The 57,671-nt window shown below is 31.3% G+C and carries 52 protein-coding genes and 1 tRNA gene (2 of these 53 running past the window's edge); 18 read left to right on the forward strand and 35 right to left on the reverse strand.

The window, feature by feature from the left end; translation table 11 throughout:
- From RB618_RS00715 to RB618_RS00795, 17 genes are all read right to left on the reverse strand, one after another.
- Window positions 1-906 carry the 5' portion of a DUF4221 family protein gene (locus RB618_RS00715; RefSeq protein WP_308067042.1) on the reverse strand. The gene continues 243 nt to the left of window position 1, outside the view, so the window shows 906 of its 1,149 coding nt (coding positions 1-906); it begins with the start codon at window positions 904-906; its stop codon lies beyond the left edge, outside the window.
- Between the two features lie 66 nt (window positions 907-972).
- Window positions 973-1,203 (reverse strand): hypothetical protein, encoded by a 231-nt coding sequence (locus tag RB618_RS00720; RefSeq protein ID WP_308067043.1) that lies wholly within the window; start codon window positions 1,201-1,203, stop codon window positions 973-975.
- Between the two features lie 71 nt (window positions 1,204-1,274).
- Window positions 1,275-1,502: a hypothetical protein gene (locus RB618_RS00725; RefSeq protein ID WP_308067044.1), complete on the reverse strand. Its 228-nt coding sequence runs from the start codon at window positions 1,500-1,502 to the stop codon at window positions 1,275-1,277.
- A gap of 297 nt (window positions 1,503-1,799) precedes the next feature.
- On the reverse strand, window positions 1,800-2,000 hold the full coding sequence (locus RB618_RS00730) for an HTH domain-containing protein (RefSeq protein WP_308067045.1): 201 nt from the start codon (window positions 1,998-2,000) through the stop codon (window positions 1,800-1,802).
- A 20-nt stretch (window positions 2,001-2,020) separates the two neighbouring features.
- Window positions 2,021-3,535: a TolC family protein gene (locus tag RB618_RS00735; protein WP_308067046.1), complete on the reverse strand. Its 1,515-nt coding sequence runs from the start codon at window positions 3,533-3,535 to the stop codon at window positions 2,021-2,023.
- A 45-nt stretch (window positions 3,536-3,580) separates the two neighbouring features.
- A complete protein-coding gene (locus tag RB618_RS00740) occupies window positions 3,581-6,697 on the reverse strand; it encodes an efflux RND transporter permease subunit (protein WP_308067047.1) in 3,117 nt (1,038 codons plus the stop codon).
- Window positions 6,698-6,735: 38 nt separating this feature from the next.
- Window positions 6,736-7,854, reverse strand: coding sequence for an efflux RND transporter periplasmic adaptor subunit (locus RB618_RS00745; protein ID WP_308067048.1), 1,119 nt, complete (start codon window positions 7,852-7,854; stop codon window positions 6,736-6,738).
- A gap of 92 nt (window positions 7,855-7,946) precedes the next feature.
- Window positions 7,947-9,857 (reverse strand): O-antigen ligase family protein, encoded by a 1,911-nt coding sequence (locus RB618_RS00750; RefSeq protein WP_308067049.1) that lies wholly within the window; start codon window positions 9,855-9,857, stop codon window positions 7,947-7,949.
- 37 nt (window positions 9,858-9,894) lie between these two features.
- On the reverse strand, window positions 9,895-11,838 hold the full coding sequence (locus RB618_RS00755; protein ID WP_308067050.1) for a hypothetical protein: 1,944 nt from the start codon (window positions 11,836-11,838) through the stop codon (window positions 9,895-9,897).
- Between the two features lie 1,239 nt (window positions 11,839-13,077).
- Entirely contained in the window at window positions 13,078-13,665 is a 588-nt protein-coding gene (locus RB618_RS00760; RefSeq protein ID WP_308067051.1) for a hypothetical protein, read from the reverse strand.
- Between the two features lie 177 nt (window positions 13,666-13,842).
- A complete protein-coding gene (locus tag RB618_RS00765) occupies window positions 13,843-14,409 on the reverse strand; it encodes a hypothetical protein (protein WP_308067052.1) in 567 nt (188 codons plus the stop codon).
- 148 nt (window positions 14,410-14,557) lie between these two features.
- On the reverse strand, window positions 14,558-15,229 hold the full coding sequence (locus RB618_RS00770) for a hypothetical protein (protein WP_308067053.1): 672 nt from the start codon (window positions 15,227-15,229) through the stop codon (window positions 14,558-14,560).
- Window positions 15,230-15,392: 163 nt separating this feature from the next.
- Window positions 15,393-16,781 carry a serine hydrolase gene (locus tag RB618_RS00775; RefSeq protein ID WP_308067054.1) on the reverse strand — a complete coding sequence of 463 codons (1,389 nt, stop codon included), beginning with the start codon at window positions 16,779-16,781 and terminating at the stop codon, window positions 15,393-15,395.
- 402 nt (window positions 16,782-17,183) lie between these two features.
- A complete protein-coding gene (locus RB618_RS00780) occupies window positions 17,184-19,352 on the reverse strand; it encodes a peptidase domain-containing ABC transporter (protein ID WP_308067055.1) in 2,169 nt (722 codons plus the stop codon).
- Window positions 19,353-19,361: 9 nt separating this feature from the next.
- The gene (locus tag RB618_RS00785) at window positions 19,362-20,504 is read right to left on the reverse strand and encodes an HlyD family efflux transporter periplasmic adaptor subunit (protein WP_308067056.1); all 1,143 of its coding nucleotides are present in this window, start codon (window positions 20,502-20,504) and stop codon (window positions 19,362-19,364) included.
- Window positions 20,505-21,845: 1,341 nt separating this feature from the next.
- The gene (locus RB618_RS00790) at window positions 21,846-21,998 is read right to left on the reverse strand and encodes a hypothetical protein (protein ID WP_308067057.1); all 153 of its coding nucleotides are present in this window, start codon (window positions 21,996-21,998) and stop codon (window positions 21,846-21,848) included.
- A gap of 183 nt (window positions 21,999-22,181) precedes the next feature.
- Complete coding sequence (locus tag RB618_RS00795) at window positions 22,182-22,343, reverse strand: hypothetical protein (RefSeq protein ID WP_308067058.1); 162 nt, start codon at window positions 22,341-22,343, stop codon at window positions 22,182-22,184.
- A gap of 409 nt (window positions 22,344-22,752) precedes the next feature.
- On the opposite strand from RB618_RS00795, the gene RB618_RS00800 reads away from it, so the two are divergent.
- The 5 genes from RB618_RS00800 (at window position 22,753) to RB618_RS00820 (ending at window position 29,507) form a co-directional block, all read left to right on the forward strand.
- Window positions 22,753-24,429, forward strand: a complete 1,677-nt coding sequence (locus tag RB618_RS00800; RefSeq protein ID WP_308067059.1) for a helix-turn-helix domain-containing protein — start codon at window positions 22,753-22,755, stop codon at window positions 24,427-24,429.
- 112 nt (window positions 24,430-24,541) lie between these two features.
- Window positions 24,542-24,709 carry a hypothetical protein gene (locus tag RB618_RS00805; RefSeq protein ID WP_308067060.1) on the forward strand — a complete coding sequence of 56 codons (168 nt, stop codon included), beginning with the start codon at window positions 24,542-24,544 and terminating at the stop codon, window positions 24,707-24,709.
- Window positions 24,710-24,729: 20 nt separating this feature from the next.
- Entirely contained in the window at window positions 24,730-26,433 is a 1,704-nt protein-coding gene (locus RB618_RS00810; protein ID WP_308067061.1) for a S8 family peptidase, read from the forward strand.
- On the forward strand, window positions 26,430-28,634 hold the full coding sequence (locus RB618_RS00815) for a lantibiotic dehydratase family protein (RefSeq protein ID WP_308067062.1): 2,205 nt from the start codon (window positions 26,430-26,432) through the stop codon (window positions 28,632-28,634). Before RB618_RS00810 ends, RB618_RS00815 begins: the two co-directional genes overlap by 4 nt.
- On the forward strand, window positions 28,635-29,507 hold the full coding sequence (locus tag RB618_RS00820; protein ID WP_308067063.1) for a thiopeptide-type bacteriocin biosynthesis protein: 873 nt from the start codon (window positions 28,635-28,637) through the stop codon (window positions 29,505-29,507).
- A gap of 179 nt (window positions 29,508-29,686) precedes the next feature.
- Here RB618_RS00820 and RB618_RS00825 read toward each other — a convergent pair whose 3' ends face one another.
- From RB618_RS00825 to RB618_RS00835, 3 genes are all read right to left on the reverse strand, one after another.
- Window positions 29,687-30,328 carry a hypothetical protein gene (locus RB618_RS00825; RefSeq protein WP_308067064.1) on the reverse strand — a complete coding sequence of 214 codons (642 nt, stop codon included), beginning with the start codon at window positions 30,326-30,328 and terminating at the stop codon, window positions 29,687-29,689.
- A gap of 115 nt (window positions 30,329-30,443) precedes the next feature.
- Window positions 30,444-30,995: a GNAT family protein gene (locus tag RB618_RS00830; protein ID WP_308067065.1), complete on the reverse strand. Its 552-nt coding sequence runs from the start codon at window positions 30,993-30,995 to the stop codon at window positions 30,444-30,446.
- A gap of 87 nt (window positions 30,996-31,082) precedes the next feature.
- Window positions 31,083-32,228 (reverse strand): helix-turn-helix transcriptional regulator, encoded by a 1,146-nt coding sequence (locus RB618_RS00835; RefSeq protein WP_308067066.1) that lies wholly within the window; start codon window positions 32,226-32,228, stop codon window positions 31,083-31,085.
- 345 nt (window positions 32,229-32,573) lie between these two features.
- Between RB618_RS00835 and RB618_RS00840 the strand changes: the two genes are divergently transcribed.
- Window positions 32,574-33,128, forward strand: coding sequence for a porin family protein (locus RB618_RS00840; protein WP_308067067.1), 555 nt, complete (start codon window positions 32,574-32,576; stop codon window positions 33,126-33,128).
- A gap of 171 nt (window positions 33,129-33,299) precedes the next feature.
- Entirely contained in the window at window positions 33,300-33,842 is a 543-nt protein-coding gene (locus RB618_RS00845) for a DUF3575 domain-containing protein (protein WP_308067068.1), read from the forward strand.
- A gap of 126 nt (window positions 33,843-33,968) precedes the next feature.
- On the opposite strand, the gene RB618_RS00850 is transcribed toward RB618_RS00845, so the two are convergent.
- Together RB618_RS00850 and RB618_RS00855 are read right to left on the reverse strand one after the other, a co-directional pair.
- On the reverse strand, window positions 33,969-34,766 hold the full coding sequence (locus RB618_RS00850) for an SDR family NAD(P)-dependent oxidoreductase (RefSeq protein WP_308067069.1): 798 nt from the start codon (window positions 34,764-34,766) through the stop codon (window positions 33,969-33,971).
- A gap of 12 nt (window positions 34,767-34,778) precedes the next feature.
- A complete protein-coding gene (locus RB618_RS00855) occupies window positions 34,779-35,591 on the reverse strand; it encodes an AraC family transcriptional regulator (RefSeq protein ID WP_308067070.1) in 813 nt (270 codons plus the stop codon).
- A 349-nt stretch (window positions 35,592-35,940) separates the two neighbouring features.
- Between RB618_RS00855 and RB618_RS00860 the strand changes: the two genes are divergently transcribed.
- Window positions 35,941-37,038 (forward strand): exopolyphosphatase, encoded by a 1,098-nt coding sequence (locus RB618_RS00860; protein ID WP_308067071.1) that lies wholly within the window; start codon window positions 35,941-35,943, stop codon window positions 37,036-37,038.
- A gap of 297 nt (window positions 37,039-37,335) precedes the next feature.
- On the opposite strand, the gene RB618_RS00865 is transcribed toward RB618_RS00860, so the two are convergent.
- From RB618_RS00865 to RB618_RS00900, 8 genes are all read right to left on the reverse strand, one after another.
- On the reverse strand, window positions 37,336-37,926 hold the full coding sequence (locus RB618_RS00865; protein ID WP_308067072.1) for a hypothetical protein: 591 nt from the start codon (window positions 37,924-37,926) through the stop codon (window positions 37,336-37,338).
- Window positions 37,927-37,928: 2 nt separating this feature from the next.
- The gene (locus RB618_RS00870; protein WP_308067073.1) at window positions 37,929-38,549 is read right to left on the reverse strand and encodes a DUF4136 domain-containing protein; all 621 of its coding nucleotides are present in this window, start codon (window positions 38,547-38,549) and stop codon (window positions 37,929-37,931) included.
- Window positions 38,550-38,652: 103 nt separating this feature from the next.
- A complete protein-coding gene (locus tag RB618_RS00875) occupies window positions 38,653-39,717 on the reverse strand; it encodes a hypothetical protein (protein WP_308067074.1) in 1,065 nt (354 codons plus the stop codon).
- 68 nt (window positions 39,718-39,785) lie between these two features.
- Window positions 39,786-40,265, reverse strand: a complete 480-nt coding sequence (locus RB618_RS00880) for a hypothetical protein (RefSeq protein ID WP_308067075.1) — start codon at window positions 40,263-40,265, stop codon at window positions 39,786-39,788.
- A gap of 17 nt (window positions 40,266-40,282) precedes the next feature.
- Window positions 40,283-40,762: a nuclear transport factor 2 family protein gene (locus RB618_RS00885; RefSeq protein WP_308067076.1), complete on the reverse strand. Its 480-nt coding sequence runs from the start codon at window positions 40,760-40,762 to the stop codon at window positions 40,283-40,285.
- Between the two features lie 140 nt (window positions 40,763-40,902).
- Window positions 40,903-41,973, reverse strand: coding sequence for a type II asparaginase (locus RB618_RS00890; RefSeq protein WP_308067077.1), 1,071 nt, complete (start codon window positions 41,971-41,973; stop codon window positions 40,903-40,905).
- A 21-nt stretch (window positions 41,974-41,994) separates the two neighbouring features.
- Entirely contained in the window at window positions 41,995-43,443 is a 1,449-nt protein-coding gene (locus RB618_RS00895) for an aspartate ammonia-lyase (RefSeq protein ID WP_308067078.1), read from the reverse strand.
- A gap of 35 nt (window positions 43,444-43,478) precedes the next feature.
- Complete coding sequence (locus RB618_RS00900; RefSeq protein WP_308067079.1) at window positions 43,479-44,705, reverse strand: DcaP family trimeric outer membrane transporter; 1,227 nt, start codon at window positions 44,703-44,705, stop codon at window positions 43,479-43,481.
- A 436-nt stretch (window positions 44,706-45,141) separates the two neighbouring features.
- On the opposite strand from RB618_RS00900, the gene RB618_RS00905 reads away from it, so the two are divergent.
- Entirely contained in the window at window positions 45,142-46,722 is a 1,581-nt protein-coding gene (locus RB618_RS00905) for a hypothetical protein (protein ID WP_308067080.1), read from the forward strand.
- Between the two features lie 66 nt (window positions 46,723-46,788).
- On the opposite strand, the gene RB618_RS00910 is transcribed toward RB618_RS00905, so the two are convergent.
- On the reverse strand, window positions 46,789-47,247 hold the full coding sequence (locus RB618_RS00910) for an Lrp/AsnC family transcriptional regulator (RefSeq protein ID WP_111377338.1): 459 nt from the start codon (window positions 47,245-47,247) through the stop codon (window positions 46,789-46,791).
- 161 nt (window positions 47,248-47,408) lie between these two features.
- On the opposite strand from RB618_RS00910, the gene RB618_RS00915 reads away from it, so the two are divergent.
- Entirely contained in the window at window positions 47,409-48,311 is a 903-nt protein-coding gene (locus RB618_RS00915) for a DMT family transporter (protein ID WP_308067081.1), read from the forward strand.
- Complete coding sequence (locus RB618_RS00920; RefSeq protein WP_308067082.1) at window positions 48,305-49,066, forward strand: alpha/beta hydrolase; 762 nt, start codon at window positions 48,305-48,307, stop codon at window positions 49,064-49,066. Before RB618_RS00915 ends, RB618_RS00920 begins: the two co-directional genes overlap by 7 nt.
- On the opposite strand, the gene RB618_RS00925 is transcribed toward RB618_RS00920, so the two are convergent.
- Both RB618_RS00925 and RB618_RS00930 read right to left on the reverse strand, forming a co-directional pair.
- Window positions 49,063-49,308 (reverse strand): hypothetical protein, encoded by a 246-nt coding sequence (locus tag RB618_RS00925; protein WP_308067083.1) that lies wholly within the window; start codon window positions 49,306-49,308, stop codon window positions 49,063-49,065. The genes RB618_RS00920 and RB618_RS00925 overlap by 4 nt on opposite strands.
- Before the next feature lie 388 nt (window positions 49,309-49,696).
- Window positions 49,697-51,163 (reverse strand): glycoside hydrolase family 130 protein, encoded by a 1,467-nt coding sequence (locus RB618_RS00930; protein ID WP_308067084.1) that lies wholly within the window; start codon window positions 51,161-51,163, stop codon window positions 49,697-49,699.
- A 177-nt stretch (window positions 51,164-51,340) separates the two neighbouring features.
- Here RB618_RS00930 and RB618_RS00935 point away from each other — a divergent pair, with 177 nt between their 5' ends.
- Together RB618_RS00935 and RB618_RS00940 are read left to right on the forward strand one after the other, a co-directional pair.
- Window positions 51,341-51,880: a helix-turn-helix domain-containing protein gene (locus RB618_RS00935; protein WP_308067085.1), complete on the forward strand. Its 540-nt coding sequence runs from the start codon at window positions 51,341-51,343 to the stop codon at window positions 51,878-51,880.
- 87 nt (window positions 51,881-51,967) lie between these two features.
- Complete coding sequence (locus RB618_RS00940) at window positions 51,968-52,906, forward strand: hypothetical protein (protein ID WP_308067086.1); 939 nt, start codon at window positions 51,968-51,970, stop codon at window positions 52,904-52,906.
- 29 nt (window positions 52,907-52,935) lie between these two features.
- On the opposite strand, the gene RB618_RS00945 is transcribed toward RB618_RS00940, so the two are convergent.
- On the reverse strand, window positions 52,936-53,178 hold the full coding sequence (locus RB618_RS00945) for a hypothetical protein (protein ID WP_308067087.1): 243 nt from the start codon (window positions 53,176-53,178) through the stop codon (window positions 52,936-52,938).
- 371 nt (window positions 53,179-53,549) lie between these two features.
- Between RB618_RS00945 and RB618_RS00950 the strand changes: the two genes are divergently transcribed.
- A complete protein-coding gene (locus RB618_RS00950) occupies window positions 53,550-54,095 on the forward strand; it encodes a DUF4494 domain-containing protein (protein WP_111377332.1) in 546 nt (181 codons plus the stop codon).
- 88 nt (window positions 54,096-54,183) lie between these two features.
- Here the strand turns inward: RB618_RS00950 and RB618_RS00955 are convergent, their stop codons facing one another.
- The gene (locus tag RB618_RS00955) at window positions 54,184-54,603 is read right to left on the reverse strand and encodes a hypothetical protein (RefSeq protein WP_308067088.1); all 420 of its coding nucleotides are present in this window, start codon (window positions 54,601-54,603) and stop codon (window positions 54,184-54,186) included.
- Window positions 54,604-54,834: 231 nt separating this feature from the next.
- Here RB618_RS00955 and RB618_RS00960 point away from each other — a divergent pair, with 231 nt between their 5' ends.
- The 4 genes from RB618_RS00960 to RB618_RS00975 form a co-directional block, all read left to right on the forward strand.
- Window positions 54,835-56,367, forward strand: a complete 1,533-nt coding sequence (locus RB618_RS00960; RefSeq protein WP_308067089.1) for a glycosyltransferase family 39 protein — start codon at window positions 54,835-54,837, stop codon at window positions 56,365-56,367.
- Complete coding sequence (locus RB618_RS00965) at window positions 56,360-56,884, forward strand: DUF4269 domain-containing protein (RefSeq protein ID WP_308067090.1); 525 nt, start codon at window positions 56,360-56,362, stop codon at window positions 56,882-56,884. Before RB618_RS00960 ends, RB618_RS00965 begins: the two co-directional genes overlap by 8 nt.
- A gap of 91 nt (window positions 56,885-56,975) precedes the next feature.
- Window positions 56,976-57,048, forward strand: a tRNA-Met gene (locus RB618_RS00970).
- Between the two features lie 297 nt (window positions 57,049-57,345).
- Window positions 57,346-57,671, forward strand: partial view of a hypothetical protein gene (locus tag RB618_RS00975; protein WP_308067091.1) — the start only. The gene runs 865 nt beyond the window's last position; the window shows 326 of its 1,191 coding nt (coding positions 1-326); it begins with the start codon at window positions 57,346-57,348; its stop codon lies off the right edge, out of view.

The raw sequence follows: 57,671 nt of genomic DNA on the forward strand, positions 1-57,671 counted from the left end.
CCTATAATATAAATCATTATATTGATCATATAAAATCCCACTATAAATTCCATTTTCACTGCAATACCTAAATAATTTAGTAGCTTCCTGCTCTTTCATTCCTTGCGGATACTCAGGTATAAATTCAACATACCTACTACCAGCACAAAACTCTTCACTTCTACTAAAATCCTTCGTTACATAAATTTTATGTGATGCAGGAAAACTAAAAACAAATAGCTTTTGTTTCGAATTATACGTATAAGATATATCGAAATTGTAATTGGCTCCTCCAAAAAAATAATTATTATATAACTCTGGATACTTGTACAAATACGTTTTATCTGTAAAAGAATTATTGATTTTGGTTATTACTTTAGATTCTTTATCAACAGTTTTACTAGTTAACTGAACACCTGTTATGTATGTGTTACTACCATCATAGATAATTGGAGAATATGTCGTTGGCATTTGCTCATAAGCAATTCCCTGCCCATTAGAAGGTAAATTTACACTTGAAATGATTTTTCCAGATTCACTTTGAAGGTCCAATACATTTGATTTGTATGCATAAGTAATAATCTTATCCCAATTTATTATTTCATACCCGGTTATAGGACGGGATGACGATAATTTAATAGATTTATAAAAACTCTTATCCGCATAGTAATAAGCATATAGCGTATTTGTGTAGTGATTTATAAATGTGTAAAAAACAGAATCATTTATAGTTTTAAATTTAACATATTGAATATTAGAAGGCGTTAATGAATCCAATTTAAAACTGATGTTTTTTCCTTTAGTAAAACTATATGTATTATTTTTAAAGTTATTACAATCATTTAAATTTATTTTTTTCTTCTCATTTAAACAGGAAGAAATACTCAGTATTAGCGAAAGACAAACTAAAACATAAAATTTTTTCATCAATTTATAGTGAATTATTGAAAAGTAAAACAGACAATCTATTTTACTTTTCTTCTTTATTTACAGTTATTTACAGTTGTTTTTGCTCCATTCATATGTTGCCAAGCAATCTAATTGACCACTTGTCAATAGTCTGCACATTCCATTACCACCTGTACTGCATTCTGCATTGGCACTACTTATTTGCATTATATTATCTAAATTTAAATCTGAATTTATTACATCTGTAGAATTTGCATTCATATACACAGTAAAAATAAACGCACCTGCAGCTAAAATTCTAATTACTTTTTTCATTTAATTTTATTTTTAAATTTAACAATTTTTATACGGTTAAAGACATTGGTAAACAGTACTTCAATAGAGATCTACTTACAGTTATTGTTCGAATCGGTAGATGCAAAGCAAACATTTTGACCACTTGTATTTTGAAGACATTTACCCAAACTACCGGTCGAGCATTCTGCATTAGCACTATTTATTGTAATTAAGCTAGCCATATTTATATCTTTATTGACTGCACTAGCTGAATCCACATTCATAAATACGGTTAGAATACATACAGCTAAACTTAAAATTCCTATTATTTTTTTCATTTTAATTAATTTAAATATTAGTAGAGAATGTCATTACTCCCTTTTATTATTTCATTTTTTTTTACAAAAGTCTTAGAGGAAACACTACTTTTGTAGAATATTAAACACCTTTTATTAATGATGTTTTGTCCATAAACAAAGACCTCCTCAGAATGTTTTTAGATTCTATTTCATAAGCTTCTTTTTTAGGTAAATAATTATGTTACTAAATTTTTAAATACTCAAATGCAATTATTAAAATTTAAAACATCTACCTTACAAAGAAAACATACCAAAGGGACAAATTCTGTCACTTTGCTAGATTTTAAGAATGTATTTATTACTTTTTCTGCAATAGGTTATATTGTATCCTTCATTTCTTAAAGTAGTTAGAATTCTTTTAATTGTTCTAACACTACAGCCGTAGTCATTAGCTACTTTTTCTAAAGAATACAATCTTTTGTGTTCCATTAAATAAAGTAAATGAATCTCTTTTTCTTTTCTTTCGGAATAAGTCATAATTGCTATTTTATTTTTAACTAATCTTCAAGTATGGTTTCAAAATCTTGTATTAAAGGAGCATTCTTTATGAAATCAAATAAGGTCAATTGCTGTACATTATAATACAACATCCAATAATTTTGTAATGCTTCAATGTAATTTTCCATAGCTGCTTGCCATGCCTTTCTTGCACTTGTTAATCGCAGCAAATCGATGCTTCCTGATAAAAATCTTTTTTCAGCTATATCATAAGAAGATTTCGCAAGTTCACAAGTCCGTAATGCGCCAGTCACTAATTGTTTCTGAAGATTAAAATCAATGATTTTCAAAGCTAATTGTTGGGTTAATTTATCCCTCTCCTGCTGAGTGGCAATTTCGCTCACCTGGTTATTCATTTTAGCAGTTTTGATATTTCCCTTACGTTCTCCCCAATCCATAATTGGAATACTTAATTGAATTGAAACCATCCGCTGCTCCAATAAATTACTGTAAGCATCTTTGACTGTATTAGCATTTTGATTTAGTCCATAACTTCCCGTCAAAGACAAATCAAAACGATTTTCCTTGATTACTTTATCTAAATCTCTTTCTGATTCTATTACTTTTATTTTTAAATTAAAAATTTCAGGATTATTTACTTCTGCTAATGCAGTTGCTTCTTTAATATCAATCTGTAATTCAGAAATCAATTCTGGTAATTCTGGTAAAGAAGATAAAGGACTATCATTTCTTAAAAATAATCTTAATTCAGATTCTGTTTTTTCCAATTCTCGTTCATTTTGAAGTAAGCTAGTTTCTGCATTATAGACATCTAACTCCAGATTCAGTACATCATCTTTTTCGATAGAACCTAATTCATATCTTTTTTTTCCAATTTTAAAAAGTTTTTGAGTAGATAATACATTCTCCTGATCCAATTCAACTCTTTTACTTGCCGAGGCCCATTTGAAAAAGTAAAAAACTGCTTTTAATGTTATATCCTGTACTTCATATATATACAGCTTTTTAGCATACTCAAATTGAAGAGGAGCAATTTTATGCCCCCATTTATGAGGATTAAATGCCATGATAGGTTGGATCAATCCGATACTAATTGGGGTAGCTGCGAAATCTTTTGAATCAATCACTCCAAAATTAGCCAATCTGCTAAAACTTGAATTTGCAAAAACCGTCGCGCCAGTAGCCTTAACAATTTGACTGATACTAAGATTTCCAAATGAATATAAATTTTGTTGTGGCCGATAAACGTCAATGTTATTTTCTGAATCATACCTTTTTAATACAGATTTATTATAAGTTAAAGGTTCCACTGCGAAATTTATTTTTGGTAATACACTTGCTCTAAATGATCTAAATTGCCAATAACTTGCTCCATATTGTTGTTTTGCCTTAAAAGCATCTAGGGAATTTTTACTTGCAATAGTAATTACATCTATAAGTGTAATTTTTTGTTTTATATCTTCATTTTTGTTTGGATTCTGAGCGTTGCTTTTTATATGGCATAAAACAAAAAGGATTATCAAGGCAATTTGTATTTGTTTAATTAATTTCATCTCTGTATCTCATCGAAGTTAGTGTAATGTTTTACCCTGCTTATTCTATACAATCTTTGAGATTGTACAATTTTTGTTGGTTTTAATTTTAATCCTTTTAGCAAAATAGTAGTAGCATAAGGGAGTGAAATAGAGACTTATAATGGTTCCTAATATCATTCCTCCTGTTAATACCGTCGCCAATGGTGCTTGAAGTTCTGCTCCTAAGCCACCTGTAAAAAGAAGAGGTATTACAGCTAAAATAGTAGTCAAACTAGTCATCAATATAGGTTTAAGCCTTCGTTTCCCAGCAAACAAAAGAGCTCTAATTAAACTATACCCTTGTCTTTGCAATTGGATAATAGTGTCAATTTTCAAAATGGAATCGTTAATTACAATTCCACTCATTACCACAATTCCTATCATAGACATTAAATTAAGACTCATACCGAAAATTTTTAATAATAGAAAAGCCCCCGCCAAATCCAATGGAATTTCAATTAAAATAATCAATGGTAACACTAGGGATTCAAATTGGGAAGCCAAAATGAAGTAAAGAAGGATTAATGAAATTAACAAAACGGTGATTAATTCAGTCATTAATTCCTTGGTGTTAAAAAAATTGCCACTAAAAGAAACGTTAAACGATTTGTTCCTTTCTACTACTTTTTTAATATTATCGATTGTGGGATTTACATTTTCATCATTAGTATTTAATTCTATAGGATAATACTCCCCTTCTATACCGCCGACAATAGTTTTCATGTCTTGTGAATTAACAACCTGAATAAAATCACTGGCATGAAAAATGGCACTGTCTTTAGATTGTATAGTTGTTTCACTTAATACTTCCTCAATTGTTTTACTTTCTCCGCCAAGTATTACAGGTATAAAATTATGATTATCCATTACAGATAAAATTTCACGTTTATTAAAAGCACTTTTTAGGGCATCGAATAATGTATTTGCAGATACTCCATAAGTTATTAATTTTTCTTGATTTGCAATAAGATTAATGTGTTTCTGCCATGCAATGGGATTTAGTTTTACATTACTTATATTTTGTTTTATTTCAACCCAAACTTTTTTTAGTTCTTCATTTTGTGCACTACCTATATTTTCTACATTTCTTAACCTAGCAACTAATAGATCTTGCTTATCTGAGAAAATCATATTAAATATATTATCAACATTATTATAGGACGCAATTGCTCCAGCATATTTTTTTTGAATAAAAAAAATAATATCCTTTTGAACCTTGACTAACTTTTCAGGTGAGTCACAGTTAATATAAATAGTACTTTCCGAAGTCAAAGATGTCGACTCTTTATCTAAAATAAATTGTTGAGTTCCTACTAATGCCGTATAATTTAATATTTCATTTTTTACAGGTTTTAGTAATTCTAATACCAATCTTTTATTTTCATCTACATTAATTTGCTTATTCCAGTCGATTTTCAGTAAAGTTTCTGTTGTAGTTATATTAGGCATTTGAGTTTTTGGAAGAGCTTGAAATAAAACCACACCCACTATCAGTAAAAAAATACAGATTCCCCAACACCTTTTTTGATTTCTCATTACAAAACGAAATCCTTTTTCGTATAATTCAGCATAATCCACGGTATTTGTTTTTTCAAGAAACTGGTCTATTTTATTTTTCTCTCTAGGTTCATTCAAATGAAACAAATTATATAATAACGGTATCAAAGTAACTGACACTAAAAGAGAAATAGACAATCCTATCGTTATTGCCATCGCTTGATCATAAAATAAAGTACCCGAGATACCGCTTAAAAAAGATAATGGTAAAAAAACAGAACATGTTGTTAACACAGAAGAAAGCAAAGGTTTAAGGACTTCATTGGCACCTAAAACACATGCTTGGATTAAATTATGTTTTTGTTCCCTATATTGTATGATGTTTTCTATTACAATAATGGAATTATCAATCATCAAACCGATTCCTAAAATTAATCCTGATAAAGAAATGATATTAATAGAAATATTAAAAACATAAAAAAAAGCTAAACTAATTATAAGAGAAACAGGAACTGATATTCCAATTAATAAAGGAGATTTAACATCTTTCAAAAACAAAAACATGATTGCAAATGCCAATAAAACTCCCCATATTAAATCTTGTTTTATATTTGATATAGCATAATCTAATAATTTGGTTTGATCTCTGCTTACCGAAAACTCAATAGATGGATATTCTTCTTTAAGCTTTTGTACAAGAGAATTCAATGATAGCTTTAAATTTTCCATTCGAGCATCACTCTGTTGAATGATTGCCATAGTAATGGCTTCTTTATCATCAGATAAAACCAGCCCAGTACGGTTTTGTGAATACTCCTGTATTTGGGCCAGATCTTTTAACTGGAAAAGTCTATCGTCTTTTTTAATATAAATGTTTTCAATCTCTTGTATAGTATTCAATCTAGCCCCTAAACGAACATTATATTGATACTGATTATCTTTAATTAGTAAATTACCCAGCTCAATATCGTAGTTTTTGATAACTGATTCTAATTCATTCAAACTAATGCCTAATGCATTTAATTTCTCGGTGTCGGGAATAATTCGAATTTCAGAAAAAACCAATCCACTAACATCCACCATTGCTACTTCATCTACTTGTTCAATACGCTTACGAATAACTTCATTTGCAAAATTGCTAAAATCAACAAATTCCTGAGAAACTGAATTTAATTCACGATTGGGGGTTCCGGGTGTTATTTTATTTTGGTTCTTTAAAGTTAGATTTAAATAAAATACCGGAACATCAGTAATATTGGACTTTATTACTTTAGGACGTTTGATTGTTTTGGGAAAATTTCCCATTGCACGGTCTATTTTTTCATTTACTTCAATAAATGAATAATCAATTTTAGTGCCCTGTTCAAAACTTAATCTAATAATACCATTACCGTTGCTAGACTCCGTTTTCAAGTCCTTTAAATGGCTAACCTGCATCAAGTTGTAACGCAAATTTTTAACAATAACATCTTCTATCTGTCTGGCAGACATATTATCTGCTTCAATTTGCACTGTAATTTCCGGAATATCTATATCGGGCATTAAAGCTACTGGGATAAAACCAAATGAATAAAGACCTAAAATGACCATACACAGCATAGTCATTAAAACAGCTATAGGCTTATTAATTAAAAATTTTATCATAAGATTTTTTTTATAAAATGTAAAGAAAAAATTAATTCTTAATTTGACTTATCAGTACTTAAAACTACTTCACTATCATGAGCTAAGTTTAGATTCCCAGAAACAATAATAGTATCTCCAGAATTTAAAATAGCACTGCTTTTATCAGGATCGGCTATTACCGCGTACGAGCTGCTGTTCTCCAAAGTTGTTTTTATATAGGTCCAATAAGCTTTGCCAGAGATCACTTTAAATAAAACTTCTTGATTATCTCTAATTAATACTGCGGATTTAGGCACGACCAATTGCCCTTTTACTTCTTTTCCAATTAAGACTTTTACATTCATTCCTTCTGTAAGTTTTCTATCATTTTTAACAATAGCTTTTACCAGAATAGTTCCGTTTTTCTCGATCAGTGGATTAATGGAAGAGATATGCCCATTATAAGTTTTCCCCAATGCAAGAGGAATTATCTGTACACTACTATTTAGGGCTATATCAACCATTTCAGATTCTATCAAATAAAATTCCACTTCAAATGTTGAATCATCAATTAGAGTCAAAAAACTTTTTCCTGCACTTACATTCTCATGGATTTTACTCTCAATATTGGCAACTTTACCACTAAATGGCGCTATTAATCTAGTCGATTCTAATTCAAATTGCGCTGTTTTTAACTCTATTAGTGCGGCATCATAGCCCGTTCTACTGGCAACCATATCATAGGTAGCTCTAGGAATACTGTCCTTCTGAGTAGTAAAAATTCCTCGTCCCACCAACATATCGGCAAACTGAAATTTAGCTTTTTTAAGCTCGATTTCAGCCATGGCTAGCCTTTGCTGATATTTAAAAGAATTTAAAGTTGCCAGTAATTGCCCTTTATGAACAAAATCCCCATTTTTCACATATAACTGTTCTAGTTTATCACTTACCTCAAATTGTATAGTATTTTTTTGAGTTGCAATAATTTTACCATTACTTACCAACTCTTTTCGAAAAGATTCATTCTTTAACACTATGGTTTCCACTACATTATTTTCAGATACGTACATTTTCTTTTCGTTAGAAGTTTCATCAGCTGCTTTAGATTTTGTACAGCTATTAAACAATAAAGAACCAAATATTATCATGAAAACAATCGTTAGCTTCCATTTTTTCCGGTTATTATTTTCACTCATTTCGCTATTTGTTTATTATATATGTTATGTTCTTTTCTAATAGTAAAATTGCATAGGCTTTATTTTTTTACCCACAAACATTTTGATGTTTACTAATTGATGTGATTCGTAGATTTATTATATTTTTTTAGAATTCTTTTCATTTCTTCTTGTATTTCATTAATGGCTGTAGAAGGAATTTTTATATCTTTATTTAATAGTTTCTTAGCTGTCGTTACTGCCTTGTTAACATTTCCAGATACATCATATAATTTTACCAATAAGTAGGTTGCATAAAACTTATTTGGTGCCATATTTATCGCTTGCTGATACGATTCTTCTGCCTTATCAAATTGCAATGTGGCTTTATAACTATCACCCAAAGCCGTAGCTATAATTGTATTATTTTGATATAGCTTAGCTTTTTCTAACACTGTAATTGCTTCCCGAGATTTTCCAGCCATTGAAAGTGTTTTCCCATAATTCATTAGAAAATCACCATTCTTTTTGAAAATAGGATAAACAAATTCAAACTCTTTAATTGCTCCCTTATAATCACTGTATTGATAATTGTTAAGTGCATTATTCCAAACTACAAACCCCCTTTGCAGATTAGATGTATAAAAAAATATTTGAAATATAGCTACAAAACTCAATAGTAAAATGCTTATTTTACCAACCCATTGTTCATTTAAAATATCTTCAATTTCAAATTGAAAAACTTCAATAGCGCTATTTGATAACATTGCTAAGAAAAAAATCAATATCAGTTTTATTGGCAGAATTTGCATAGGATAGGAAAAGCATGCAAAAACACCAATAGCTAAAAATCCTGTTTTACCTACAAAAACTATAACTTTATTATTTTTTTTTATTTTTATTTTAATTAAAACAAATGTTGCAATCATTAAGATTAAGAATCCTATTATTCCATTTTCTGCCACAAATTGTAACCATTCGTTAAAAACATAATGTGTATTATCTGCTACTAAGATTTCAATAGTATTCCTATTTTTAGAAAAATAATCAGCTTGATAGTTCATGTAGTGTGCTGAAAATTGATCAAAACCTACACCAAAAAGAGGAGAATCTGCAATTATTTCTGTTGTCACTTTCCATATAAAAGCTCTTCCGTCTGAAGAATCTTTTTTATAGCGATATAAGTTAAAGAATGTTGTACTTAAAATCCCGATAAAAAGTAATATTAAAGCTGTCTTCTGAAAAATCTGGGTTACTTTTATAAATACCTTTTTTAGAAAATGATATTTTATCTCCAGTAGAATTCCACTACATATCAAGACAGCTATCCAAGAAGCACGAGACTGCAAAGCAGGAAGTACTAAGGATATAAAAACAATTCCCAGCAATGGAATGTATTCAAAAATATACTTAGTAAATTCACTAAAAAATTGTGCTTTAATTTTTATTTGTGTCTGCACTTGAGCTGTAATTTGATCTCTATATAAATACATCGCTAAAGCAACTACCCAAACACTGACTAAAAAACCGGCATAGGGTCCAGGGTTAAAAAAACTGCCTGTCATTTTAAATCCAGAGTGGTTAGAGGAATAAACTCCTAACAATTGTAAATTACCATAAACTGCTTGGCTAATTCCAGAAATAATTATTGATAATAATAACCAAGGATAGTCTTTAAGCGAAACATGCCTTAGAACCAAATAAAAAAAACTTAAGCCTAATAATTCTATATAACGAATTGAAAACCCATAACATGATTGAATAAAATAGCGATTCATCGTGATATAAAATATCAGAATAAATAAAACCATATCTATTTTAGAAAATGATATAAATTTTACTTTTGAAAAAACAATGATAAGAATAAATACCCCAAAAAGAATTATACTACCATACAGAAAGTAAATAAGTTTACTCGTAACAGTAGGAAATACATATTTTTGAATGTTTATTTGAGGTAAAACTAAAATAAACGCAACTGTAAGAACAACAAGAATTTGTTTTAAAGTATTAAGAAATATTAATTCTTTTTTAAATTTATTCATTTTTATATCCTTTGTTTATAAATATCTACTCACTTCTTTACCACCAAACTTGTTTTCCATTTTCATATGTAAATATTCTTTCCTCATTCCCTTCTGTTAAATTTCTAAGCCATAATAAAGATTTTTTGGGCACATTTGTATAGATTAAAAATGTTGTTTTTGCAGTCTTTCTACCTAAAGACTTCCATCCTTCGTTCCAGTAAAAAAGTTCATATATATTTCCAACCTGGACACAATTCATATCATTCCTAGATATAAATCTAATTTTGCTAATATCTTTTTTTGAATTCAAATCCAATCCGACCCAACTATGATCTGGAAGATTCGAATCAAAATATGTCAACAAGTTACCATCAAATGCAGCTTCTTTAGTGCATTTTGGATTATCAAAAAAAGAACCTTCGGTTCCAATTACTTTACCCCTAATAGGACTAGCAACTCCTAATTCATAAAATTCAATTTCCCCTACATTTCCAAATGAATTCTTTGGTGAATAATACCTTACATAGCGGAATGCTTGATTTTTTTTGTGTGGTAATTGAATATTATTAAAGTAATCACCCGGATTTTTTTTAATTGTGTATAGGTCTACTGGTTGTCTAAAATCCGAATAATTTGAACCTTGGAATACACCTTTAATCATGCGGTCTTTTTGATCTTCTTTAAATTGATTACTATTAATTTTTCTAACTAACTTGACTGATCGAATATTTGATATTTCTGGTTTTAAAAATGTCATTTCTCCTTCTTTATTTAATATAAATGGAGAATTTATTGGAATTACACCACTTTCTTCAGCTATAACCGCTAAGTAAACACCTCCATTTCCTACATTTGAAAAAAATGCATCCCTATTTTCTATTTTGCCCCATCCTACTGGACTCCATGATAGTGTTCTTCTGTTAAAAACACAGATATAACAATATTTTGATTTAACATCATTTACAACAGGAATCTTAATATTACTTGTTTTAGTGTATGAATTTGTAACGTCTCTTATAAATGGATTGTTAAAAAACTCTGGTAAAAAACTGCAAGTCCCCCTTTGTGCAAAATGCGAATCTTTACTAGGTGTATAAGTCTTTCTATAAACTTTAGAAAAAAAGTAAAAATCCTTTTTTATTATATTCATTTCTTTAGTAGTAATATCAAAGGGAATACACTTAATAGAATCTACAACGACAGAGCTCCATTCATGACCTGCATTGATATTTAGATAAGTCGGTGCAAAATCTATTGCAGCAGGAATTCCTAATGCACGCATATATCCAACCCCAACAGCGGAAATTTCATGACATGAACCAAACATCAGTTTATCTAAAGTATCAACTGAAAGATCTGGTATATTTAATCCTATTTCATTACTATATAATCGAAACCTACTTTTTTTTGTAAAAAGCCATTTGTGTACTTTAGTAGCTGCACTGATAAGATTCTCACGAAATATAAAACTGCCATTTTCTTTAATAAATTCATTTCTAAAATTATTCTTCCAGTCTGTGGTAAAAGGCTCATTATTTACTTTATAGGGTAATAAATATTGACAATATATATCCAAAGAAATTTTATTTTTCCAATTAGATTCTAAAAATGTCTTATTGGTCAATTCTATGTTATTTATAATATTTTGTTTACTTACTAAATTAATATCATATGATTCAATATCTTTTGGAAATTTGTCCTTTATCCCATTAATCCGCAAGTATAAAGAATCTTGATTTTTGTAAAATTCATTTATAAGACCGCTATAAGTTTCTTCTCGCGGTCCAATATCATGTTTTTGATATTTAAGATTTTCTAAAAAGTAAACAGCTGACTTAGTTTCAAAAGATTTTTTTAAATTTAATTCTTCTAAAACATCTTTTTTAATAACAATACTCTTATTAATAACATTTACTGGAATATTGATTTGAAATTTCTCATTATGGTTAGAACAAGAACCAATTATAATCGTAAAAAAAATCAATACTATTCTTTTCATAAAACCATCTATTTATATTATTAAAAAGTCTTGCTAGTTTTGAAATCATTCAGGATTTCAAGAACTACATTGATATTTATTAAATCTTACCCTATTCACATAACTCAAGATTAATGAACTTGTCATTATTTTTTAAGTAAAAAAAAATAAAACTCATAATTAATTTGATAAAAAAGAATAAACAAGATAATTTAAATGTAAAATCAACACTTAAAAAAAACAAACATATATACTTTTTTTCACATAAGCAATACTTTTTTTTATAATACTTAAATTACAAAAAAAAACTAGTTACACTTTTATATTTGCCATCCATAGCTTACAAAAAAAATTAAACTATCTCAAACGTAATTCCCAAAAAAAACCAGATTCTTATAAAAATATTTCTCAAAATTTTTTTTGTACATTTGTTTTTTGTGATATATTCTTTTTTAAATAATGATTTATTATTAGTCTTTTTGAAAAATAATTTTACTTTTATTAATTCAGTAATAAGCGCTATTCACATGAAATTTTAACTAAAAAAGAGCTAATTAAAGATGGATACGAAGAAAAAAAACTAAAAAATACTTCAAATAAACAGATTAAACCTTTCTGATATATCAATTAGTGAAATTCTAGAATTTGTATAAAAAAATTGGCGATTTGAGTTTTGTGACAAAATAGATGTCAATTTAGTAAGTAGTGATAACTTACAAGAAGTATTTAAAAAACACAACATTAAATCGGTAAGGTCTTTGTCACTTGATCTTATTCTCCACATAGCTGAATCTAGACATTATCAGTACGGACAGTAGATTGTATCAATACTTCACAAATAAACAGATATTGCGTAATGCGAAATTGGTTTTATAAATTACTTGAACGCGATATGAAATCACTTTTTAAAGAAAATGAAGTTTAGATAAATCACATCTTTCGAATGAATGCCGCTCCACTTTAAATATTTTTTAAAGTTAATTACAGGTAATCTATATTTTTAAAGTACTCAGAAAGTTTAATTTTACCACTATTAAAACAAAGGTTTCAGTATTCTACTAATAGTATTCATTGTACCCAGTATCTTCAAATCATTCGTAAAATGGTTCGAAAATTGTCCTATTAGGGCTACTAAATAAAAAAGCTTTAGAGAAATCTGGAGCTTTTTTGTTTTAGACTACTCTGAGATAACTTTGCGTTCACGAGCAAGTTGCTCACGCCAGCCGAGGAGCTGAAAATATTATTTAAAACTCTAAAACATTAATCCTCTGGCAAGTATTCGTATTTTTTTAATTTTAAAATCTCGTTACTGATTTTTTTTATCCATCGATTTTGATTCATATTATTTCCATAAACTTGATTATCGTACAAATCATCTAATTCGTTTTTCTGCATAATATTATGATCATAAACTTTCACATAATTATCTTCAATATAGTTCTTTCTAGATTTTAAGCTGTCAAACGTTTTCCTAATCCTTCTTGCATATAATTCAGTAATATCAAAGTGCAATTGCTCGTGTGCTAAAACTAGAGTATCACTTGTTATTGTCCAAGATTTATTTTTAACAAAAATAGATTCAATTTTATAACTTGTCATCATATTTTTTATTGTTTTATACTCAAAATTAATAACGGAAGTAGTTCCTGCAACAGTAACTAATACTGATTGACTACTTGAATCAGGCACACCTTTAAAGTCTTCCCATGTTAACTTCCTATCATTAGACCATAAAATAGTATTTTCTTCTTGATTATAAGCTTTTTTACTATATCTATAATTAGGTATAGTTGAACTACAAATAATTATGATAAATATCAATAACACGTATGTAAATCTAAGTTTCATAATCTATTATCTACTTTTAAGTGTTGCACTCTTTGAATTGTTTCCTATAATTCCTTCTCCTACTGACAACCTTTGAGGTTTTATACCATTTTTTACAAGAAATTTTTTAATTGCTTTTGCTCTTAATAATTGTAAATCCTTATCTCGTCCTGAAAAAAGTTTACATTACCAAAAATATTACTCTTCTGAAATATATTCATATCTTTTTAATTGGTTTAATTCGATAGCTATGTTTTTAATCCATTGTTGCTGTCTTTCATCATTAAAATAAACCTTACTATCATATAAATGATGATACTTAATACATTTTTCACCATAAGATTCATATACTGAATAATAAACAGTTATATCTTTATTTTTTTTTACGTTTAAACTATCAAAAGACTTTCTAACTTTTCTTGCATATAATTCCCATATGTCAAAATGTAATTGTTCGTGAGCTAAATTAGCATCATTTTTAACTTTAACCCAAGATTTATTTTTATCAAAATAACAAATTACATTTATTTTTGGAATTCCTTCTTGCCAATAACCATTCTTTATTTTTATACCTTCGTATGTAAATGCTTTGTTCATCAAATTTGTGTCAGGTTTACCTTGAAAATCATCCCAAGCTAGTTTTTTATTACTTGACCAATTTAATGTATCACTGTCTTGTTCTTGATAAAAACATTTCTCTTTAAGTTTGATGTTTGATGAACAAACAAAAAGTACAAAAAAAGTAAATAGAAGCATTTTTTTCATATATCATGGATTTTTTATTTCTAGCGTTGAACTTTCTATTTTTCACTTCCTGGCGCGAGCTTCCCGCTCATACCAAAATTTTCATTTTTTTCATACCAACCTCGGGTTCACGAACGGGACGCTCGCGCCAGCAGGGAACAATATTTTATCAACGGCAATTTAAACCTTCGCAGTATATTCCCCGACTCTTTGTCTTAATAAATCCATCTCTACTAATTTTTATTTCAACAGACTCTCTTCGGGTTGGAAATTCATGATATTTCATAAGATGTAATTCGAAACCATTTTGCAAATTTCTGTACTCACTTCCTCTAATATCATTATCTAACTGATAGTCATAAGTCCTTGCTAAAAGAATTGCTTCTTCAAGATTATCAATTGTTCCTAGAAAATCGCGAAATTGTTCTTCGGTTTTTAAGCTGTTTACTTTGCCATTATCAATTGTCACAACATAATTACAACGAAAACTTGGATGTCCTCCAAAAAAAATTCCAGCGTTATAATTTGGTCTTGGTTTCTCATTTATTTTTTTCCTCAATAAAGAATCTCCGCCTTGTTTTAAAACAGTATAGGTTTCTGAAGCAGCATTTTGATAATACGCAACGTATTGCCAATATTGATATTTTCGATTAGGCTTTATAAACTTCGCTAAGCTGTCTAAATAATTTTCTTTTACGCTATAATCAATTTTATGAAAATTCGGAGTTCCTACAACGTCTTTAGTTGTCATTTCTATTTCTAATTTTTCTAGTTTTTCAACTTCTTTTTTTTCACAAGAAATAAATAAGAGTAGAGAAATAAGGATAATTATGTTTCTCATTTTAATAGGTTTGAAATAATTATGCATAACATTTCTATGAATACAGCGGATTTAGAACTAAATTAATTTCTATTTTCGAATTCACCAAATCATTCAAATACAAAACCAATTTCAAATTAAGCCTAATGCCCAAATTGCTTGTAGCGTTTGTTGGTGAAAGTTTTTATTTCGTCCGTTTTGCTTCTATCTTCTTTCCATTCTGTAATAAAAACAAATTTGAAATTTCTCCTTTTTCGTTCTTTTCAAACTGAATTTGTGCATCTACTACTTTGTAGAAAAATAACATTTCACTTTCTACAAATATTCGGAACGCATTTTGTCCTGTCAATTGTGAAAATAGCTGGTCTTTATCTAATGAAATTTTGATTTCAAAATCTTTTTCAACTTCATAAGTTCCAACAAACTTTTGAAGTTCTTCAGTAGTGATACTAATTTCTTTTCTGATTTTTTGCACAGGCAATGGTTTATTATATAGAATATTTCTAATTGCTTTTGAAGGAATTGAAACGTTGCTGTGATTTTGAAGTATTATTATTGTTTTATCATTTGTAATATGTCTATCGATAAAAGTTACATAACCTGGCCAGCCCCCATCATGGTTTGCAATTTTTCCAAAATCAGCATTTTCTTCAATTCCCCAACCAAAACCATAATTCCTTTTAGCTCCGTCTTTCAAAGTTGCTAATTCAAAAACTGCTTTCATATCTTCTTTTGTGAGTAATTTATTGACATATAATGCTCTATCCCAAATCAATAAATCCTTTACAGTTGAATTAACTCCTCCGTCTCCAACAATACCATCAAGCCAAATAACTATTTTAGTTTCTTCCAATTCGTCTGGTAAAACATATTTTTTCAAACTATCTGAGTGAACATAACCAAAAGCATAATTGTCAATTTTCTTTGGCGATAATCTACGATTGTAAACAAAGGTATTTTTCATTTTCAACGGTTGGAAAATAGCTGTTTTTAAATAGTCAGCGTATGTCATACCCGATGCTTTCTCAATTATTGAAGCCAATAGTGCATAGCCCGTATTGCTATATTCCCATTTAGTATTTGGCTCAAATAATATTTTTGGTTGATGCTTACTAAATATATCAATTATGTCTTTGTTAGCGGCAATTTTAGATTTGTCAAATAAACTATCCATAAGCTGCATATAGTCTGGTAGACCTCCAGTATGATTCAATAAGTTTCTTACAGTTACACCTTTATAAAAAGAAAGTTCGGGTAAGTATTTTGTGATATCATCGTCCAAATTCAACTTCCCTTTTTCTTTAAGGATCATTATCCCCATAGCTGTGAACTGCTTTGAACAAGATGCCAATTCAAAAATCGAATTTTCGTTCAATTTTTCTTTTGTTGTTTCGTTTGCAAGTCCAAAACTATGGCTATAAATAACTTTCCCTTTTTCTGCAATTAGAAAATTCCCATTGATTTTCTCTTTTGAATAAAGAGAATTAAGTAAACTGTCAATTTTTTGAGTTCTGTCTTGTCCAAATGTAAGATGTGCAATTAAAAGAAGTCCGATTGTAATTGTTAATTTCATTTTTTATTTCTGGTTAATTAATGTAGCTGAGATGTCTCGCAAAATTGCCATCAACTTATTTATTATGTGTGACAAAACCATACAAAGTCATCCAAATTTGGTTAGATATCTGTGATAAATTTCACACATGATTTATTTTCAAATATATATTTTTTACACTACAAACTGTCAAAAGGACTTTAATTTGACTTATGCTTTTTGAGACTTATATGAGTCGTTATGAAAACAAAAACAGAGAAAAAATTACGATGCGCATGCTAAAATATTATAATAATCCGAGATAATTTGGTTAGATATTTGAATGCTTCCCTCTACTAGGTAAAAGCTTCAGAGAAATCTGAAGCTTTTTTGTTTTCTAGACATTTATATATAGCATTCATATTCATAGGTTCAAGAGTGTTATTAGTTTAAATTCTGCTTTTCCCATAAATTATAATATTCTGTTTTTTGCTTCAACAATTCAGAATGACCTCCAGATTCTACAATTGCACCATTTTTCATTACTAGAATCTGATCTGCATTTGCAATTGTACTCAAACGATGAGCAATAACAATTACGGTTTTGCCTTTCTTTTTAAAGTCTTCTATAGCTTGTTTAACAATCATTTCAGAACCTGTATCTAAAGCTGAAGTAGCTTCATCCATTAATAATATTTCAGGGTCTTTATATAAAGCTCTTGCAATCGCGATTCTTTGCTTCTGCCCTCCCGAAAGCATGGCTCCGTTTTCACCAATTTGGGTTTCAAAACCATTAGGCAACTTCTCTACAAATTCAATAATACCCAATTGCTTTGACAGATCTAATATTTTCTGAATGTTGGGAAAAGAATCTCCTAATGCAATATTTTCTATAATGTTTCCTGAGAATAAATTCAGCTGCTGCGGAATAACTCCAATAAGCTGTCTCAAACTTTTATAATGTATAAATTGAGTATCATAATCTCCAAGGTATATTTTCCCTTCATTTATTGGATACAAGTTTTGCAATAATGAAATCAATGTTGTTTTTCCGCTGCCGCTTTCCCCTACTATTGCTGTTGTTTCATTTTTTCTAAATACAGCATTAAAACCTTTAAAAACTTCCATTCTGGAACCATATCTAAAACTAACATTTTCAAATTTTATATGACCAATGTTCTCTCTTTGCATTTCAATTTTATTCTCTGTTTTTTCACGCTCCAAATCCATGATTTCAAAAAGCCTATCTGCTGCAATAAGAGCGTTTTGCGCTGTTTTGTTCATCCCAATTAAAGAAGCTACAGGTGAAGTAAAATAGCCTATTAAAGCATAAAATGAGAATAGCTCGCCTGGTGTAATGGTGCGATTAATCACATAACCTGATCCTGCCCACATAAGAATTACTGTAAACAAAGAAGCCAAAAATTGTGTAGAAGTTCCTGAAAAAATGCTGTTCAATCCTGATTTATAAGCTGTAAACAAGAGTTTGACAAATTTATTTTCAGTTTTTAGATTCGAAAATTCTTCTATTCCAAATTCTTTAACTGTTCGCACATGCGTAACGCTTTCAACCAATTGAGTCTGAAGCTCAGCTGCATTCTCCATTATACTTCTTTCAACTTTCCTATTAAATCTATTGAGAATGAAATAGATTAAACCATAAAAAGGCACTACTGCTAAAATAATTAAAGCTAATTTCCAATAATAGGTAAACATCAGGGCAAATGAAAAAATAACAATAAAAACATTTACAATCATATCAATTGCTACTTCATTAATAAATGATCTGATTTTGACGGCATCATTTATTCGTGATGTAATTTCACCGATCTGCATAGTATCAAAAAAGCGCTGAGGTAAATGCAGTAAGTGCTTATAATATCCAAGAATTAATTTGGCATCAATCAACTGTCCCGTTTTCAAAACAAAAATACTTTTCTGAGAACCGATGAATCCTTGCATCAAAATCACTCCAATCATACAAACGCTTAACAGATTAAGAAGTTTTCGATTGCCTTCTACCAAAACATAATCTGTAATCTTCTGGACATAAATGGACATTGCCAACCCTAAAACTGTAAAGATTATTGCACCAAATAGCGCCTGAATCAAAATAGTTTTATGAGGCTGGATCAAGTGCCAAAAGCGAGTTATTGGTGACGTTTTTTCATCATACGTTCTAAAGCTATCGTTTTTTGCAAAAAGTATTAATACGCCAGACCAGATCTTCTGAAACTCTTCAAAAGTATATACTTCCATTTTCCCTAGACCTGGATCCATTACCGTAATTTTCGACTCATTTTCAACTTTCTTTTTTTCAATCTTATAAATCACCACGTAATGTTGCAACTGCTGTTTTACAACCACATGGGCAATTGCAGGCAATGGTACTTTATCCAAAGAATCTAGCCCTCCTTTAACCCCTTTGGCGGTAAAACCCATTTTCTCAGCTGCTTCAATAATGCCGAGAACATTGGTGCCTCGTTTATCTGTATGTGCATATTGCCGAATTCTTGCTATTGGGAGGTTAACCTTGTAATGATTTCCAATAGATGCCAAACAAGCAGTACCACAATCTTTAATATCATGTTGTTTAATTTTTATCGATGCCATTCTTTATAATTAATTATCGATTGATAATTGTTTAGGATTTAGCCAGTCATCTACTTTATCAAATAGTAGGTCGAAGAGGCTTCTTCTGGTTAGGATGTAACGGGTTGTGAGTGTCATACCTTTTGATACATTAGTTTGGTATCCCGATTTTAATCTCATTTTGGTTGTGCTTAATTCACTTCGCACTTTAAAAAAAGTTTGATTTTCTTTAAAAGAGACATTATGGTCAATATCAATAACTTTTCCCTCGAGCAGTCCCCATTGATTATAATTGAAAGCATCTAATTGAAATTTTACTTTCTGGTTTTTATAAATAAGCCCAATATCGCTAGGAGAAACCATACTTTCTACTATTAAATGATCTATAGCTGAAATATTTAATATCGTTTGACCAGCATTTAAAAATGAACCCTCCTGGAGACCTGAAAAACTTTCGATTGTTCCTGAAATTGGAGCTGTAATAACATAGTTGTTTTCTTCAACTTTAATTTTTTCTATGCTTCCACTCAAAGTTTTCATTCTCTCTTCAAGATCCCTCTTTTGATTTTCCCAAGCTGATTTTTGTTCGCTTATATAACTTTTCAGTGCTTCATTGGCCGAACGCAATTCATATTCATATTTTTCAAACTCTACTTTGGCAATAATACTTTTATCATATAAGCCCTTATTACGATCATAATTAATTTGTGCCTGCGAAACCTTGCTCTGCAATTCATTTTTACGAGATTGAAATTTTAAAAAATCTTCTTGCGCAGTCGAAGTTTTTAAAGATCCCTTTTTTCCTGATAAAATTGAATTTACATCCTGCAAAAGCGACGCGACAGAATTTGACACTTCTTTTTGAGTTTTTTTCTCTGTTTGCAGATTCTGCATCGCAATTCTAAGTAAAGTATCTCCTTTTTGCACTATAGTATTATTTTTAATATTTAGCGAAATAATACGGCCGCTGACAATAACAGGAATAGGGACATTATCTGTGGTACTTCTAATAATTCCGCGGCTTTGACTGCTAATATCAACTTTTATAATTGGCAGCAATCCTAAGAAGAAGATGATTACTAAAAGAACAACCAAGTAGATTGAAAAACTTTTTGTTTTGTTTTTTGAAGCTAGTTTTTCTAATGTGTTGACGGGATCTAAACTGAAGTTCATAGCATGGTTAAGCTTTATTATTTTTCTAAAAAAAAGACAATAGTATACTAGGCTATTATAGTGCTAAAGCACTTTAATAACACTTACAAATTAATTATGGTTTTCTATAGACTAGGTTTAGCTGTAGAATATATTATTTTAAGAATTGCCCAATTGCATATCCGCACAGATATGCAAATGCTAAAATTTAAATAATAATTAAGTCTGGTTTTAATGCAGATGGCATTAAATATATTTTATTAAGGACCTGAACAGGAGTTCATAAATTTATTTTAAGATATAACCAATACTGTATCCTAGTAAATAAACAGATGCTGTTATCCAAATAATAATGCTGATACGTTTTTATAATTTTTGACTATAATTCATAGATTCTAATTAGTTTAATAAATGAAACATTGCTTCTCCGCATATTTTCCCTACGAAATATGTAAAAAATATAAAAAGCAATAACGTGTAAATTATAGTCAATAACTTTTTATGCTTCTTGCCTAAAAGAAGACTTTCAATAATAGATTCCTTTTTATTCATTTTTCTCCTTTTATAATATGCAAAATCAGATAATCTATTCATTTAAATTTTACATGAAAGAACGTAAATTCCCTTATACACATTTAATCGCTCTCTAGTATATTATTTTGCTAATGCTCTGCCAAAAATCTCTCCTTTATTAAAGATATAAAGCAAGAATAACATAGTTACAAAAATTGTAACCAAAATGTAAAACAAGTTGCTTTTGAAAAACTTCATATTATGCTCTTTGTGTTAAATATTCACATGCAACTCCTGTTGCCCATGTTTCAGCAAATAAAATACTAAGCTATTTTTATCATAGCTTAGTATTCATTAAAATTATTAAATCTATTTAGTGAACGAATGATTTAAATCATATTTTGCACATTCACTTCCTAAATAGAAACAAAACACTGCCCCAAACAATGCTATTAAACATATTTTAACAATTGTTTCTTTTTTCATGATCATATTTATAATTTATGTCTTTGATCATATGCAGCACATGCTGACCCAAGTTCATAACAACACCAAAGCGTTGCTTAAGTCCAAATATATTAATTTCAATAAAGAGGGGTTAATGCCCACTTTAAATGATATTGTTTTGCCAGGATGATTTCAAATAGTCACCTTTTTTCACACATCAATATTGATGCAATTTAAAAAACAGCTAAAAGCTTCATCTTTATACTTTAATCTTAACTATTAATATTTAATGAATTGTAAACTACCTGAAAGTATATTTTTCAGGTAGTTAAATTTAGTATTATTATCAGACGATTATTAAAATACCAGTTGCACTAGCACCTTTTATAATGTCCACAATTATTACCATGAATAAACCATTGTATAAGCATTTGAAATACCCGATAAATAAGCATGTCCTGAGAATCTGATAAACTCACCTACTCTGTATGCAAACGTTGTTCCACCAAAAATTTCGTTTGCTTCTTCTCTTTTTAATTCTTCTAAATTTTCCATTTTTAACTTTTTTGTGTTTAAAATAAATTTTTAATAAATCTCTCAATAGAATCCCATTTTGAAAAAACAATTAACAGACAAATGAAAATTATTATTTTTATCAAAATACTTTTGAAATTTATCCCTTTTGTTTTTCTACACTGTTTTTCCATAGTTTTCTATATTAAGTTTTTAAATTTTTAATTATCCTTTACAAGGTAGTCCCTTAAGTCCTCTCTCAAAATTATCCCAGTCAGCTATGCAAGCAGTTGCAATTGCGCCAAGAACTACTAACCAAATGCCTCCATCAACTTCTACTTTTTCTTGAGCATTAAGCTCAACTAAATTTAAATTTTCTAAATTCATAATTTGTATTTTTAATTGTTAAACATTTATCACGTTGCTTGTTTTTAAAATCACTTTACAACTGAATCAATCTTTTGCAATTGGCCAATTACATTATAGAAAAGAAATTTTTTCTTGCAGTGACGTCTTACTGTAAAAAATGCCTCACTTTTCTGAAACCAAAACTAGATAAACCTCATAATGCTCGCAAACGTTGCCTATCGAAATTCAGGAATATCGATAGGCAATTCATGAATTTCACAAAAAACAAAACGCAAACATATAAATATCAACAACTTAACAAAATGGTAAAAACACAAAATTTATTAAGATAATTCTATAAAGATCATATATTTTTGTAAGAAATTCTAATTATATGTTTTCGTGTAAATTTCTAAGAGCCTTATTTTTACTACTAGCTCCTTACTTGTTGACTGCCCAAGCTGCAAAAAGAGACCTTACAAAACTCCCATATCAGCAATTAAAGAATTTATTTTGGGAAAATGAAAAAAATACTCCAAAACAATTTCCATATGCCAGCGCATATTTGACCAAAGCAAAAAAGGAAAATAATCCAGTTGAAAAAGCAAGGGGATGTTTTTTACTTTCCCTATTATCTGAAAGCAATAAAGCTTTACGATATTTAGATAGTGCAATTGTTTATACAAAAAATTTAAATGATCCTAAATTTCCAGCTTATGCTTATTCAGGAAAAGGATTTGTATACAAAAAACAGTTTAAATATAAAGAAGCCATTGATAATTTTTTAATTGCTGAGAACATTGCTAAAAAAAATAATCTGGATTTGTATTATGATACAAAATTTTCTATCGCTGTACTAAGATCAGAAGAATTGGGAGAAGTAAAAGAAGCGCTAAACTTATATAAAGAATGTTTAATGTACTATACTGATAAAAAAGTTAGAAGTTCACAATATTCTTTTTCTTATCAAACCCTTCTTTTTGGTCTTGCTGATGCTTATAAGGCCTTAAATATTAACGATTCTGCAACATATTATAATAAATTAGGCTATTTTGAATCTAAAGCCACAAAAAGCAATCACATTAATGCACTTTTTATTTTAAATGAAGGTGCTAATAAGATTTTTAAAGGAAATTTTAGAGAAGCTTTAGACAGTATAAATAAAGCACTTCCTAAAATAATATTTTATAAAGACAAAGGAAATACATTAGCGGCATATTATTATACAGCTAAAGCATATGAAGGTCTTGATAACAAGAATGAAGCTGTTAAGAATTTTATTAAAGTAGATTCCATATACAATATCAATAAGAGAATTACTCCTGAATTTATAAGCGGATATCCTTATTTAATCTCGCATTATAAAAGAAATGGCGACAAACTTAATCAATTAAAATATCTTACTAAGTATATGCAAATTGATAGTGTGTTACAAAATAATTACAAAGAACTCACGAAAAAATTGCAAAAGGAATATGATACCCCTTACTTAATTCAGGAAAAAGAAAATCTGATTCAATCACTTAAAAAAGAGAACATTATATCATATTGGGGTATAGCTTTTTTAATTTTAATAATTATAATAACAACTGGTTTTGGTTTTTACCAGTTTAAACTTAAAAAGAACTATCATAAGCGTTTTGAAAAAATAATGCAACGTTTAGCTGAAAGTAATGAAGCTAGCAATCAGCAAAAAGAGCAAAGTTTTGAAATAAATAAATCGAAAACAGATACAATAGGCATAAACGAAGAATTGATAAATCAGATCCTAAAAAAACTAGCAGAGTTTGAAAAAACTAAAGGTTTTTTAGATGCTGCAATTACGATTCAAGTTTTATCTGACACATTTGAAACTAACAATAAATATGTTTCAAAAATTGTTAATGTTTATAAAGAAAAAACTTTTATCCAATACATTAACGATTTAAGAATTGAATATGCTTTAAACTCTTTAAAGGAAAAAAGTAAATTGAGAAAATATACAATCCAAGCGCTTGCACTGGAATTTGGTTTTAATAACGCAGAATCTTTTTCAGCTGCTTTTTACAAAAAAACAGGAATTAAACCAACATATTTTATAAAACAACTAGAAGCCCCCAAAACACAAACAGCTAACAAACAATAGTTTGACAATTAAAATTTATAGAAATTCGTGAATTCCGATAAATTCCATCAACAATAAATTTTAATTACAATAATGCTCATATACATTTGTCGAAATTTTAATACAAATAATTATGAAAACTAAAAAAACTAAAAAAGAAGTCAATAAGTTTGATTTAGAAAAATTCAATATAGCAAAATTAAAAAATTTGCGATCTATTAATGGCGGAGGCACTCCACCTGTCGACGATGACAAAACAGTAACAGACGCGCTTAACGACGGAAACAATAAAAATGGCTAATATATTTTAAATTTTTCTTCATGAAGTTTCATCCATTTATTTTCATAATCATAATACTATTTTCAGGTTGTAAGTCTTCAAAAGAACCTGTGACATCATCTATACAATTCATCCCTAAAAAAAAACTAACATCTAAGGAATTAGAAACTTGGTATCAAAAAGATTATGTAACAGATAGTATACTAGGGATTTCATTAAACAAATGGTATGCCCTGAATAAAAAAAAGCCAAATCAAGAAGTTATAGTTGCTGTTATAGATACACAATTAGATATCAATCATGAAGATTTAAAAGGTCAATTTTGGACAAATCAAAAAGAAATCACTAATAATAATATAGACGATGACAATAATGGCTATGTTGATGATATACATGGTTGGAATTTCACATCAAACAAAAAAGAAGATTATGTTGCATGGGGCAACTTTGAATCTGTTAGATTTATAAGACAATGGGATTCTGAATTTAAAGGAAAGACAGAAGATCAAATTAAATCGGAAGATTTAGCTAATTATAAAGAGTACCAAAGAGCCTTAAAGGTTAATGAGAAAGAAAACATTTATTACAACAGATGGTTCAGTTCTTTAAATCATAGTGTTGAAATTTTTCCACTGGTTAAAGACACTTTAAAACACTTCTTCCCAAAAGAGGACTATACTTATAAGCAATTAGATAGTCTATATAAGATACACAAACTAAATGATAAAACTTATAGACAAAGACGAGAAAGCGATGATCGTGATTTAGGAGCTTTAATATTCTATATGATGATCAATATTCAAGACAAAGAAAGCACTTTAGAAGCTCTTAAAAATAGTCAAGCTGAATTAGATTCGATAGTAAATAGAAATCTAAACAAAAATTTTAATGACCGAAAATTAATAGGTGATAATCCAAATGTTTTAGAAAAAGGATATGGAAACGGCAATATCAGTATATCTAAAAAAGGATTTAAAAATCTTCAAGGACATGGGACCAAAGTTGTTGGTATAATTGGAGCGAATAGAAAAAACAATATTGGCATAAAAGGTTTTTCAGATAACATAAAAATTATGCCGCTTAATATTTCTTATTCTGGAGATGAAAATGATAAAGATATTGCAATGGCAATTTATTATGCCGTTGACAATGGGGCTAAAGTAATTAATATGTCTTTTGGAAAAGAATTTTCAGTGCATCAGCAATGGGTGTCTGATGCTTTTAAATACGCTGAAAAGCACAATGTTCTTTTAGTTCATGCTTCAGGAAATGAAAAGTCTGATAATGATAAAACACCATATTATCCTAGTGACAATAATTATGACGGAACTCCCGAAATTTGCAATAATTTTATAAATGTTGGTTCAATTTCAAAAAGATTAGACAATACATTTGTTTCTGCATTTTCAAACTACGGAAAACAAAATGTAGATTTATTTGCTCCGGGCGAGGAAATATACACTACAACGAAAAATAATACGTATGGCACTGATTCTGGAACTTCATTAGCAGCGCCAATGGTTTCAGGAACGGCCGCGCTTATCTGGACTTATTACCCTAAACTTTCGGCAATAGAAGTTAAACAAATTATTATGGATTCGGGAACTGCTTATAATCTAGAAGTTATAGTGCCTGGAACGAAAGAAAAAAAAATTCCGTTTTCTGAATTATCTAAATCAGGAAAAGTTCTAAATGTTTACAATGCGATGCAACTTGCAGAAAAGTTTAGCAAGAAAAAGAAATGAAACCACAGTTCAAAATTTCATCTTTTTCACAATATGTACTGAGAACCCCTTTATTTCCTATTTCATTTTATTTGGATTTTCTCAAAAATTACAATTATGAAAAGGCAACTGCTATTTGCCAAAATCCATTAGTAAAAGAAGCTTTAAGTCTAGCATCGCCAGAACTCGTTCAGGAACTAAACAAATGGGAAAGTTTTAAAGCCGATTCTTTTAATGATAAAAAATCAGCTTTAGAATTTACTTTACTCAAATACATTTCGAGAATGTCTTCGAGGTGTACTCCTTTTGGGTTATTTGCTGGATGTTCTGTTGGTAAAATTGATACTGAAACCAATGTAATACTAGATTTGCCTGAAAAATACAAACGGTTTACTCAATTTGATATGCAATTCTGGGTATCATTATTGCAAAATATTGCCAAACGGGAAACAGCAATTTTTCACTTAAAATATTGCCCTAATTCTTCAATTTATGAATTTGGTGATTTTTACAGGTATATTGAATACAAATACATAAAAACTAAACGTGAACATAGTATTACATCTTTACGAAAATCTGACGCATTAAAAGAAATAATGCTGCAAACAAAATCTGGTTTAACTATAGATGAAATGGTTTCTGTTTTAGCAAATGATGATTCTGAAAAAGAAGAAGCCTATGAGTTTATAATGCACCTTATAAACTTCCAATTTTTAGTAAGCGAAATAGAAGCCACTATAACCAGTAATAATGAATTCGAAAGGGTTTTATCAATTTTAAAAAATGTTCCAGACCTAAAAAAAGAATATCAATTTTTAAAAAACATAAATAAACAAGTTTTAGATTTAGATACTTCTTTAGTTCCGTCCGAAAACCAATACAAAAAAATCAAGAAAAATATCTTGGAAGAAGGATTTGAATATGATGAAAAATATCTGTTTCAAACCGATTTAACCACAACCCCTCTATCAAATAGTTTAAATGCAAGTGTTACAAAAAAAGTAACTAAAGGACTTCGTTTTTTAAATGGCATACAGCCTAAAAAAGAATCTAACAATATTATAACATTTATTAAAGCATTCTCTCAAAGATATGAATCTCAAGAAATGCCACTTATGACGATTTTAGATACAGAATCTGGATTAGGTTATCCGATAAATCACGACATGAATGATTCGAACGAAATACTGGAAGCTTTCTCTTTTAAACAAAAAAAGGATAAAAACGAAAATCAAGTTTGGACCTCCTATAATTTTATTTTAGAGAAAAAACTTCAAGAATGTCTTTCAAAAAATCAAATTAAAATAGAATTATCAGAAAGCGATTTTCCTGATTTTGATGCTAATTTTGATTATACTCCCGCCACATTTTCAGCACTGATTGAAATTTACAGTAATGAAAAATTAACTATTGAATCTTCAGGGAATATAAGCGCCGCAAAATTTTTGGGACGATTTTGTAATGGAAATTCTGAGATCCATAAGCTGACCCAAGAGATTATTCAAAAAGAACAAAACTATCACCATGATAAAATTTTAGCTGAAATTGTTCATATTCCGCAATCCAGAACTGGAAATATTTTACGGAGACCTGTTTTAAGAAATTATGAAATTGCCTATTTAGCAAATTCAGGTGTTGGAAAGAAAAGCACTATCGATTTAAATGATTTATTTGTGTCTATCAAAAACGATAAAATTATATTACGTTCTAAAAAACTTGATAAAGAAGTTATCCCTTGCTTGTCAAACGCTCATAATTTTTATGATAATTCTTTACCTGTATATCATTTTTTATGCGATTTACAGGCACAAAACATAAAGCCAATATTTAGTTTTAATTGGGGAATTTTAGAATCACATTATAGTTACTTTCCCAGAGTTGAATACAACGAAATTATACTTTCAAAAGCGAAATGGATTATTACTAAAGAAGAAATAGCTTCCTTTTTAAAATTAAGCACCAAAGATTTGTATGAAGCATTCTCAAAATGGAGAATCCGCAAATATATTCCATGTCTCGTTAATTGGGTTAATTCTGATAATACCTTGTTATTAGATTTTCAAACAGAAATTGGAATTCAATTGTTTTTAAAATCAGTTAGAAATAGAGATAAAATTGTTTTAGAAGAATTTCTATTTGCTGGCGAATCTATTGTAAAAAACAGTGCAGGAGAAGGCTTTAACAATCAATTTATAGTATCATTTTTTAAACAACAATCATAAATGCAGAGAAATTTTTGTTTAGGAAGTGAATGGCTATATTATAAAATTTATACAGGAGTTCAAACAACTGATTTGGTTTTGCTTGAAAAAGTATATCCTGTTATTTTACAATTAAAAAAGAAAAAAATCATCCAAAAATGGTTCTTCGTTCGATACAAGGATGCTGACACACATTTTAGAATCCGATTTCTGGTAGAAAACAGAAAGGATTTAGCAAAAGTAATACAAATGCTTTATCAGCCGATAAATGATTTACTCCAAGAAAATTTGGCATGGAAAATTCAAACTGATACTTATAAAAGAGAATTGGAAAGATACGGTGAAACCACAATTGAAGATTCTGAATTTTTGTTTTGGAAGGATAGCGAGTTGGCGATACAATATCTTTCGCTAAAAAAAACATTTGCCAAAAAAGAAATGGAACTGTTGTTCAGTTTCTGTTCTATTGATTCTTTTTTAAACTCCTTTTCGTTATCGATTTTAGATAAGTACAATTTAATGGATAACTTACAGCAATCTTTTAAAGAAGAATTTGGGGCAGATAAAATATTTAAAAAAGAATTAGACAAAAAATACAGAGAACTAGATGATAAACTTGGATGCTTTTTAAGAGAAGAAACTAAAAAAGATTTTCTTGATTTTTTCGAAATCATTGAAGAAAAACAAATTCAAATCGCAGAAAAGGTATTAGAAATAAAAAATGCAATCCAAATTGATCTTTATAGCTTTTTAGCTAGCCATATCCACATGATGATTAACAGGCAATATACGTCTAAACAAAGAATGTATGAGCTAATTATCTATGATCATCTATACAGATATTATAAAACTTTAAAGTATGAAAAAACGAATTCTCTTAAGTTAACACTGTAGCAAACATTCTAAAATTCACAAGCTGTTCATCCTTTTTAAATCATCATAAAAATGGTTCGAGAATTGTCCCGTTAGGGCTACTAAGACAAAAGCTTCAGATTTCTCTGAAGCTTTTTTTGTTCACACTTAAATGCTGTAAACTTTAATAATACTACTTATACCATTGTTACATCCAGAATTTAGTTTAACCAATATTCCAATCTCTTTTCTGAGTAATAAGGTCCATAAGAAATTTGAACTTCTCTTTTTCCTTCTCTCGGAATCAAAAATGAGACTTTTATCTTTCTAGTTCTATTATCAATCAAGGTTAATATTTTTACATATTCTTCGGATATTATTCCTTCCTTTTGAGCCATTTTCATTATTCTTTTTGATTTTCGCATTGTTCTTTTGGTCGGCGAACAACCGAAAACCGCTTTGTATTTTCTTGGTTTAATAGAGTCCAAAACTTTTTTATTGAGGGCAGGTACAATAAAGTCTTCGTAATCATTGAAACTTACACCAATTTCTGGAGTGTCATTTCCATAAGAATATATGTGATTATTATCAAAAAGGAAATCTTCATAGATTCCATATTTTCTTTCCGAGAAATTATATCCCTCAACTATTAAAACAGTTGAACTTGTTGTATCAATTCGTTTTTGAGTTTGGTAATCTTCCCTTTTTGAAATCAATAATTTAAAACATTTGATTTGTTCTGGCTCTAATTCGTGTTTTATTGAGTCCAAAGTTTTAACTGTAATATCATTCCAATGGTCTTTCTTTTGTGCAAAAGATAGAATAGAAGTCAATAATATTAATATTTGAATGCTTATTCTCATATTGTTTACAACATTTATATAATTCTTAATTTTATCTAATTACTGATAAATGAATTAAGAAACTTAAACCCGCAAGCGTAACTCTTTCCTTGGAGCACTTCAAGAAAAAAGTTTCTTACTCAGGCTTTATTAAATTGTCTTTTACTTTAGCATAAATATCAAGACTTATAAACTTGCCATTTTTAATCTCACAGTCTTTAATAGTTCCTTCGTACTGAAAGCCAAGTTTAGCCATTACGCTTTTACAATTCTTATTTTCCGACTCCACAAATGCTTCAATTCTGTGAAGTCCTAAATTGCCAAACCCATAATCACAAATTAATGGTATTGCTTCTTTGATAATCCCATGTCCCCAAAAATTTGGAAATAACCAAAAACCAATTTCTGCTTTTTTATGTTCTTTACTTAAATTATTCAACCCACACGCTCCGTAGAATGTTTTATTATCAGCAGAGCAAATAGCAAACCAAATTCCCGTATCGTTTTTTTCAAGGTCAGCAAAGAAAACCATTTGTTCTTTGGTTGCTTCCAATGTTTGAAAACTCACTCCATAATATTGAATAACTTCTGGATGCGAAAGTCCTTTGAAAACATTTTCAAGATCACTATCTGCAAATTGCCGCAGTAAAAGTCTTTCGGTTTTTATGGTTGGAAATTCTTTTTTCATGATTTTTTGTCCGTTACTAATTATCCGTTTTCGTGGTCAAGACTAAAAATAACTCATTTATTTTCAAATATGTAACTAAATTCAATTTTATTTATTGGTGTTCCGAAAGCTGTTTGGTGTCATACCTGTCGATTTTTTAAAAGCATTGTGAAAAGTCGTCTTCGAAGTGAATCCAGATTCTAATCCTATTGCCAGCAAGCTGTAGTTTTCATAATCCGAATCGAGAATCATTTCTTTCACGGCTTCGACCCTATAGTTATTTATGTAATTGGCAAAGTTATCTCCCGTAATCACATTGACGAGTTGTGAAACATATCCCGCACTTATTCCCAGCTCTTCTGCTACTTTTTCTCGGTTTAAATTGCTGTCTTTATAAATTTGATGCTCTTCGCAAAGTATTTCCAATCTCTTAAAATAAGGGTTTTCTTTTGTAAAGATTTCTAAGCCATTTGCGTCATTTCCTCTTTTAATAGGTGCTCCTTCAACAAATATTTCATCGTTTAACAAAGTCTTATTATTTAGCAATTCTTCGATTTCAGTTTTATTGTCAGCCAACCTGTATCTGAACACACCATAATATGCCGTGCAATGAATTAAAAATGTAGCAAACAAGGCCAGAATACGCATAACATATGAGAGATCATATTCAAAAAGCAGTCCTATCAAAATGACCACCACCCAAGAAAGCATTAATGCATAAACCAAAAACCATAGAAAAGTAATCCATTTCTTTTCCTGTTTATCTTTTGAAAATTTAATAAAACCGAAAGTATAAACAGCCATAAAAGGCATAAATAACAGAATAAGATAAAAATCAAAACTTCCTAAAGTTTCTAGAATACTTTTAAGAAAGTGCGGAATTGTAAAAATATGTGCAACAGCATCACAGTCATAAAAAATATTTGCAATGGCTGAATATACAAACGGAGCATACAGCCATCGAATCTTTTTCGAATTTCTAATAGGATGGTTTACCTGATGTATAACAAACATAAATATGAGAACTGGAAAGAGAAATGCCCATTCTACATTATCCAGAAAACGCAGAAAAGGCATACTGCTGTAAAGATCAATTATTTCGAAAACGAGATTGGCAATAAGCACCGAAAGCGCAAATATTGCATAAGCCAGGTATCTATTGGCATTACTCTTAAATAGTGGTGATTTTAGAATAATTGCTCCAAGAACTATTCCTTGAAAAATTGCCGTGTTAAAAAAAATAGTAAAGATCAATCTATATAGTGGTTATTTAGTTAGGATGCTGTTTCTGTTTTTTTTTAGGTAATTACCTATAATTTTCCATCACGAAACTATACTTAATTGATTTTATTTACTGTTAAAGGAATTACAATTAAAACTAAACAAAATGACAATTAATAAGATCTGAATTACAAATTATCATTCGATTATTCTGTAAAATCTTTAATAGAATTGGTTTATTTCAACGTTTCATGTTCCTAAGAAAAAGTTAAAAAACAGCTAGAAATAAGTACCAATTTATCCACTTTTAAGCTTTTGAAACCTCTGCTAATTTTGCTTTTTTGAATTTTGGCATCAAATAATTCAAAACACTATTTTATGAAAAAAATTTTATTATTAGCTGTTTTTACAGTTTTAGGATTTGTGAATATAAATGCCCAAGAAATTAAATTTGGAGCTAAAGCGGGTTTAAACTTTGCAACTATCAGTGAAGATAATACCGAAAATGCTGATTTTGTAACATCGTATAACATTGGTATTATGTCAGAAATTCCATTGTCTGAAAAGTTCTCTTTTCAACCCGAAATAATGTATTCTCGTCAGGGATATAGTTTCAATAATGATGTAATTGCTATGAATTATTTGAACATTCCCTTAATGGGAAAATATTATGTAACGAAAGGATTTAGTCTTGAAGCCGGACCGCAGATAGGTTTTTTACTTTCTGCTAAAAATGAAAAAACAGATGTAAAAGATTCGTTTAATACTTTTGATTTTGGTGTTAATTTTGGCTTAGGATACAAACTTGAAAACGGGCTTAATTTTGGTGTAAGATATAATCTGGGATTAACTGACATTAATAATGTAGATAATTCTTCAATTAAAAATAAAAACGGAGTATTTCAGGTATCTGTTGGCTACTTCTTTTTCTAAACCAATAATAATTAAAAAAAACACCACTCTAAAATAAGTGGTGTTTTTTTGTTTCTTATATCCAAAAGAGCTACGCAAATAAGTACCGATTTATACAGTTTTAAGCTTTTGAAACCTTTTCCAATTTTTCTTACACGAATTTTGACTTCAAATAATTCAAATCAATTTTTTATGAAAAAAAACTATTTAGTACTTATCCTTCTTTTTGCCTTTTTCTCTGCTAATGCTCAAAACGAAAGTGAATCAAATCCTTTTGAGAAAAAAAATGACATTACCATAAATGCAATTGCCGCTTTAAACAAAACTCTAAACATAAGCTATGAAAGACATTTTAACAATAAATCCTCTTTAGGTGTTTATTATTTTCATGTACTAGCAAATGACACAAGCAATGATATGAATTATTCTATCTCGCCGTATTACAGAAGATATTTTGGCAAAAAATATGCATCTGGTTTTTTTGCTGAAGGATTTGGAATGCTGACTTCTATTGATGGCAAAAAAGTGTACACATCTGAAGATCATTCAACCTATACTGAAAATCCCGATGTTATCGATTTTGCTCTTGGAGCAGGTGGAGGATGGAAATGGGCCAGTAAAAGCGGATTTATTTTTGAAGCAAATGTTGGCTACGGGTTTTTATTGTTTAATGCGAATAAGACAGATCATAATATTGTAGCAAAATTTGGATTGAGTGCTGGATATAGGTTTTAGAATTAATGTTTGAATACTTCCAGTTAGTGAAAAAAGCTTCAGATTTCTCTGAAGCTTTTTTGCTTGAATAAATTCAATCGTACTAATAGTATAGATTTTACTAGAAAATTCCAGAAATATATTATTCTACATGCATTTAATCGTACCGCCATCTACCCTAATGGTAGCTCCGCTAATGTAATTAGCATAAGTGCTGCAGAGATATGCAACTGCTCCAGCGATTTCCTCAGGTTCTCCAAAACGTCCCGTATCATTTGGAATTAACTGTTCAACAGCTTTCGATTTTATTTCTTCTAAGTCTGTCCCCCAGTTAAACTTAGGTGCAGCATTTACAAGCCAATCTTCAACCATAGGATTTATAATGGCTCCTGGTGACACAATATTTGAGGTTATTCCGGTTTCTTTCAATGATCTCGCAAGTGAGATCGAAAGGTTATGTCTTGCTGCAAGGGTCGCATTATAATGTGGCTGTTCCTTAATAGGCTGTATGCCTAGCCCTCCTCCAATATGAATAACTCGCCCCCAACCTAATGTTTTCATTTGTGGCACTATACGCTGAATCATTCTTACATATGAAACCACATTGTTGTTATAAATATCAGCCCAATCAGTAGCTGTTGCTTCACCCCAAGATTTATGCGATGTTGCGCCTGCATTATTAATTAAAATATCAATTTGACCATTTTTTAGCGCTGCAGAAGCAACCTCATCAGCTCCGTTATCGGTACTAAGATCTCCTAAAGCTATTTCTGCCCTTCCACCATTGTTAATAATTTCTTGACACACGACTTTGGCACGATCTTCATTTCTACCATGAACTATAACGGTCGCTCCTTCATTTGCCAACATTTTTATTATTGATTCTCCAAGTCCCGAACTCGAACCTGTTACAAGCGCTCTTTTTCCTTTTAATTTTAAATCCATTTTATCTGTAAATTAGTTGTTCTTATTCTTATGTAAAGGCGAAATCCCAAATTCTTTTTTATAGGCATAAGAGAAATGAGACATATTAGCAAAGCCTATTTCTAAGTAAATGTCACTTGGACGCTGCTTACAATTTTCTATTAAATATTTTGCTTCAGAAAGCCGTTTTTTAGTAAGCCATCGGCTTGGAGTAATCTTAAACAATTTCGCAAAATCTCTTTTGAAGCCTGACAAACTGCGCCCAGTGAGGAAAGCAAATTTTTCCAACGGAACATTGTATCTGTAATGACCATTCATAAACCCTTCTAAATCTAATTTTCCAGGCTCGTTAAATTCAAACAGCATTTGCTTAATTTCTAGATCAATATCTGCAAGTATTAAAACCAGTTCCTTAATTTTAATTCGTAAAATTTCATTATCAATATCTTTTCTTTGGGCATATTCACTGAATAGAGTTATAGATTCTTTCAACACACTATTGGCCTTAATAATCTTCACTCCTTCACCATGAAACCTTTCTGATTTGAATCTAAATTCTTTCGAAATTTCTTTAAGAGTATTTTGGTCAAAATGAACCGCTATAGACTTAAATCCGTCAGATTCTGTATGCTTAATAGATTTTGTCAATTGATTTCTTTTAAAGAAGCGGTAATCGCCAGCAGTAAATGTATATTTCTTATATCCTATCCATACATCATGTCTGCCGCTTATGATATAACTAAAGATATGATCGGACACAAAAGCCTCACCTTCAATATTATCTCCCAAATAGAAGTTTTGTATGAGCTTTGGTTCTGAAAGAGTTTGATCTTTTTTTGATTCCATTTTCTCCTCATTTTTATTTGATACAAATTTCCCAAATATTTCAATCTACAAGTTTGTTCAAACGTCCAAATTTATTTGTTGTCTCTAAAAAACAGAAAAGCTTCAGATTTCTCCAAAGCTTTTTTATAAATATACTTTATCGAAATAAACTCCGTTATTCCTTTACAATAATTTAATATCAGGTTTTCTTAATAACTGATTTTATATTATTAAATGTTTTCTTAAATTCGCAATTCCGTAATGAAACCATTTATTTTCATTCTAAATTTGTGATTTTCACATCAATACCACTAAAAGAAACTGTATAATCTCTTAAAAATAAATTATATTATAACTACAATTCAACACAATGCTTAAAAAACACAACCCCAAATTTTTATTTTTTACCCTTTTAACATTATTTTTTTCTGTCACTTCCTTTTCTCAAAAAAGTGTTTATGCTGGAATCGAAATTGGTCGTAGAGCCATAAAAGTTTCAGTTATTGATGTAAATAACATTAGAAAAGCCGATTATAAAATTCTTTCTTTTTGGACTGAAAGAATTCCTTTTGCTGACCACATTGACTCTAAGGGCGAACTTACTCAAGAAGATATCACTAGAACTAGTGTGACGGTTACCAACCAATTGCAAAAAATTAAAGCCGAAAACAAAATTCTAGAAGAAAACATTTTTGTTGTAGCTGCTCCTGTCTTTGCCTCTGCACGCAATTTGGATGTTCTAAAAAACAAAATTGCTATTCTAACGGGGAAACAATTAGAGGTATTAGATGCTAATGAAGAAGCAAAAACACTTGTAAAAGGCGCTATTCCTCCTGTTGATTTTGCTAATGCCTTCCTTCTTGACATTGGGGCTCAAACTACAAAAGGGGGTTATATCGACGAACTTAAAGACGGTAAATTAGAGTTTATTCCTTTGGAGCTTAATTTCGGAACAATGACGCTTACTGACGCTGTAGAAAAAACAGTGGTAAATAAAAGCCAAGTAAACGATATGTCGACTTATCAAGAAAAATCTTTTGATTATAATGTAATTCTACGTAAAAAAACTAAAGAATTATTTGATGCCAATCCTCCTTTAGCAAAAAAGGAAAAATTATATTTATCTGGTGGTGCTGTTTGGGCGTTTTCAACTCTTTTTTATGACGAAAATGTCAACAAAGACCATTATGTTGCTTTAACTCTTCAGGATGTTGTTGATTATGATGCTGTTCTTAAAAACAACTTTAATAAGTTTACTAATCTTGCAAAAACAAATAAAGAAGCCGCAAGAGTTTTAAGCACTTATGATCAAAAATACCTGATTTCGGCAAACAATATCCTTGTAACTTGTCTTGAAAGTATTCCAGACTACACAACAAAGAAAATTTACTTTGCAAAGGAAGGACAGGTAATTTGGTTGATTTCTTACATTGCAGATCGTTCAAAAAAAATAAATACCAATTTCTAAAAAGTATTTATTCTATCTTATAAAGCTTCAGAGTAATCTGAAGCTTTTTTATTTTAAATCAATAACAATATTTAGTATTCCATTAATAACATCTCGTTGATAGAAAAACGGGATTGTTTCACGTTATGTTTTGTAAAAGCACATCTGGTTATAAATCAAAAGTTCCTACGAAATGAATAATCACAAAAATCTCGTAGAAAATCTAAAAGCACAATTCTATTAAATATAAAAAACAAAAAAGCGCAAGAGCAAAGCCCTTACGCTTTTTTTCTGATGAAACATTATAAAAAACGCTGTTTACCAACCTAAGAATGAAACTCCAAAATTGAGTGCAAAGTAGGAAGTTGGATAAGGAATTTCTCCCGATTCAAAACAGTAATAATATTTACCGGCAACTGTCAGGGCTACTTTAGAATCTATTTTGTATTCCAACCCGATTTCGGGCTGCAAGGCAAAATTCCAAGATTCTTCTTCCAGCGTATAAATATACATGTCTGTATTTCTTCGGTTATAAACCATACCTATTCCCATTCCTGCGTACGAGTTTATTTTATCTTTTTTTGCGAAATAATAATTCGCATTCGCCAAAATCGGAATAGCATTATTTGTTCTCCACTGCTTTCCAGAAAGCGAAGAACTTGCTTGTGTGTAGGTATCGTACGGAAGACTGCTATGAAAAACATTCCATCCTGTGGTAAAACCAATTGCCAATTCTGGCTTTACAAATCTTGAATATCCCACAGAAAATCCTCTTGCGCTCACATCACTTATATAATCTGAAAGATCACCGGTAGGAAATCCTAACGACCAAGCTACATTAACTACAGAATTCTGAGCGCTCAAACTAATTGTTCCTAATAACATTAGGCTTGCTATAATCTTTTTCATGGTTAATTAGTTTTAAGATAAGGTGATTGCGTAAAGGCCTGATCGATTCCTTTTGTTACTCTTGAAACATCATAATTCCAAGTTACCAAACCTGCCGCCGAGGCTACCCAAACAGCTGGACTTACTCCGCCAGGACCTATATTTGAAGGATCTGAAATTGTCATTAGTAAATTTCCCGTTGTATAAGAACTTACCGAAACATAAGGCGGATAATACCAGCCCCAATACGGCGGATAATATCCTCCATACCACCAGTCATACCAATAAGAATAGAATACTGTTGTAGATTTCATAAAAGCTGGTGTAAACAATATATCTGGATCACTGCCAATGTCTACTTTGCTCCAGCCCAATGCTGTCATGTTTTTATCAATTTGACTGAATATTGGTCCTGCATATTGATCTTCCATATAAACAAAAGTGGTGTCGCCTTGAGATATTTTAACATCTACAACAATCTTATCAGGTCTAGCATAAGTAGCTTGAGCAGCAAAATCATACTCGGGAATATAGTCTGTATAAACTACGTCTAAATCCGAATAACTGTCTGGTCCTTCAATCTGGCAGCTAACGAGCGAAATGAATGCTCCAAGACATAAAAATAGATTCTTTTTACTTTTCATTTTCATTAATAATTTAAGTTAGTTAACCTGTTTGCAAAATCTTTCGTTTATCGAGTAAACAATATATTTTTAGTACGTTTCAAATTATTCATACATAAGGCGTCTATCGTCGTCTTCCGCCACCGCCACCGCCGAAGCCTCCGCCTCCACTAAAGCCGCCTCCACCACGAGAACCGCCTCCCATTTGCCCAGCACTTGGTCTTGATGAAGAACCTCCTCCTCTATTAAAATTGGAGTTTGAAGAACTTCCTCTATTAAGATTTGAAGTCCCCGCGCTTGGCGACGCACTTTGTCGCGTTCTTCCAGATGCGCTAGTATTTCCTGCACGATTGGTATTTCCTGCCGATGGTCGCGAATTGCCTCGATTGGTATTGTATCTATTATTGGTCGAATTGTCTCGTACTGTAGTAGATCTTGATCTATTATTATTGTAATTATTAAAACTGTTTCTGTTATTAATATATACGTTGTTATGCCCGCCATGATAATGCCCGCCATGATAACCATGATGATGGTAATAATGGTTATGACGATAAATTCCGACTGCCATTACTGTAAAAGCAGCGAAATAAGGAGGATAAAATCCGTAATAATAAGGCGGATAATACGGCACATAAGCTGGTGAATAGACATATTGTACAATTGGCACCGTCTCTACCACAACTGCTGTTACTGCTGGCGAACTTTGTACAGGATCGTCTCCTGTGTAGGCCGGATTCGAAGTTTTTGCTGGAGAAGATTTAGCTACTGGTTCAATAACATAATCTTTTCCATACAGCAGTTCATCGCCCACAATCTGCATTTTTACCTTTCCGTTTTTATCTTTATCAACCAAAATAACGGCAACGTCTTGATTTTCCTTCTTGTTTACAGCGACCTGAAGAATAAAAGTAAACGAATTGCCATTTTTCTTTGTGACTACTTTTATAAAGTCTACTTTTTTATCCAAATTCAAATCTAGATTATTGATTCCTGTTTTCTCGAGATTTAAGTTTTTCTCAAATTCCTCAATGGTTTTTGATTTCTGAAACAAGGACATCACGGCATACAGATCAAGATTATCTCCTGGAAGCCCAAGTTCTGGACCATCATTGTCAGATTGGCAAAAAATCAACTGGGCAGACATGATCAATGCAACGGTCAAATATTTTGTAAATTTCTTTATCATAGTAAGAGTATAAAATATTAATAAGCGGAGCAGAAAATGATTCTTTCTACTCTTTACCCAGAAATCGTCTAGTGTTTTTTGGTTTTATCCAATTCGCCTATAAAAGGGATAGCATCTTGAATCTCTGCTCGTATAGTTACTTGCAAATACTGCTCAAGCTGTACAAATTTTGCGGCATTGATTCCGCCAATAGCTTTCACCAATTTAGAATGTGTTTTGGCAAGCAGTTTTTCAGCTTCTTGATTATACTTTAAATTCGATGATGTTAATTCTGTGGCTTTAGCATCGCTCAGCGAAGCATAATTATTTGCATAATCTTCAAGAATTTGAATCTTCTTCTGACTTAAAGCTTTGCGTTCCGATTCGTAATTATCATAAATCGGCTGAAATGCTGTAGCCTGTACGTCTGTTAAACCCAAATATTCTTTGACAACTTCTGCTTTAGATTTTCCATAAAGATCTTGGATTAATTTTATCTCATCAACAGAACTTTGCGCCGCGGCATTCAATCCAAAAACCAGCGATAGTATAAATAGTATTTTTTTCATAATCTTTATTTAGCAAGTTACTCTACCAATCCATCAGAAGCACTCATATCTCTTACGCACACATATTTGCCATCTCTTTTTTCGAAAAAGCTCATGTAGTTTCCGGTATTAATTGGTGTTTTGGTAGAATCTGTTACTTTATAATATCCCACTTCTACTACCATATTACCATCATGTGAAACAAAAACTTCTTTGGTTTCAAATGATATCGTATTGGTGTTATTGGTCAAATCTGATTTTAAAAATTCATATCTCGCCTCTTTACCAATAATCGGTGGTCTGTTCTGATAAAAAGTTATTGCATCGTCTGCATAGTATCCAATTTCTTTAAGCTGGCCTGCATTGTATGTTGCGGCATATTCATTTTCTTTTGCTTGAATTTGTTTCTTAACTTCTTTTAAGTCAATTACAGTATTTTCATCCTTTTTTGTATTGCAGGAAACTAATAAGGCACAGAACCCTGCGAGAACCGCTCGTATAACTATTTTATTTTTCATACACATTAAATTTTCAAGTTGATATTACATTATTCCCTTTTACTAATAGACCAAAAAGTAGCTGTTGACTTTAGCAAAGATTTTATCAGCATCAATAGCAGTATTAGGATCATAAGTCTAGATTTGCTTAAAAAATAAGATTAATATTCTTCGAATATCTTTTGGAGTTCTGCTAAACTTCTTTGTTTCAATAATGCTACTGACAATAAGATTCTAGATTTCTGCGGATTCAAAGCGTATGAAGCAATAAGTCCAAGTTCATCATCATTGCATTCTACGTTACGGCTTACAAGTCCAGTTGCAACCCGCGTGCTTCGAACTACGATAATTCCTTTTTTGCTCGCTCTTGCGCAAGCATCTAGAGAAGCTTTGTTCATGTTTCCGTTTCCTACTCCAGCAATTACAATTCCTTTGGCGCCGCGTTCTATCGAAGCATCAATTAAATCTGGTTTCATATCCGCATCGGCATAAATAATATCTACGCGAGGAAAAGTGCTAACGCCTTTTACATCAAATTCTGAGTTTTTCCCAAATTTTTGACTAGGATAATTAAAGAAATCATTTGTTCCGTAAGAGGTAATACCGATAAGTCCACGAAGCGGAGACATAAAAGTCTGAACAGCCGTTGTACTTACTTTTGTTAAAGATTGTGCTGAATGAATCCAGTCGTTCATTACCAAAAGCACTCCACGTCCTTTTGCTTTAGGATCGCCAGCGACAGCAATTGCATTATAAAGATTTAAGGGTCCATCTGCACTAATTGCTGTTGATGGACGCATTGATCCTACAAGCACTACTGGTTTATCTGTTTTTGTAGTTAGATTTAAAAAAAAGGCCGTTTCTTCCATCGTATCTGTTCCGTGTGTTATTACAAAACCATCTACATCATTGCTGTTGGCTAATTCATTAATTCGATTGGCTACTTTCAGCATAATTTCAAATGACATATCCTGAGATCCGACATTTGCAATTTGTTCGCCTTTTATATCGGCCACTTTTAAAGCATCTGGAATTGCATTTACCATTGCATCAATAGTAACTTGCCCCGAAGTATATCCTGACTGCACTCCAGTTTTAGCAGAACCTGCAATTGTTCCACCCGTTGCCAATATTAGAACTTTAGGCTTAGCTTGTCCAAACATGCTGATATTTAATGACAGGATCAGCAGTAAAAGCATTTTTTTGTAAAAGTTGATATTTAATTTCATCATTTTGTCGTTTTAGTTTGAGAATTATTTTTGGCCTGTTAAAGTTGCTGGATCTAGAAGTTTCTTAATTTGATCTTCTGTCAGCAATTTCTTTTCGCGTATAAGTTCCAGAATACCTTTATTGGTTGCCAGTGCTTCTTTGGCGAGTTCGGTTGTTTTTTCGTAACCTAAAATAGGATTCAGAGCCGTTACAACGCCCACACTTCTATCCATATAATGCGCCAAAACGTCTTTGTTTACCGTTATGCCATCGATACAGTTTTTTCTAAACAATGGCATTGCTTTAAAAAACAATCCTTGAGATTCCATCATGGCAATAGCCTGAACAGGTTCAAAAGCATTTAACTGCAATAAACCAGATTGTGCGGCGACCGTTACGGTGAGATCGTTCCCCATTACTTTAAAACACAATTGGTTCATAAGTTCTGGCATAACCGGATTTACTTTTCCTGGCATAATTGAAGATCCTGGCTGAAGTGCTGGCAAATTGATTTCGAAAAAACCAGTACGAGGACCAGAAGCCAAGATGATCAAATCGCTGCTTATTTTTGCCAAAGCAACCGCCATACTTTTAAGTGTAGAAGAATACATTACAAACCCTTGTTGGCTAGTCGTCGCGGCAATAAGATCTTTGCTCATTACAATTGGTTTTCCAGTAATTTTTGCCAAATGTGCAGCTACTTTTTCTGCATAACCAGGAGAAGCTGTAATTCCTGTCCCGATTGCAGTAGCTCCCATATTTTGTTCGCATAGATAAACTTCAGATTTTTTTAAAGCGCTAATTTCTGCATCAAGCTGATTTCCGAAAGCATGAAATTCCTGACCTACCGTCATTGGTACAGCATCCTGTCCTTCGGTTCTTCCCATTTTTAAAACATCTTTAAATTCATCTCCTTTTTTATGGAAAGCTTTAGCCAAAAGATCTGCTTCTTTGAGCAGTTTATCATTATGAAGCAGTAATGCCACTTTTATCGCTGTTGGGTACACATCGTTGGTTGATTGCCCCATATTAAGATCATCATGAGGCTCAATGTATTGATATTCTCCTTTTTTATGTCCGCTCAGTTCTAGTGCAATATTGGCAAGAACTTCGTTCACATTCATATTGGCAGAAGTACCAGCACCACCTTGATACAAATCAACCAAAAATTGATCATGATATTTGCCGTCAATTACCGCCTGACATGCTTTTTCTATAGCTGCAAGCCTATCTTTTTTAAGTCGGCCGACATCAGCATTGGCGCGTGCCGCAGCTAATTTTACCATTGCAAAAGCTTTTACATAATCAGGATAAGATTGCGTAGTCAAACTACTTATCTGAAAATTTTCTAACGCACGTGCTGTCTGCACTCCATAATATGCATTTGCAGGAATTTGTTTTTCTCCTAGAAGGTCTTTTTCTGTTCGGGTCTGAGCATTGAGAACGCCTAAAGACAATCCAAACAATAGCAGGTATTGTACAGTTTTACACATATTTTCTTTTTTTATTGATTAAAACATAAAGGCTTTTACTGATTTCTTTTATAAAATGATTGCGAAAAATTATATCTAAAAGAAAACTGTATTTTATTTATTGAAGTACTCCATCCATCATTGAAATTTTCGCGGTTACCCCACTGAAATTCAACACCGACCATACAATTTTTTACGGGAGTGTATAAAAGATTTCCTAGCACGTATTGTCCCTTTTGAAAAGCATCATCAGTTTGTCCGTCTGAGTTGTCGATATCGATCATAGAATATCCTATTGCAGTACTAAACTTGTCACTCCAGTTATGATCTAAGAAAGCAACAACACCAACTAGAGGAAGCGCAACACCTTTTACAGGAGTTACAGGATTACCAAAATTGTTTTCGATACCGATGTCTACGGGAGCGTCGTTCATATAGTTTTGAATTCCTTCTCCATATACAACCTGTCCTCTAAAAACATCATTTTTACTAAAATTGATATTAGTACTTAAATTAAGTCCCCAGCCTACTGCATCTCCAGACAAATCATACTGATCATTATTCTGATCTTTCCATTCAATTTTTCTAACTATACCCGCTAACTCAACATAGCCCCATTTGGTCGCATGATGGTACTCAGCCGTAAGATCTGGCAACGGAAATCTCGCCTTTACTCCTTGCAGTTCGACACGATTTGCATAATCTCCCTGATCGGCACTTGCTCCAGGTCTTTCTAATGCTATGGTTAAACGGGTATCGCCTTGAATAGGCATATAGCGTATTTGAATATTTCTAAAAAATACCATTCCGGTTGGCCCCCAATATTCTAGCGAATTTGGGAATACGCCAATATCCATAAAAGGGCTCCAGGTTTGTCCTGCTCCAAATTTTCCTAATTCAGCATAGGCATGGCGCAGACGAAAAGTAGTCTGCCCAGCATCGACACCTGTACCGAACAATTCGAATTCAAAATGAGTTTTTAATTCGCCAATTCCTGTATCAAAGTAGTTTTTAAACCCTAATCGAGTTTGACGAACAGAAGCGTAGTAACTGCCATCTGGCCCATATTGGTCTTTAAAAGCGGGAAGTTTTGTAGGTCTCACCACATCGTACCAATCTGATTGTATCTGATTGAAATTATAACCAATATCGGTCATAATAAATCCGTAGATTTCCATGCTTTTATTCCCTTCATCTTGAGCTTGAACAAAAGTGGAAATGAGGAAACAAATTATGAGAACACGATGTCTCATAGCTGTCATTTGCAAAAACCTTTTTTTCATAATGATTATAGTTTGTTTGTTATGGGATACAACTTTTAATCTGATTTTTGCAGTCCTGGTTTAAAATAAAAGTCATTTTATTTTAAAAAAATCGATTTACTCAGCACGAATTTTTATTCACCTTAAAAACTTTTATCTGATCCTAAAAGCTTTTAGTACGGGAATGCAAAAATTTCAACACCTAATATATTACAGTCTTTTTTTGTTAAAAAAAGAATCAAAACACAGTTTTTACCTGATTATCAAACAAATATAATTAATACAATAGCACGATTAGGGTTATTAACCGTTATATTTAACCGTTAAAATATCAGATTAATAATACTAACATGTTAAAAATTTTCATAAATTTATATCTTTATAACTATTTGTCCTTTAACATTTTATACGCCCCAGTGACTTTTTTTTGACATTAATAATTTTCAAATAATTTATTATGGAGTCTATAAAAAAAATCCCCTCGGATAAAATCTATAGTGAACTGGAAAATGTTTTAAAGTTTTATTCTTTCAAGAACTCAACGTTGTTAAGTAATTTTCTGCGCTACATTGTCACAGAAACGATAGATGAAAGGCAGCAGTTTATCAAAGAATATTCTATCGCTGTTAATGCTTTAAGCAGGCCTTCTCATTTTAATCCGCATGATGATGCAATGGTGCGTATTCATGCAGGACGGTTAAGGAAACTGCTTACCGAATATTACTCTTCTGACGGAAAAGACAATTCGGTTATCATCCATGTCCCAAAAGGCGGTTACGTTCCAGAATTTATTCACAACAACAAAACAAGACCTACTGATCTTCCTGTTAACACCAATAAAACAAATCCGGTGATTACAGTTTTTCCTTTTAAAACAATCGCTTATCGACCAGATTTAGAAGCCTTTTCACAAATTCTTTCCGAAGAAATTAGCGCAGAACTTTCCCGTTTTCAAGATATTACTGTAATAGGCCATTTTTCTTCTGATGTTATTTCAAAAATTAACGAAAATATACTTGAGGCTGCTAATCTTCTTGGAGCCGATTTCATTATTACGGGACATATTCAAATTATTGACAACAAATTGCAGATCAGAGTCAATCTGATAAACTCCACTTCAGGAAAATTTATATTGACCAAATTGTTTGCTCCTGCTACCTTAGATGACGGCATTAGAATTCAAAATGAAATTGTAAAAGATATTGTTTCTACGATGGGCGGTTATTATGGTATTATTTTTAACGAAATAGTAAAAACTGCGCCGTCTAAAATTTCAAATAACACTGGTATTTTAAGGGCAATCTGCAGTTATCACGAATATCAGCGTTCCTATTCTATCGAAAATTTTGCTAAAGCGCTCTCCACTTTAACTGAAGCTGTAGAATTAGACCCCAACCATGCAATTGCTTGGGCAATGCTGGGCGAAATGCATTTAGCTTCTATTGCCTTGGGACTAGACAATTGCAAAAAAACAGTAGAAAAAAGCAATCATTGCATCACAAAAGCTCTAAATATTGATCCTAATTGCCAGCAGGCTTGGTATGCACTGGCCATTATAAACTGTTTTAAAAAAGACCAGGACAATTGTCTCGCAGCCGCAGAACAATGCCTCAAAATAAATCCTAATTCTTCTGGCATTGCTTCAGGTATAGGCTGTGTATTGATTTTTGCAGGTTATTTTGAAAAAGGCTTTAATTTACTAGAAAATGCAATTCGTATAAATCCCTCACATCCTTGGTGGATTAATGTTGGATATTGTTACTACCATATTCACAAAAAAGATTACCAAAAGTCTTTATATTGGGCTGAAAAAATGGATTTTGGCGAAACCATTTGGGATCCGCTGCTGAAAGCTGTTTCTTTATCTCTGTTAAGTGAAGATGCAAAAGCGAAAACCTATTTAAACAACCTTCTAGAACTACAGCCTCAGACAACTACAGAAATAAAAGAAACCCTTTCTAGTTTTATGTTTTCTGACGAAATTGTTTTTAGAATCATAAACAGCTTAAAAAGAATTGGACTAAAAAATGACTTTTAATCTCCAAGAGATTTAATCAAAAACTACGCTAGCCTTATAAATAAAAGCCTAGCGTAGTTTTTTTATCTAAAAATGCAACTTAGTAGATTGCTTGATATAACTCATTACAAACGAACTCTGCACTTTACTAATATTAGGAATATCCGAAAGCTTTCTGATAAAATCGTTAAACGATTCGGGATCTTTCACTACAACCTTTAGAACATAATCGAAGATTCCTCCTGTTACATATCCTTCAACAACCTCGTCGAGTGCCGCAACTTGTCTCGAAAATTCTTCAACCAATTCTAAACGCTGGCTATTTAGAGAAACGTTTATAATTACCGTAAAATTTAACCCCACCCTTTTCGGATCGATTATCGCCACATAATCTTTAATATAGCCTTCGTTTTCGAGTTTTTTAATTCTGTCATAAACCGAAGTTCTCGACATGTTGAGTCTTTCCGTCAAATCTGTAATATCAAATCTTGCATTCTCCTGAAGGATTCGAAGTAACTCTATTTCTTGTTTGCTTAATTCTTGCATCGGATTTTTTCCAGTTAAAGTATAAAAAATAATTCATTTTAGGACAGAACACACAAATAAATACATTTTAAAACATAAAATACATATTTAAATCCAAAATATCGATCTTTATTCTTCATTTTATACTTTTGAATGTACAAAACATATTTCAATAATAAAAAATGAACAAATATATTATCATTGTAGCTTTGGGCGCATTAAGTTTCGGAATGCTTTCTTCTTTTGCCAAAATCGCTTACGGAGAAGGTTATTCTCCTGCCGAAATCACTTTGACACAAGCACTTGCAGGAACCTTAATTTTATGGTCAATCGCCATCTTTAGAAAAATAAAAAACGGCCATAAACTTGTGTTAAACTGGAAACTGTTTTTGGCAGGAATCACAATGGGATCTTCTGCTTATACTTATTATTTATCTGTGGCTTACATTCCTGCTTCTTTGGCAATTGTTTTGTTGATGCAGATTACCTGGCTTAGTATTTTGGTTGATTGGATATTTTTTAAGAAAAAACCCAATACAGTTGAGGTTGGTTCGGCGCTTTTCATCATTTTAGGAACTATTCTGGCAGGAAATCTTTTAGACTTAAGCAATGCCCATATTTCTTTTACAGGAATTGCATTGAGCTTATTATCGGCATTGCTTTATACGTTATACATTGTTTTTACCAGCAAAATAGGAAAAGAAACGCCAATGTTCGAAAAAAGCGCTTTGATGACCAGCGGTTCTGCCATGATTATATTTTTAATCAATTGCGAAGCGATTACTACAAGCACACATTTAGATTTTGGGTTATTGCAATGGGGAACATTCTTAGCCATTTTTGGAACCGTGATCCCGCCAATCTGTTTTACAGTCGGAATGCCTAAAATTGGTTCGAGCTTGAGTTCTGTTTTATTAACGCTAGAATTGCCTGCAGCCGTTTTTTGTGCGCACATTATTTTGGGCGAAAAAGTTACTTTTCTGCAAATTGTCGGAATTGCTATAATGCTTGGCTCAATTGTCTATCTTAATGTTTCGAAAGCTAAAAAAGAAAAAATTATTCAAAACAAAACTGCGGTATGCTAATTCATATAGACGAAAATAATCTCTACGCCGAATATTACAACGATTTTGAAAATCGCCCCACAATTGTTTTTCTGCACGATTCTTTAGGTTGTGTAGAACTTTGGAGAGATTTTCCGAAAAAAGTCGCTGAGTTTTCTCAATGCAATGTTTTAATTTATGATAGATTGGGTTACGGAAAGTCGGATCCGATGCCAACTTCTGCTCGTCCTGTAAATTATCTAGAATTAGAAGCTGACGTTTTAAATACTATACTAGAAAAGCTGAAAATTGAAAATGCTATTTTATTCGGACACAGCGATGGAGGTTCGATTGCATTGATTGCTGCAAGTAAATATCCGCAACGCATTAAAATGGTTATTTGCGAAGCGGCACATATTTTTGTTGAAGAAATTACGCTTAATGGTATTCGTGAAGCTGTCATTGCGTATCAAAACACAAACTTGCCTCAAAGACTTCAAAAATATCACGGAAACAAAACGGAAGCCATTTTTAAAGCTTGGACTGAAACATGGCTCCGCGCCGATTTTAGAAATTGGAACATTGAAAACCTTCTCCCTAAAATTAAATCTCCGTTACTGTTTATTCAAGGTGAAAAAGATGAATACGGAACTTTAGATCAAGTCAGGAAAACGATAAATGCCATATCTGGAAAAGCTGAAAAATGTATCTTACCCAATATTGGACATACTCCACACAAAGAAGCTCCAGAAACTGTACTAGGCAAAATCACTGCGTTTATAGCAGATAACGACTAAGCCGCTTTCTTTGCCGCGCGTTTCTTCTTTTCTAATAATTTAAGATGGTTTTCGGCACATAGAATTTTCTCGGTTGTACCATTTTTTTGTATCTCAATAAGATAATGAAAATCTCTTTCTTTTGAAGTAGATTTTATTATAAGCCCCTTTTTAAAATCCATTTTTCTTTCGATAATGGTTCCCTTGTAAGATATCCCACTCAATGCTGTGTAGGAAACATCTTGTCCTTTTACAAATTTCATTGTTTTAGCCGTTTGTTCCTAATATTTGCTAATACTTCTAAATCTGAAAAACCAATGTTAAGGGGGGAAATCAGTTTTTCTCTTTCGGCGAATGTATAAAGTTTCAGCAATCTACAAACCCGTATTTATACCTGTTTTTTGAATTTTAAATATAGTTATTTTTTTAATGTAAAAATAACCTTCCAAAAAAAAATTAATACAATTTAGAACAGCATATTTGGCTAATTTTCTAACATGAATTCTTAGGATTGAAAGAATAGCTTTTCGCTCTAAAAAACTAAAATTCAGCAGTGTTAATATCAAATCAAGAAAAAATACCAAACACATGCAAAACGATATTGGAGAAACCTGACGAAGAAATCCCTAATCTTAAAAACAAAACATAAGTTTATTTACTTTTCCTCAACGCATCTAGCAATTCAACCATATCGACCACAGCATAAGTTGAGCAATAATCTGATACGGCATAAGGCAGAATCAAACTATTATTATGAATAATCGCTCCACAAGAATACACAACATTTGGCACATAGCCTTCTCGCTCGTCTTCCAAAGGCGAAAGCAAAGGTTCTGTCAATCTTCCGATTTCTTTAGACGGATCATCTAAATCAAATAGCGAAGCGCCAATACAATATCGTCGCATTGTACCAACACCATGCGTGATAACAAGCCAGCCTTCTTCGGTCCATAATGGCGAACCGCAATTTCCTATCTGAGTCAATTCCCAAGTAAATTTAGGCTTTTGCAAAAGAATTGGCGTATTCCATTGTGTTACACGATCAGAATACATAATATAATTGTTCACACCATCAATTCTCGCAAGCATGGCATATTTACCTTTTATTTTTCTAGGAAATAAAGCCAGATTTTTGTTCTGCGCCCCTTCTCCGTGAAGCGGCATAACTCTAAAACTATAAAAATCTTCGGTAGAAATTAATTTTGGTAAAATTGTATGTCCGTTGTAAGCCGTATAAGTTGCCATAACGCGATCTGAACCGTTATCATCAACAAAACGCACAAAACGCGCATCTTCTATTCCACGGCTTTCAGAATCAGAAATAGGAAAAATGACACGTTCCGTTATATCCGAATCGTGTTTGAACTGCAAATCGTAAAAAGAATTCGCTAACCACAGAATTTCTTCCAGCGCAACTTTTCTTTCTTCCCGAATCAAAGGATCTTTTAAAGCCTCAATCAGCATATTTTTCAGAACGGCAAATTCAAATTCTTCCGGAAGATCTTGCATAATCTGAGCAATATATTTATCAGTTGTATGCATCTCATACAGTTTAGTCAAAAATCGTTCTTTATTAAACAACGTTTTATGTTCGATTTCTGCCTGATCAATATGATTTCCTATTTTCATGATATGCAGATTATTGTCACGGTCCAAAATTGCTCTTCTAAAAACAATTGATGAAATATGGCCTTCACCTGTTGCACGAAAAGAAATTATAACACGTTTTTCTCCTGCTTCTAAACCCGTCTGATCAAAATCTTCTACAATTGAAGGATTAAAAATCGCAGCCGATTCTATGGCATATTCCATCGTGCAGTAAGACCCAATAAGCATTTTACGGTCTAGAGACATCGCTTCATAATCAATCTGCATTTCTTCTATAATAGGTTTTATTCTTTCGCAGTGTCTAAAAAAGACAGCCGAGATATTTCGATGTCTTCGGGCAAATTCGCGAAGCGTCTGCTCCAAAGTCTGCAATACTTGTTTCTCATCGAGTAACATTATCCGAAGTATCATTTGCTGGGTCCTTTCTTGCCCATTCATAAAATATCGGGCAACAACTCTTCTTGAATCTGGCAAAAACTTTACATTTTTTCGTACAACGGATACTCGCATAACTGGAAATTTTATGATAGGAATCATTTATTATCCAACAAGTTAGTGATTTTTGTTAAAGAAAAAAACTTAATTTTTTATTAAACTTTGTTTTTTCCTTTAATCGAAGTTTTTTTCTGAGTTCGATTTCGTCAAAAGTTTTTTTATAATTTCGTTCTATTCTACCAATTTAAAGCAATGAAGAATACTGTTAAATTTTTGAGAGAAGAAAAAAACATGACTCAAAATGAACTTGCCGAAAAATCTGGCCTTTCCCTGCGAACCATCCAGAGAATTGAGGCCGGAAATATTCTGAAAGGCTTTACCTTAAAAACTATTGCAGAAGCTCTAGAAACCAATCCCGAAAATCTTATTCTCAAAAAAGAAAATATCCAAATCGAAAGAGCCAAACTTATTAATCTTTCTGTCTTGTCTGGACTTGTTATTCCGTTTGGCAGCGTTATTTTTCCTTTAATTTTAACTTATAAAACTCAGGATGCTGTAAACAAAGAATTAGGAAAACAAATTGTAAGTGTTCAAATTGTTTTAAGCCTTGTCCTTTCTCTTTTAATGATTGCAAGTCCATTTATCCAAAATGCATTTACCTTAAAATTTCCTCTTTTTATTATTCCTCTAATTGCATTTCTTAGCTTAAAACTCCTAATTGTTATTCTAAACGGAATCAGTTTAAACCAAAAACAAGATCTGGCTATAAAACTGAAAAACAACTTCTTATAAACAGAGTCATAAAAATGGCGTAAAACTGTCGTATTGTTTTTGCACGAAAATCGGAAACGAAATCCGAATCTTGCAAAAAAACAGACCATGAAATTATTTAAGAAAATTGCATTCGTATTTTTAGTTATTATTGTTTTCTTCTCGTTGGGAGGATATTTTTATTTTCAGAAGAAATTCACTCCGCCAGAGAACTATTTGAAGGTTTCGGGAATTGCAGAAAATATTCCGACAAAATGGATTTCTAGCAACGACAACTCCCATTCTGCTCTACTTTTACCCATAAAAATAAAAGGAATCGATCGGGTATTTTACATGCAGTTTGATTCGGGTTCACCCATTACTGTTTTCTATAAAAAATCAGTAGAATCAATCGCTATTAAATTTCAAAATCGGTTGAAAATTGATATTGAAAACGCCTCAATTTCTACCACTTTTACAATCGGAAATATGAATGTGTTTTCAAATACTTTTGAAGTTTTAAATTATGGTGAAAAAATCGATTTTGACAATCCATATGCAGAAAATATAATTGGAACAATCGGAACCGATTTACTGGAAAAACGAATTACTGTTTTAGACTTCAAAACCAATCAATGTTCTTTCATCGAAAAAATCAAAGAAGATGATTTTACTGATTTTGAATTCAAAAAACGCAAAATTCTTATTCCTTCAATTATCGAAAATGAAAAACTAAAACTGCTATACGATTCTGGAACTAGCGGTTATGAATTGATTACAACAAAAGAAATCTGGCAGCAATACCGCAATAAAAATAGCGCTGTAAAAACCGAAAAAGGAAATTCGTGGGGAAATGCTTTAAGCGTTTATTCCGCTTCTGCGAAAAAGAAACTACAATTTGAAAAAGTTACATTAAACCTTTCTGAAGTTACTTATATAGAAGGCACATCAAATCTGCAGAAATTCTTGATGAAACGTTCGGGAATGCAAGGAATGATTGGCAACAAACTATTCCTGAAGCACAAATTGATTCTGGATTGCAAAAACGAAAAATTTAAATTGGAATAAAATGTAAAATTCTACAATAGAAAACAGTTTTACGAATTGATTTTGATTATGTTTTTGACATTTTCTATAAAAGCCTCGGTGTCTTTGATTTCTTGTTTAATCAATTGATGATGATCAGACAAATTGTGCTGTTCCATCATATCTTTTTTCAAATATTTAATCATCGATTCCAAACTTCGCGTGTCATTTTTATCTTGTCTTTTTAATTCGCGCTGTTTGCTTTCCAAATATTTTAAAGTCTCTATTAACTTCTGAACGTTTAATTTTCCCAATCTTTACTCTTTAACATTTATAAAAACAATAGCTGGAAATGTGAGATCCAATATGCTCCAAAAACCAATACCATTTGAATCTGCCTCATTCCCAGCCATTGTTATTGGTACATACGTACAAATCGATTATTTGGATTTCAGAAAATTCATATTTTTTCTATAATATTTCAATTTAAAAAACAAACAATTGTTTTTCAACCATTTACATTAAAAACATAAAAAACGAAGGCAAATTATTCAGTAAAAAACACAACTTTCAGATTTTCAAAACATTACCTAAAACCATCTAAAATTGTGAATATCTATTTGAAGATTTAACTATTATTTCTGCTGTAAAATTTATCTTTGGCATCCTTAAAATTTAAAAAGAGATGAGCGCAACTTGGTACGAATGCAAAGTAAAATATAGAAAGACAGATGAAACTGGAGGACAAAAAGTTTTAACCGAGCCTTATTTGGTCGATGCTTTGTCTTATACAGAAGCTGAAAAAAGAATGACTGAGGAAATGGCCGCTTATACTAGTGAAGAATTTAAAATTACGGCTATCAAAGTGGCAAATTATGCCGAAATTCATCCTTTTGAAAATGCAGACAGATGGTTTAAATCTAAAATCACTTTAATCGCTTATGATGAAGAAAGTGGTAAGGAGAGAAAAACAAGCATGTATATGCTGGTTCAGGCAAATGATGTTCGTGAAGCTTATGACAATACACTTCACATAATGAAAAATACAATGGGAGAATATTCTATTCCGGCTATTACAGAAACACCAATTATGGATGTTTTTCCTTATTTCAGCGGTGAAGAAGGCGAAACAGAGATGCTGGAAAGATTTAATGCCCTAAAAGCTTCTAAACCAGAAAAGCCAGAAGCAGAAATTATAGATCACATGGAATTTGAGACTGTCGAGGAATAAAACCTTTCGTTCGAAGATTTTTCTGAAAAATTTAAAATAAAAAAAGCAAAATAGAATTCTATTTTGCTTTTTTTATTTCAGACTATTTTTAATAAAGCATTTTTGCTAATGGCGTTACTGCCGAAGCAGATTTTGGCAATAAAGAAGTAAGCGCATCAAATTGCGTCGGACTGATATTCTTTTTCATTTTGGATATAAAAGACTCTCTAGTAGTCGTCATTTTAGAAGTATAACCTGCCTTGTCAGTAGCCATTGTAGGCAAAATATTCTTCTTTTTGTTTAGCGTTTCATTTACCAATGAATTTACAATCGGTTTTTGAGCATCAGTTAATTTCAATTTAGGAGATAGCACTCCCATAACCTGATTTGCTACACTAGCAACGTCAAAACTTGGCACCGCTGCTGTCGACGCCTTACTTGCCGCTTTTGTAACGTCTCCAATACTTTGTGCATTTGCAAATGAAATTGTCCCTAAAAAGACAACTAAAATCAATAATTTCTTTTTCATGGTATTTTCTTTTAAAGTTATTTGCTTGATAATAAAGGTAATAAAAATCTTAATCCAACTAACACTTGAAAATTATAAATATCTAAACATCTGCACTTTACTTCTTTTTATTCAAAAATATTCCCAATATTCAAAAATCAAAATAAGTCCTATCTTAGCTACAGAATTACGCATTGATTTGAAACCACTTACAACACAAAAGCCAAACAAACCTAAGAAACCAAAATCTACATGAACAAAAAGACTTTTATTTTAATTGGGTTTATCATTTTAAAATTTGCACTTCAATATATTTTGCTGAGTCCCGAATACGATTTACAGCGTGACGAATACCTGCATCTAGATCAAGCAAATCATTTGGCTTGGGGCTATTTATCGGTTCCGCCTGTTACCTCTTGGTTTTCGTATATTATTCTGCTTCTCGGAAATTCCGTTTTTTGGGTGAAGTTCTTCCCTGCCCTATTTGGCGTTTTGACACTTTTGATTGTCTGGAAAACTATCGAACTTTTAAAAGGCAATCTTTATGCTCTGATTCTTGGAGCATTGTGCGTTTTACTTTCATGCCTTTTACGTTTAAATATGCTCTATCAGCCAAACTCTTTTGATGTTTTATGCTGGACTGCAATCTATTATGTTTTAATTCAATACCTGACTTCAGAAAACACAAAATGGCTTTATTATGGTGCAGTAATTTTTGCTTTCGGTTTCTTGAATAAGTACAATATCGTGTTTTTATTACTCGGATTAATTCCTGCCATTTTACTTTCTAAACAACGAAAAATTCTAGCCAAAAAAGAGTTTTATTTTGCCTTGATTTTAGGATTACTGCTAATTCTACCTAATCTTTATTGGCAGTACAGCAACCATTTTCCTATTGTGCACCACATGAAGGAATTGGCAGAAACGCAATTGGTCAATGTTAATTTAGGCGATTTCCTAAAAGAGCAAGTTCTCTTTTTTATCGGCGGACTATTTGTGATTTTAGCTGGACTTTATGCGGTTTTGTTTTACCAGCCTTTCAAAAAATTTCAGCTTTTTTTCGCTTCATTTGTTTTCACACTTTTAATCTTTATTTATTTCAAAGCAAAAGCGTATTATGCTATTGGGTTATATCCTATTTACCTTGCTTTTGGATCTGTTTTTATTTCAGACATTGTAAGCAATGGATGGAAACGTTTTTTAAAACCTATTATTATTCTCATTCCAGTATTGCTTTTTATTCCTATTTACCAAGTTGCTTTCCCAAATAAAAGTCCTGAATACATGGTTGCACATTCTGAGCCATACAAAAAACTGGGATTGCTTCGTTGGGAAGACGGAAAAGATCATCATTTGCCACAGGATTTTGCCGATATGCTGGGTTGGAAAGAATTGGCCAGAAAAACAGATTCTCTTTACGCTTTGCTGCCAAATCAGAAAGAAACCATTGTACTTTGCGATAATTACGGACAAGCTGGAGCTATTAATTATTATTCTAAAAAAGGAATCAAAGCGGTTTCTTTCAACGCCGATTATCTCAATTGGTTTGACCTCAGCATTCCATACAAAAACCTTATTCGCATTAAGGATTTTGAAGAAAACGACAAAGAAATGAAAGAAACAAGTCCGTATTTTGAATCTGCGGTTATAGGCGGCCAAGTCACCAATCAATACGCCAGAGGATATGGCGCTACGATTTTTGTTTTCACGAAAGCTAAAATCGATATCAATAAAAGATTAGAACAGGAAATCAACGAAGAAAAAAGCGATATCATAAATGATTAATTTCAGAGACATATCTTATTTAAAAACCGGAAATCGAAAACAGCAAAACGCATTTCATCTTTTGACCAAACACCAAGTTTTAAAAAATCTTGCTGAGTTTGACCCTATTTTGGTTGGTACGATTCCGATAAATATTGATATTGAAAATAGTGATTTGGATATTGTCTGCTATTGGCAAAACAAATCTGTTTTTATTGAAAGAATTAAGCATTTGTTCGAAAAAGAAAACCACTTTTCTATTCGAGAAATCGTGATTGATAATCAGGAATCGGTTGTTGCAAACTTCTTTATTGAAACTTTTGAAATAGAAATATTCGGACAAAATATCCCGACAGAACTTCAAAATGGCTACAAACATATGCTTATTGAAGACCAAATTCTACGTTCTAGAGACGAAAACTTTAGATTAGCCATCATAAGACTAAAAGAAAGCGGCATAAAAACCGAACCTGCATTTGGCGCGCTATTAGGCTTAAATGGAAACGTTTATCAAGAATTGCTGGATTATAAAATCTAAGAAAAATCGTCTTTTAGAAAAATTATAAAAAATAAAGTACTAAAATTGTTTGCATAACCGTATTTAGTGTGTATCTTTGCACCCGAAACATCGCGGGATAGAGCAGTAGGCAGCTCGTCGGGCTCATAACCCGAAGGTCACAGGTTCGAGTCCTGTTCCCGCTACTAAGACAAAGCTTCAGAGAAATCTGGAGCTTTTTTATTTAAGAACTAAAAAACAAAAGTCGGGAGACTTTTGGGATGTTTTGTGTTCAATATGATAAAAAAAATGCGCAAAGTTAAAGACATTTACACAGTTTTTCATAAGGAACTCTTCGGAGAGCGAGGTATTTATAAGCAGTAATCATTTTCTTGAAAAAATAATTCTATATTAGCATTAAAAGAGGATATTTTATGATTTAAATTTTCTACAAAGAAGCTATAGAAGTTCTCATAACACAAATGCAAATAAGAGATATTTTTATGAAATCCATTATAAAATCAACCTTCCATAATCTTTATAAAATTTTTATTCTGTCGTTAGTACCTTACTATGGATTTACTCAGCCTTCTCGCACGGTAGAAATACACTTCAGATTTTATGATAAATCGCAAGAGGTTTCAAAAGAAGTTATGAATCACCAATATAAATTATTTACATATAGCTCTGACAATTATAAGCCAGCAGACTATCGCTATGATAATCCAAGTAAAACATATATAATATCAGAAACTATTGTTTATAATGATGTTCATTTGTTTATAGTGCATGAAAAAGACACCATGCAGCTTATTTTTAAGACAAAAGG

The organism is Flavobacterium sp. LHD-85 (genome assembly GCF_030929595.1).
Classification (GTDB): Bacteria; Bacteroidota; Bacteroidia; order Flavobacteriales; family Flavobacteriaceae; genus Flavobacterium.

Excerpts from the sequence above, each read along its gene's own strand:
- RB618_RS00920 (WP_308067082.1), top strand. The coding sequence starts at position 48,305 with ATGCTAATTCATATAGACGAAAATAATCTCTACGCCGAATATTACAAC.
- RB618_RS00860 (WP_308067071.1), top strand. The coding sequence starts at position 35,941 with ATGCTTAAAAAACACAACCCCAAATTTTTATTTTTTACCCTTTTAACA.
- RB618_RS00720 (WP_308067043.1), bottom strand. The coding sequence starts at position 1,203 with ATGAAAAAAGTAATTAGAATTTTAGCTGCAGGTGCGTTTATTTTTACT.
- RB618_RS00840 (WP_308067067.1), top strand. The coding sequence starts at position 32,574 with ATGAAAAAAATTTTATTATTAGCTGTTTTTACAGTTTTAGGATTTGTG.
- RB618_RS00900 (WP_308067079.1), bottom strand. The coding sequence starts at position 44,705 with ATGAAAAAAAGGTTTTTGCAAATGACAGCTATGAGACATCGTGTTCTC.
- RB618_RS00925 (WP_308067083.1), bottom strand. The coding sequence starts at position 49,308 with ATGAAATTTGTAAAAGGACAAGATGTTTCCTACACAGCATTGAGTGGG.
- RB618_RS00965 (WP_308067090.1), top strand. The coding sequence starts at position 56,360 with ATGATTAATTTCAGAGACATATCTTATTTAAAAACCGGAAATCGAAAA.
- RB618_RS00955 (WP_308067088.1), bottom strand. The coding sequence starts at position 54,603 with ATGAAAAAGAAATTATTGATTTTAGTTGTCTTTTTAGGGACAATTTCA.
- RB618_RS00890 (WP_308067077.1), bottom strand. The coding sequence starts at position 41,973 with ATGATGAAATTAAATATCAACTTTTACAAAAAAATGCTTTTACTGCTG.
- RB618_RS00825 (WP_308067064.1), bottom strand. The coding sequence starts at position 30,328 with ATGAGAATAAGCATTCAAATATTAATATTATTGACTTCTATTCTATCT.
- RB618_RS00950 (WP_111377332.1), top strand. The coding sequence starts at position 53,550 with ATGAGCGCAACTTGGTACGAATGCAAAGTAAAATATAGAAAGACAGAT.
- RB618_RS00740 (WP_308067047.1), bottom strand. The coding sequence starts at position 6,697 with ATGATAAAATTTTTAATTAATAAGCCTATAGCTGTTTTAATGACTATG.
- RB618_RS00940 (WP_308067086.1), top strand. The coding sequence starts at position 51,968 with ATGAAATTATTTAAGAAAATTGCATTCGTATTTTTAGTTATTATTGTT.
- RB618_RS00870 (WP_308067073.1), bottom strand. The coding sequence starts at position 38,549 with ATGAAAAGTAAAAAGAATCTATTTTTATGTCTTGGAGCATTCATTTCG.
- RB618_RS00875 (WP_308067074.1), bottom strand. The coding sequence starts at position 39,717 with ATGATAAAGAAATTTACAAAATATTTGACCGTTGCATTGATCATGTCT.
- RB618_RS00730 (WP_308067045.1), bottom strand. The coding sequence starts at position 2,000 with ATGACTTATTCCGAAAGAAAAGAAAAAGAGATTCATTTACTTTATTTA.
- RB618_RS00905 (WP_308067080.1), top strand. The coding sequence starts at position 45,142 with ATGGAGTCTATAAAAAAAATCCCCTCGGATAAAATCTATAGTGAACTG.
- RB618_RS00725 (WP_308067044.1), bottom strand. The coding sequence starts at position 1,502 with ATGAAAAAAATAATAGGAATTTTAAGTTTAGCTGTATGTATTCTAACC.
- RB618_RS00815 (WP_308067062.1), top strand. The coding sequence starts at position 26,430 with ATGAAACCACAGTTCAAAATTTCATCTTTTTCACAATATGTACTGAGA.
- RB618_RS00960 (WP_308067089.1), top strand. The coding sequence starts at position 54,835 with ATGAACAAAAAGACTTTTATTTTAATTGGGTTTATCATTTTAAAATTT.
- RB618_RS00880 (WP_308067075.1), bottom strand. The coding sequence starts at position 40,265 with ATGAAAAAAATACTATTTATACTATCGCTGGTTTTTGGATTGAATGCC.
- RB618_RS00755 (WP_308067050.1), bottom strand. The coding sequence starts at position 11,838 with ATGAAAAGAATAGTATTGATTTTTTTTACGATTATAATTGGTTCTTGT.
- RB618_RS00780 (WP_308067055.1), bottom strand. The coding sequence starts at position 19,352 with ATGGCATCGATAAAAATTAAACAACATGATATTAAAGATTGTGGTACT.
- RB618_RS00795 (WP_308067058.1), bottom strand. The coding sequence starts at position 22,343 with ATGAATTTAGAAAATTTAAATTTAGTTGAGCTTAATGCTCAAGAAAAA.
- RB618_RS00830 (WP_308067065.1), bottom strand. The coding sequence starts at position 30,995 with ATGAAAAAAGAATTTCCAACCATAAAAACCGAAAGACTTTTACTGCGG.
- RB618_RS00785 (WP_308067056.1), bottom strand. The coding sequence starts at position 20,504 with ATGAACTTCAGTTTAGATCCCGTCAACACATTAGAAAAACTAGCTTCA.
- RB618_RS00850 (WP_308067069.1), bottom strand. The coding sequence starts at position 34,766 with ATGGATTTAAAATTAAAAGGAAAAAGAGCGCTTGTAACAGGTTCGAGT.
- RB618_RS00745 (WP_308067048.1), bottom strand. The coding sequence starts at position 7,854 with ATGAGTGAAAATAATAACCGGAAAAAATGGAAGCTAACGATTGTTTTC.
- RB618_RS00790 (WP_308067057.1), bottom strand. The coding sequence starts at position 21,998 with ATGGAAAATTTAGAAGAATTAAAAAGAGAAGAAGCAAACGAAATTTTT.
- RB618_RS00915 (WP_308067081.1), top strand. The coding sequence starts at position 47,409 with ATGAACAAATATATTATCATTGTAGCTTTGGGCGCATTAAGTTTCGGA.
- RB618_RS00770 (WP_308067053.1), bottom strand. The coding sequence starts at position 15,229 with ATGAGAAACATAATTATCCTTATTTCTCTACTCTTATTTATTTCTTGT.
- RB618_RS00760 (WP_308067051.1), bottom strand. The coding sequence starts at position 13,665 with ATGAAACTTAGATTTACATACGTGTTATTGATATTTATCATAATTATT.
- RB618_RS00750 (WP_308067049.1), bottom strand. The coding sequence starts at position 9,857 with ATGAATAAATTTAAAAAAGAATTAATATTTCTTAATACTTTAAAACAA.
- RB618_RS00775 (WP_308067054.1), bottom strand. The coding sequence starts at position 16,781 with ATGAAATTAACAATTACAATCGGACTTCTTTTAATTGCACATCTTACA.
- RB618_RS00765 (WP_308067052.1), bottom strand. The coding sequence starts at position 14,409 with ATGAAAAAAATGCTTCTATTTACTTTTTTTGTACTTTTTGTTTGTTCA.
- RB618_RS00805 (WP_308067060.1), top strand. The coding sequence starts at position 24,542 with ATGAAAACTAAAAAAACTAAAAAAGAAGTCAATAAGTTTGATTTAGAA.
- RB618_RS00895 (WP_308067078.1), bottom strand. The coding sequence starts at position 43,443 with ATGTGTAAAACTGTACAATACCTGCTATTGTTTGGATTGTCTTTAGGC.
- RB618_RS00930 (WP_308067084.1), bottom strand. The coding sequence starts at position 51,163 with ATGCGAGTATCCGTTGTACGAAAAAATGTAAAGTTTTTGCCAGATTCA.
- RB618_RS00845 (WP_308067068.1), top strand. The coding sequence starts at position 33,300 with ATGAAAAAAAACTATTTAGTACTTATCCTTCTTTTTGCCTTTTTCTCT.
- RB618_RS00820 (WP_308067063.1), top strand. The coding sequence starts at position 28,635 with ATGCAGAGAAATTTTTGTTTAGGAAGTGAATGGCTATATTATAAAATT.
- RB618_RS00855 (WP_308067070.1), bottom strand. The coding sequence starts at position 35,591 with ATGGAATCAAAAAAAGATCAAACTCTTTCAGAACCAAAGCTCATACAA.
- RB618_RS00735 (WP_308067046.1), bottom strand. The coding sequence starts at position 3,535 with ATGAAATTAATTAAACAAATACAAATTGCCTTGATAATCCTTTTTGTT.
- RB618_RS00910 (WP_111377338.1), bottom strand. The coding sequence starts at position 47,247 with ATGCAAGAATTAAGCAAACAAGAAATAGAGTTACTTCGAATCCTTCAG.
- RB618_RS00935 (WP_308067085.1), top strand. The coding sequence starts at position 51,341 with ATGAAGAATACTGTTAAATTTTTGAGAGAAGAAAAAAACATGACTCAA.
- RB618_RS00810 (WP_308067061.1), top strand. The coding sequence starts at position 24,730 with ATGAAGTTTCATCCATTTATTTTCATAATCATAATACTATTTTCAGGT.
- RB618_RS00865 (WP_308067072.1), bottom strand. The coding sequence starts at position 37,926 with ATGAAAAAGATTATAGCAAGCCTAATGTTATTAGGAACAATTAGTTTG.
- RB618_RS00885 (WP_308067076.1), bottom strand. The coding sequence starts at position 40,762 with ATGAAAAATAAAATAGTTATACGAGCGGTTCTCGCAGGGTTCTGTGCC.